This window comes from Candidatus Margulisiibacteriota bacterium, from assembly GCA_018822365.1.
Lineage (GTDB): Bacteria > Margulisbacteria > WOR-1 > O2-12-FULL-45-9 > XYB2-FULL-48-7 > XYB2-FULL-45-9.
In genome coordinates, this window is record JAHJKL010000070.1 from 1 (window position 1) to 55,941 (window position 55,941).

A 55,941-nucleotide genomic window follows, 5' to 3' on the forward strand; every position below is an offset into this window, starting at 1 on the left:
CCACCGCCTGCGTAAAGGCAAAAGGATGAGAGGTGGAACAGATCCCGCAGATCCGCTCGACCAGAAATACCCCCTGGTCATAGGTTTTGTTCTCGAGCAGCTTCTCCACTCCCCGGTGGTTATAGCCGACCCGGACATCGGCATCAACCACCGTTTCGCCGTCAACATAGAATTTAAAAAACTCCGGTTCTTCCAGCAGCGGGTGGAACGGTCCGATCGGTATAATATTCTCTTTAGCCATCGGTGCTCCCCGGTAATTCGTTCTCTGATCCAAAGGTTTTTTTGCGGAGCGGATACTCTCCGGCCGGCCAGTCGTCCGGCAAGAGAAGCCTCTCCAGGCGGGGATGTCCGACAAAAAAAAGTCCGAACATCTCGTATATTTCCCGCTCGATCCAGTCGGCGGCGGGAACAAGATCGGTCAGCGATCCAATCTCCAGCCCGGGTTTCTCGACCAGGACACGGACCGAGACGACCAGGCCGTCATTATTCAGCGCCAAATGATAAAGCAGCTCAATTCCCGCTCGCTGGTCAACCGCGGTGATCGTCGACAATCTCCCGCCCAGCTCGGCGTACACAAAGCCGGCCAGATCGCGCAATTCTTCCTTGCCGATCCGCACATAGATCCTCCCGTTATGCCCCTCTGTTATTTCGGCCCGCTCAAAAGTGCTTTTAATTTTTTCGGAAATATTCATTTGTTTATCGCTTTAATGACCCCGGCAATGATCGCTTCGGGCTTGGGGGGGCAACCCGGAACATAAACATCGACCGGAATTATTTCGTCGACCGGCTTTACATAATTATAGCTGTCACGAAACATATCGCCGGAACAGGCGCAGACCCCGACCGCTACGACCAGCTTCGGCCTGGGGACCTGTTCGTAAACAAGCTTAAATCTTTCCAACGACTGGCGGTTAACGACGCCGGAGACCAGGAGCAGGTCTGCATGCCTGGGAGAGCCGACCAGCGTTATCCCCAATCGCTCGATATCATGCCTGGGGGTCAGCAGGTCAAGGATCTCAATATCGCAATTGTTGCAGGCCGATGCCCCAAGATGAAAGACCGAGACCGATTTTTTCCGGCTCCATTTAATAATGTTCATTTTTTATCGTCCGACGATTGCCAAGACCAGGCTTAACAAAGCTAGCATTGTCCAGGGCCCCCAAAAAAAACGGACCGCCTGGTCGATCCTCAAGCGCGGCGCGGTATCCTTGATCAGGACCATGGTCGTCAGGATAATAACATACTTGGCCGCCCCCGCCAAAACAACGTCAATTGAACCCATCTGAAACCCGCCCCAAAAAAGAGTGATCAGGAAAACCGGCAAGGCATAATAAAGCATCGTCCGGGAAAGGCGGAAAAGGGCCAGCGGCCCTCCGGAATACTCTAAAAGTGGACCGGCCATGATCTCCTGCTCCGCTTCGGCAATATCAAAAGGGACGTTGCCAAGTTTCGCCTGGCAAACAACTAGGATCACGACAAACGCCATAAATCCTGACAGTGAAACCCCCAACCAGCCGGTGGCTGCCTGGTAGCTGATAAGGTCACCCAACATAAAGGAGCGGACCTTGACCAGTAAAGCGAATATAGCGATCAGGAACGGAAGTTCATATGCCAGAACCAGTTTCATTTCCCGGCTGGCCCCCAGCGCAGAGAGCGGGTTCCGGGAAGCCGAACCGGCCAGGACCAGGGAGAGGGAAGGAATGGAAAGCAGGTAGACCACGACGATCAAGTCGCCGATAAAACCCTCGCTAATATCCAGATTAGAGACCCCTAAGATCGTTGAGCTGATTAAAACCGCTGAAAAAGAGAGGAGAGGAGCGAGCAGGAAAAGCCATTTGCCCCCTCCTTCCGGGACAAAGGTCTCTTTGCTGAATAGTTTGATGATGTCCGCCAGCGGTTGGTATAAGGGGGGGCCCTGGCGCCATTGCAAACGGGCGGTTATTTTCCGGTCATACCAGGCGGCCAACAAGCTTATAGTCAGAACAAATAACAACCCAGGAGCAACAAATATGTAGAATAGCCCGGTCATCTTCTTCTCCCTAAATTATTCGACAGGATCCTGGTCGACCCGAGGTTCTTTTTAACGTCTGAGATCTGCTCGTCGACTTCTTCATATGTAAGAGCGCCCGAAGTACAGCTGGCAACACAGCGCGGGATCTCGCCTTCTGTCAGCCGATCAAAACAGAGGTCGCATTTCGGAGCGATGTGCTTGAAGAGGTCCGGCTGGATCACGCCAAATGGGCAAGCCAATTGGCAGGAATGGCACCCGACGCACTTGACCTGACTGCGCAAGACCAAGCCATCTTCGCTTTTCTTCATCGCCTCGTTCGGGCAAGCGGCGGCGCAAGCCGGCTGATCACAATGCAAACAATGGAGCGGCACATTTGCTTCTCCAGACGGCCCGGCGTGACCGAGCAGAGAGTGCAAGTGATGACCGTACGCGCAAGCAGCCGCACAGCTGCGGCAGCCGCAACACAGATCCAGGTTCAAATAAATTCTTTTGCCCATGCTTTATCCTTTATTGTTCGCCCGGTACCAGAAAAAGTTTTTCGCCAGGTCGTTCCCCGCAAAATGAGTGATCTCTTCCGGCAAGATCTCTCCTGCCGGTCCGATCTTCCCAACCTCAGCGATAACTTTCTCCAGATCAAAAAGCTCCCTGTTCTGGCCAGGCTTAACTTCATTAACCCGGGAAACAAGCGCCTCAACCTCCAGATCGAACAATTCCCCCAACATAACGAGATTGCTCTTTCCGCCGGCCGGCTCAACTACCGCTCCGGCCTCAACCAGCCTGCTCCCTGAAAAAATATATCTGCCCTGGGTTTCCAGATGGCTGGCCAGTGGAAAAATCACTTCCTCCGCATTGTTTTTTTTAGCCGGGAAATAACGCGTCCTAACCACCAGTTTCGCCCCCCCAACCAATGGCTCCAGGTCAGAAAGGTCCTCCCCGAGCAGAAAGATCCCCTGGATCGCTCCCTGATCAAGCTTTTTCTTTAACTCATGATATGGCGCATGCCCCGGACAAAAAGCGTCGATAGCCGCATTAACGCCGATCGTGTCGCCGCCGCTGTAAAAAACAAGCCATTTTTTATTGGCCGCTAAACCGGCCAACACCCTGGCAAAATAAACAACCAGATCATTCCGCTTTTTATTTACCCCTGGAGAAACAATGACCGTCCCTGCCGTTGCGGCGGCAAGTTCTTCGGAGACCCTCTTTAATACATCAATAGGCACACCTATCTTTTCGATCAACGGCAATATTTCCGCCTCATCTTTGCGCTTTAGCAACCCGATAAGCGCGGCCAGCAAAATTGCTTCGCTCCCCGGTTTATTCTTCAGGTGCTCGGTCGCGAACCAGGCGGCGTGAGAACGGTTAGGATCAATAACTACGATCCTGGCCCCTTTTTTGCCGTACTTAACATTATTGATCCTTTTTGAAAGTACCGGCGAGCGGGTTAAAATGTCGCCAATGATCAATATATATTCGCTGGCTTCAACATCGGCCAATTCACCGGGCCGATCTTCTGAAACCTGCCAGGTCGAACCAAGATAAGCGTCTTGATCGGCAGGATCTCCTCCGGCGCAGATCTGTTTGGTCCCAAGTGACACCGCTAAGGCGGCCGCCCCGCTCGCCTCTTCCAGGCTGGCCAGGGGAGAAACGACGATCCCGATCGAACCGGGGTCGATCCCTTGAAGCTCCCGGCGCACCCTGGAAAAAGCCTCTCCCCAGGAAACCCCTATCCCGCCTATGCTGGGCTGGGTAAGCCGCCCCGGATGGTTAAGCAATTCATAGTTGTAATACCCGCGAGGACATAGCGCCCCTTTATTGACCTGGCATTCCCGGTCATAATCGATCGCCTCCGCTTCACGTCCGCTGACCCGATAGGCCAGCCCGCAACCCAGCGAACAAAATAAACAAACTGATCTTTTCACCATGGATCAGGTATCTCCTTGACCTGCTCCCAGGTAAAGACCGGGCCATCCTTGCAGCAAAGATGGCTGCCCAGGTTGCAGTGGAAACATTTGCCGATCCCACAGCTCATGTTCTTTTCCATCGACAGGTAAATATTTTTATCCCCGATCCCCAGGTCGAGGAGCTTTTTAGTGGCAAATTTCATCATGACCGGCGGCCCACAGACAATAGCGACCGCCAAGTCTGGTTTAACGTCGCCCGGCTGCATGATCCCGGTCACTACCCCCACCTTCCCCGTCCACGATTCGCTGCCGCGGTCAACGGTTAACACCAGGCTGGTCTTTTCTCTTTTACCCCAGTCGGCCATTTCTTTTTTAAACGGGAGATCGTCTGGAGAGCGCGCTCCCAGGCGAAGCTCGATCTTGTTCAATTGGTCTAGCTCATGAAAAAGGGCAAGCAGCAGGGCCCGCAAAGGAGCGATCCCCACTCCCCCTCCAATAATATAAATATCCTTCCCATGAAAATCAGGCAATGGATAAGGGCGACCGAACGGCCCGCGCAGGCCGACCATTTCACCCGGCTTAAGCTCATGCATCGCGCCGGTCGCCTGGCCGGTCTTCATCACCGTGAATTCGATCGTTTCACTGTTTTTAGGATCGGAAGATGGAGTAAAGGGACACTCTCCCACTCCCGGCACGGTAACCTGCATAAACTGACCGGATAAAAACGGGAGACCTTTTTCCGGCTCCAGGACAAAGGTCTTGATCTGCGGCGTTTCCACGATCACTTTTTTGATCTCCGCTTTTATCGGCTGATAAGGATTGCTCATTTGTTAGGCCCACCTCTCTTTGTCAGCTCCTGATCAAGGGCGCAGAAGACCTGGCGCATATCGATGTTCCCGGCGCACCCATCGATACATCGGCCGCACCCGACACAGGTATAACGGGCTAAACGATCAAAAGAATAGTCAAATTTACAGTGATAGCGGTTTTGCAGCCGCTGGGCAAGCCTGGGCCGGGAGTTCCCCCCTCCCGCCACCTTGGCATAGCCCGCTTTCAAACAGGCATCCCAGAGTTTATGGCGTTTTCCCCCCAGGCCAACCGCCTCATCAACCAATAAAAAACAGGAACAGGTCGGACAGATAAAATTACAAGAACTGCATTCAACGCAATCCTTGGTCAGCTCGCGCCAAACCCCGCTCTCCAGATTTCCCTTATGAAGCTCATGGAGCTCGTGATCAAAAGAAAATTGCCGGTTCGCCTGTTTTAGTTTTTCTTTAACTTTTTCGCGGGTCTCGCTTTTGATCGCTTCCGCCTGCGGCAGGACCCTGGCAAAAATATTCCGCTGGTCGTCAACGATCCTTTTCCCCCTGTCACTCCCTACCTCCACGACATATCCGTTAGGAACAACCGCTAGGCTTAGGTCAAAACACCTCGTTGGGAAAGGGGTCCCGCCAACCAAAGGGCAAAAACAGCTGTTGCCGCAATCGGTGCAGTCGGCTCCGATTAAAATCGTTTTTTCGCGGTTGACCTGGTAAAAGGGGTCCTGAAACTCTCCTTCGCCGAAAACGCGGTCCAAGACGCTCACGCCCTCCAGGTCGCAGGCGCGCAAACCAAGCAAAACAAGCGGACCGGCCGAAATATGGGCTTCCCCCGAAAAATAACGGGCCACCAACTCGGTCGTTTTAAAAAAGTACCCTTTGCCTGGTTCAACCGTTCGATATCCTGAGAGGTCTATTTTGTCTATATTGCTGCCGTCAACATCAAACCAATATTTGCGGCCATATTCCCTGGCCGGAGCAACAACGTGAGCTTTTTCCATCAGCTGTCTGATCAATTTTTCAAAGTCTTTATTGTTAACAAAATACTCACTCATGTCGGTATTTCCGATTCTAACAAATAAGCCCCCCGTGTCAAGGTAAAGAAAATGTTATAATCTTCCCTTTCTATGCCAATTAACTTATTGATCTTACTGCTAGGCCTGACTTTTTGGACGGTGCTCACGCCTCCCCACATGTCCAACACCGAAGCGGTCTTTCAGGCCCGGCCGGTCATCAGCGCGACCATCGGCGAGAAAACATATGAACTGGAGATCGCGGACGACCTGGCCAAACGGGGTCGCGGTCTCTCATGGCGTAAATCACTGGCCAAAAACCGGGGAATGCTCTTCCTTTTTGAAAAACCGGACCAATATGTTTTTGTTATGGACGGCATGCTTTTTCCCCTGGATTTTATCTGGCTAAAACAAGGGGTTGTTGTTGCCCTTAAAGAAGATGTCCAGCCGTCCAAACCGGACCATTCCTCGACCAATATCGTTACCAATACACATTTTGATCAGACGATCGAACTCAACGCCGGAGAAATAAAAACAACCCATATAAAGATCGGCGATCGTGTTTCTTATTTTTGACTATTGTCGTGAATAATGATATAAATTAGCCATGAACAAGCCCAAATACTCGATCTCCAAACAGAATGAATTTGTGATCGGGAACTACAATCAGGCCCCGACTTTTTCCAGTTTTTTTCCCGGAATAGCGGGTATTTTTGGCTGTCCAATGTGGGTTTTTTACGCCAATCGGGGGCAGTGTATCGCCTCTGCCGGCGTCCAGGACAAGAACGGGGCGATCATTGAGTTCCACGCCGCTAACAAAGCCTACCGAAATGCCCATCTGCAGGGGTTCAGGACTTTCCTGAAGGTCGACGGCCAATTCTACGAACCATTTGCCGAAACCTCCCCCTGCCAGAACGAGCTCCGGATCAATCCTTACGATATCAAGCTTATCGAAGAAAACCCCGATCTTAAGATCAGGGTCGAAGTTCATTTTTTCAATATTCCCGATGAGCATTTCCCGGCCCTGGCCCGGACGGTCAAGATCGTTAATCTGGGTAAAAAAGCCCGCCAGGTAGAAGTTGTCGACGGCCTGCCGATCATCATCCCCTTTGGCTTTGAAGATTTCCTCCTCAAGAAAATGAGCCAAACGATCGAGGCCTGGTGCATTGTTGAAAATCTTGATCAGGGGGTCCCCTTCTACAAGCTAAAGGTCCTGCCGGCCGACAACGCCGAAACCAAACTGCTTAAAAAAGGGAACTTCTACCTCCCTTTCTGCCAGGATGGCCAGCCGGTCGCGACCATCGTCGACCCAACGGTCGTCTTTGGCGAAAACAGCAGCCTGGAGAGGCCGGACAATTTTTTGGGTAAAAGTTTTAAAGTACCCGGAAAGCAAATGACCGATGGATTTACTCCGGCCGCCTTTGCCCACAAGAAATTCACCCTGACCGGTGATTTTGAGCTCTCCTCGATCATTGGCCAGATCGACAGCCTCGACCTGCTAAATAACGACAAACCCCGACTGATGAGCCGAAGCTACCTGGAGGCAAAAGCTGCCGCCAACCAGAACCTGATCAATGGGATCGGCGATTCAATGGACATCCGGAGCGCCAGCCGGAGCTTTGATCTTTATTCCCGCTACACCTTTCTGGACAACGTCATGCGGGGAGGGCTCCCGCTCATGATCGGCGGCAAACCGATCTATCTCTACTATCGCAAGCATGGCGACATGGAACGCGATTACAACGACTTCAAACTTATGCCAACCTATTTTTCCCAGGGGAACGGCAACTACCGCGACATTAATCAAAATCGGAGGAACGACCTGTTTTTTAACCCGGAGATCAAAGAGAGCAACATTGTCCGCTTCTTTAACCTGATCCAGCTTGACGGCTTCAACCCGCTGGTCGTGCTGGGGAGCAAATATTTCATCGAGTCGTACCACACCGCGGAAACGCTGGCCAAGAAACACCTGCGGGAACCGGAAAAGCAGGCGATCGAAAAGATCGCCCGGCCGTTCATTCTGGGCGAGCTGCTCAAAGAATTTGAGCTCGAAGGGGTCCAATACCAGACCACACGCGAGGCCTTTGCCTCCGACCTGCTGCAGAGCAGCGAGGTCGAGGAAGGGGCGGTCCATGGCGAAGGGTTCTGGATCGACCATCCCTTTTACAACACCGATTTACTGGAAAGTTTTGAGGCGGTCTATCCCGACCGGATCACCGACGTTCTCTTTAACCAAAAAAACCTGACCTTTTTCGACAATGATCATGTCGTCGTCCCGCGCCAGGAAAAATACAAGCTCTGTGACGGCAAGGTCCGCCAGTATGAAAGCGTAAAACTTGATCCCGAAAAAGCGGCCCTGATCAACCACCGGGCTGTCAACAAAAACGCCGTCCGGGTCGACCACGGCAAAGGGAAGATCTACCATACCACCCTGGCGGCCAAGCTCCTCTGCCTGATCGCCAATAAAGCGGCCACCTTTGATGCCGCCGGGATCGGCCTGGAGATGGAGGCCGACAAGCCCGACTGGTATGATGCTCTTAACGGACTGCCGGGGCTTTTAGGCTCCTCCTTGTCCGAAACCCTGGAGCTAAAAAGAGTAGCCGCCTACCTGCTCTTGCGCCTGGAAAACGGGAAGGAGCTCGTCTTGCCGGCCGAAGTCAAAGAATTTATCGACCACCTGCTCCCCATCCTGGCCGAAACAGACAGCCACAAATATTGGGAGACAACCTACCAGCTGAAAGAAAAGTACCGCCAGAAAATCAAACTTGGGATCGCTGGGAGCGAAAGCGCCATTGGACCACAGGAAACGGAGCGGCTGCTCGGGCTGGTTATTGCCCGCTGCGACCAGGCAGTGGAAAAGGTCTTGTCCAAATACGGCAATTACTACACCTATTTCGTCAACGAGGTCAGCTCGTACGAAGAGCTAGGCCAGGAGATCAGGGTCAAAGGGTTTTGCCAGAGCCCCCTGCCTCTCTTCCTGGAGGGGTTTGTCCACGCGCTCAAGGTCGAACGGGACGCGAGCATTTACCAGCGGGTCAAAGAGAGCCCGCTCTTTGACAAAAAACTGAAGATGTACAAGGTCAATGCCCCGCTGACCGAAATGCCGGTCGAGATCGGCCGGACCCGGATCTTTGCCCCAGGCTGGCTGGAGAACGAATCGGTCTTTGTTCACATGGAATACAAATATTTGTTGGAATTATTAAAGGCCGGATTATACAAGGAGTTCTTTACCGACTTCAAAAACGTGCTGGTCCCTTTTATGGACCCCAGGGTTTACAAGCGGAGCATCCTGGAGAATTCTTCGTTCATCGTCAGCTCCGCCCACCCCAACGCCAAAAATCACGGACGGGGTTTCATTGCCCGGCTCTCGGGCGGGGCAGCCGAATTCATCGACATGTGGCTGACCATGACTACCGGGAAAAGGCTCTTCTTCCTCGATCAGACGGGAAAGCTCTGTTTCCAGCTCAAGCCGGTCCTCCCCGCCTGGCTTTTTAAACAGGGGGAATTAAGCTTCAGGCTTTTTGGCAAGATCGAGGTCGTTTACCTCAACTCCAAAAGAAAAGATTCCTTTGACAAGCTCCCTCTCTCCTATAAATTATTTTTTGACGACAAAGAAATCGAGATCGCCCACCCCATTATCCAAGAACCTTACGCGTCAATGATCAGGGAGCGGAAGGTCAAAAAGATCGTGGCGCGCCTCTCTTAGTTTTGCTACAATGTGTGAACTATGTACCCTTTTGGCGTAACTTTTTACCCCGACCAGTGGCCGCTCGGCACCTGGGAGGAGACCTTTAAAAAGATCAAAGAGAGCGGTTTAAATACTATTCGTTTTGGTGAGATGGCCTGGGACTGGGTCGAGCCGGAACCGGGGAAGTACCGCTTCTACGACCTTGACCGGGCGCTCGACCTTTGCGAAAAGATCGGCCTGCAAGTTCTGCTGGGCCTCCCTACCTCCCAGGTCCCAAGCTGGTTTTATCGAAAATACCCGAACAGCCGGCCGGTCGCCCAGGACGGGACCCTCTATCCGGAATACGGTCCCCGACCCAATATCTGCAAAGACAATCCCCATTACCGGATGCACGCCGAAAAACTGGTCCGAACTATGGTCAAGCGCTACAGCAAGCATCTGGCGGTCGCTATGTGGCAGGTCGACAACGAACCGGTCTATCCACCCCTTGACCACACCACCTCCAACGACTTTTGCCACTGCGAACATTCCCGCCAGGCCTTTATTAAATGGGCCAGGGAAAAATACGGAACGATCAAAAAACTGAACGATGCCTGGGGGACCAGGTTCTGGACGACTACCTTCTTCTCTTTTAACGATATCCTGACCCCCAAAGCGGGGATCTGGGAAGCGGTTTCTCCGCATATTTTCCTCGACTGGTTCCGTTTCAAGACCGACAGCTTGAGCCAGTGGATCAACCACCTGGCCGACGTTGTCCGGGAATACGATAAATTCCACAAGGTTGGGACCAACGGCTTTGTCGGGATCTGCACCCGGGTTCCCGACCACAGCAAAATGGTCGGCAACCTCGACTGGTACGGGCTCGACATTTACCCCAAAGGGGGACGGATGGACCCGCAGGGGCTCGCCTTCCACTATGACCTGTGGCGGAGTTTTGTGAGGGGGACCAAAGCAGAATTCCACATCACCGAACTCCAGGGGGGACAGAATGTCCGCTGGGGCGCCCCGGAATATGTCGAGGGGCCGGAGATCCGCGGCTGGACGACCGCCGCGCTCGAGCATGGAGCCGAAGCGATCCTCTACCACGCCTGGCGGCCGCCGCTGTTTGGCGCCGAGACCGGCGGGTTTGGCATTTGCAATGTTGACGGATCATCCAGCAAGCGGCTGGAAGTAATCAAGAAGCTTGCCGGAGACATTCGCTCCGGCAAACTTAAAAAAGCCAATTGCAAAGCTAAGCTCGCGATCGCTTATTTGCGAAGCAGTGAGATCCAGTCGTATCAGGAGCAAGGCCCGCCGCGCGGCATTGCCGGACAATGGGAAGCGGTCAGGGGCGATATCGGGATAATGTATTCGATCCTGTCGCTGGGAGGAGCTTATTCGGTCCTTTTCCAAAAAAGCGAACCGGCCGATTTTATTTTTGAGCGCGAACTTGATAGCGGCGACCTTCCTTATAAAGTTATTTTAATGCCAAACCCCTACCTGCTTTCTCAAAAGCAATACGATAATCTGAAAAAATGGATCAGCGCCGGCGGCAAGCTGATCACCGAAGCCCGCTTTGGCCTGAAAAATGAAATGGGGCATCTGCTTGAACACCCCTTTCTGGAAGACCTGATCGGTGAAAAGTACGAATTCACCGCCCCCACTCCAACCGGCTTTATTGACGGACTGCAAGGTCGCCCGCGCAAAGAACAAGTTTTCACCAAGAAGATCGGCAAGGGAAAAGCGGTTTACGCCAACTTCAGTCTCTTTTTGCAGATCAAGAACGGCAATAAAAAGTTGGCCAACCTGGTCAACAAAGAGCTGGCCTAAATTTTTTTCCTCTTTTCTCCTCGCTAGTTTTATGCTAAAATAACTGATAATCCCCACAAATAGTAGAAAGGAAAAGCATCATGTCTAAGTACGGTCATTTCGACAAAAAGAATAAAGAGTTTGTGATCACCCGCCCCGACACCCCGCTCCCCTGGATCAATTATTTAGGAGCCGACGAATATTGCGCCCTGATGTCAAACACTGCGGGAGGCTACAGTTTTCATAAAGACCCGAAAGAGCGGCGGCTGACCCGCTACCGCTACAATAACGTCCCAATGGACCGCGGTGGTCGTTATATTTACATTCGCGACAACAAAACCGAAAAGTTTTTCTCCCCCTCCTGGCAGCCGACCATGAAACTCGACAAATACGAATGCCGCCACGGGATCGGCTACACTGTCATTAACTCTGAGTACGCCGGGGTCAAGACCAAGACAACCTATTTTGTCCCGCTTGGTGAAAACCTGGAGATCTGGATGCTCGAGATCAGCTCCAATAAAGATCGCGATCTCTCGGTCTTCCCGTTTGTTGAGTTCTGTCTCTGGGATGCCTTAAACGACATGACCGACTATCAATACAACCTGAATATCGGCCAGACCGAATACAAAGACGGGATCATCTATCACCTCTCCCGCCACCGGGTCAATCCTGATCTCGTCGGTTTCCTCGCCTGCGCCAACGCTCTGCCAAAAGGTTTTGACACCCAGCGCCGCGACTTTATGGGAACTTACGGCGATTTCTCCGCCCCGCGCGGGGTCGTCGAGGGAAAGATGAAAAACTCGATCGCCTGCGGCTGGTCGCCGGTCGGCGCGCTTAAGATCCCGGTCAAGCTGAAAAAAGGGGAAACAAAAACCCTGATCTTTGTCCTCGGCTTTGAAGACAATCTCGAAGGTCCGGCAAAGAAAGTGAAACAGTTCAGCAAGAAAGAAGTCATTGAAAAAGAGCTCAAGAAGCTGGCCGAATACTGGGAAGGGAACCTCAATAAGTTTGCCGTCGAAACCCCTGATGAAGAACTGAACCTGATGGCCAACGTCTGGAACCAGTACCAGTGCCGGACCACCTTTAATTGGTCCCGCTCCGCTTCTTATTATGAATCAGGGATCGGCCGCGGCATGGGGTTCCGCGACTCCAACCAGGACACCCTCGGTTTCGTTCACATGATCCCGGGTAAAGTTAAAGAACGGATCAAAGACCTGGCCGCCACCCAGCTAAAAGATGGGAGCGCCTACCACCAATATTCACCGCTCTACAAGAAGGCCAATCCTTCCGACCACAAATACGGCGACGACCACCTCTGGCTGATCTTTTCAACCGCCGGTTATGTTAAAGAGAGCGGCGATCTTAACTTCCTCAAAGAAGAAGTGACCTTCGCGGGCGAAGATTCCGGGACAATGTACGAACATCTCGCCCGGGCGATAGGCTTCTCGACCTCCAACATCGGCGAGCACGGGATACCGCGGATCCTTTTTGCCGACTGGAACGACTGCCTCAACCTGGACCAGGGAAAAGGAAAAGCGGAATCGGTCATGGTGGCACAGATGCTGGTTGGGGCCGCGTATGAAATGGCCAAGCTAGCCGAACTCCTCGGTAAAAAAGAAGACGTCAAAAAATACACGACTATTGCCGATGAGATGAAAGCGGTGATCAACGAAAGGTGCTGGGATGGCCAATGGTACACCCGCGCTTATACCGATGAGCTGGAACCTGTTGGCTCCAAGAGCTGCAAGGAAGGGAAGATCTATCTGGAAAGCCAGGCCTGGGCGGTCCTCTCGGGCACTGCCGATGAAGAACGGGCCAAGCAGTGCATGGATTCAGTAAAGAAAAACCTCTCGACCGAACACGGGATCATGGTCATGACCCCGCCTTACTCCAAGTTTTACTGGCAGCTTGGTTCGATCGGCGTTTATCCGCCGGGACTCAAGGAGAACGGCGCGATCTTCTGCCACCCTAACCCGTGGGCAATGATCGCCGAGTGCCTGATCGGCCGCGGCGACCAGGCTTACGCTTATTACCGGGCGATCCTCCCTTCGGCCCGCCTCAAGATCGCCGACCTGCACAAGACCGAACCGTACGTCTACTGCCAGATGATCGCCGGCCGCGACCACAAGGATTTTGGCGAAGGGAAAAACTCCTGGCTGACCGGCTCCGCCTGCTGGAACTTTGTCGCCATGTCGCAATATATCATCGGGGTCCGCGCTGACTATAAAGGGTTGATGATCGACCCGTGCATTCCCAAGGCTTGGAAAAGCTTTACCGCCCACCGGGAATTCCGCGGAGCGATTTACAATATCTCAGTTAAAAATCCTAACGGGGTCAGCAAAGGGATCAAACAAATCTCGATAGACGGCAAAGAATTAAAATCCAATGTTTTGCCGGTCGGCAAAGCGGGACAAGAATATAACATTGAAGTTGTAATGGGGTAGCGACTGCCCGACAATTTAAACAGGAAATCGATTTCCTATTTTATGGCAACTACCTTCGTCTTGGCGATCGTTCGACCGTCAACCACGACCCTGACAAAGTAGACCCCGTTGTCTACGGCTTCGCCAAAGACAGATCTGCCGTCCCAGACGACCCGGCTATAGCCGTCACTGCCGCGATTGGCGCTGGTATCCGAGATCAGCCTGATCAAACTCCCCGACAGATCAAAAATATAGGCTTTTACCGGGGCATCGGTCGCATATTTATAGGCAATGGTCACCGGCTGGCTTTCCGGAATAAATGGGTTGGGGTAAACCAGGGTCTCTCCTTCGCCGCTCGGGATTATCGCGACTGCTCCTCCCGCTTGGGGAAAAAGCGGCGTATAGACCATTGACGCCAATCCGACGCTTCCTCCGTAGCTGCCGCTGCAGATCAATCCGGCGATGCTTTCCCCCGCTACTCCATAATTAATAAAATTTGTTCCGGTAGAAGTGGCCGGACCCATGGTTAACGCCTCCGGGCTGGTGCTATAAGCAAACCCGGGGGATAAAAACAAAACCAGGCACACAATGACCAGGAGTAATCTCATATTTAAATCCTATAGTTTTTCACCCGGGGTGTCAAGAAATGCTATAATTACCAAGCAAGAGGTGGTTTTATGAAAACGATTAATTGCGCGGTTACGTTGCTATTGTTTTTTTGCTTGGCCGTTCCCGCGCTGGCCGTGCCGCAATATTTAAATTATCAGGGGGTCTTGCGTGACGACCAGGGACGCCTGGTTGCCGGGACCAAGTCGCTGACCTTTAAGCTCTATGATGTTTCAACATCCGGGACCTCTCTCTGGGAAATGACCTCCCCCGAAGTCGCGGTCAATAACGGCCTCTATAATGTTCAGCTTGGCCCACTTGGTTACGCCGAGCTTGCCTCCGGCCGCCGCTGGCTCGAAATTGCCATTGGGACAGAAACTCTTTCTCCCCGGCTCGAGATCCTCTCCGTCGCCTACGCGGTAACGGCGGGCCAGGCCGAATCGGCGACCACTCTTGGGGGATACTCTCCAGCCATAACCGGGAGCGGGAGCTTTATTCCGGTCACAACTAGCGGAAAACTTGATGCGTCAGTCATTCCAACTTCCAGCGGCGGAAATGCCGATACGGTCGACAGCTTTCACGCCAACTCAACCGCTACCGCCGGGCAGATCTTGCCCCTTGACAGCAATAAACAGCTCAAAGGGATGTCGGTTTCAGCGGAGGCTAGCGGGAACAATTACGCTTTGTTTGTTAATGGAGGGAAATTTGGGGTTAAAACCGGATCGAACATGAGCGTGGGGACCGGAACGATTACAACAGCTAGCGGGGTCTCCTTTGTCGATGTTACCAACACAAGTATTACACCAAATAGTTTAGTGTTTCTAACAGTTGGATCTGCTGGCGCAAACAGTCATGGGGGAATAAAAGTTACAACCATTACTAATGGAGTAAAGTTTAGAGTTGCTACAATGGACAGTAGCCCTGCAACCGTTGATATCCCTTTTAATTATCTAGTTATTAATTAATAGGAACAAGTATTAATCGAGAAGTCTAGCAATTGAGGTGTGTCAACTACATTTGGCGATGTAAAAACAAATCTAACGTTTGCACATTGTTTATCAAATCCGTTATCAGTTTGAATTAAATCTCCATTTAATGGCAACCAGGCGGACCAATTTGATCCGCAGTCTCCATTTTGAGTTTCAACATAAATATTTGTCCCATTTTGGCTCAAAATATTCATAACAACATTGGCTCCGTTTCCAAGATTATTTGGCAATGGAACGTTAATTGCTACTAGATATGAACCATATGTCTGCCCATTTAATATTAATGCGCCAGCAACTGAAAAAGGGTCTAAACTCCCAGATGGATCAACAGTCCCTATGATCCAGTTGTCTGTCTCAGAATAATTCTGTGGCGCGCAAACCGGCCCATCGGCTACGTCCGCTTCTGCCTCAACAACATCCTGAATCACATCTTCGGTAATGTCCGGAATTATATCCTGCGCGATATCCTCAATAACATCGGGGATAATATCCGGTTTAATATCTTCCGCAACATCCTGGACCACATCTTCGGTAATGTCCGGGATAACATCAAGTAACGTGTCCAGAGGGGAATCTTGTTCCACGTCAGGTAATACATCCGGCAAGACATCAGGGGTGTCGTTGTCCACATCAATAATAGTATCCAGCGCGACATCGGCTAAAGCGTCGGCCTCTTTCCCCCCGTCTAAGACATCTTCAACCGTATCGGTTAAAACATCTTTACCGTCAACGTCGGTCAATGAGGCATCGGTTAATGTTTGCTCTTTTCCCGGCGCGAGCATCTCCGCGGCAAAAGAACAACCGATTGCCAGATGAGCGGCGGTTGCCATCGCCGCTAAGCCTGACAATTGGCCAAGCTTGGCGGCCCGTATATTTGGGGTTGCTTTTGGCATCGATGTTTGTGGACGAATCCTGGAAACCATTACCGACAATCTACTGATCATTTTTCCCTCCAATATTCACCATTGACAGCGAAAAGTTGGTCTGGCCAAATTGCAATAAGTGGTTCCGCCTGATCTGCCTTAGCTCGTCAACAAAGACCCGGGCCGAAGGATGGCGGTTCTCAGCTTTTTTTTGAAATGCCTTGGTAAAAAAATCCGACAGCGGTTCGCCCAGAAAGGCAAAATCAGGAAGCGGGATGTTCTCGTCCATTACCCGCCGGCCGTAGGCCGAGGCATCATCGGTCGGCTTGATCGGATAAGGGGCTCGTCCCGTGATCAGCTCAAAAACAATGACCGCCAGGGCGTAATAATCGGCCCGCCAATCTGCCTCTTCCCCCCGCCAGACTTCCGGCGACATATAAAGAGGGGTACCAAATACTCCTTGTTTATAAGCTTGAGTAAGCTTGAGCGATTTTTTCCCCAGATCACGCCTAACATATTTGGCCAAACCCCAGTCACCGATCTTGAAGCGATCGCGATCTTCCCCTTCGGTCCGGTAGACAAAAATGTTGTCAGGTTTAAGGTCGCGGTGGACTATCCCCTCCCTATGGACCGACAGCAAAGTCTCGCCGATCGAGATCGCCAGGTCCAGAACATAATCAACCGGGAAATGGTTGACCCCTTCCTGCTGTTGTTTTTTTTCAACAATGTTTTCCAACGTTCCTGAAGGCATAAATTCCATGGTAATGTATGGGATCGAACCATTAAAACTATGCAGTGGCCTGCCAGTGAGGGCGGTAAAGGTCTTCGGGCTAAGCCGACCCAGGTCATAAAGATGGACCACCCCTTCGATCACCAGTCTCGCCTGGTTTCTCGCTTCCGCGCTTTCAAACCGGGCGATCGTCGCCGGGTCATTGAGCGACCCTTCAAGCGGTATTTTTAACACGACATCCAGGTCAAGGCGCCGGTCATAGGCTAATATTGTTGACGCCATCCCTCCCTGGCCTAACGGTCTTTTGACCTCATAACGCTCCATAAATGACTGGTGAAGGTGGTCTTCTTTCATCGCCTGGAGAGCTGTCATTTCACCTTTTTGCAATTCCAGCTCTGCCGCATTGCCGGCTAACGTCAGTCGATCAGAAACCAAGACCTTATGCGCGCCATAACCCAACACCGCGCTCGCCAATGCCGCGACCAGGTGCGACCACGGCTTATAGAGCGGGTCGTTAAAAGAAGCTCTGACGCTCCCGTAGGCCCCGCCAACCGCACAAGCCGCGATCAATGCCCCCCTGGCTACATTGGAAGCAACTCGATGCCGGTTGGCCAACCCATCAACTCGAGCCAGCTGTTTAGTGATCGAACTGACCATTAAAAAGCCCCCCGATATGTATCAATAGAAGACGCATTAATAGGAAGAAGTATTGGCTGGAGGCTTCCATAGCCAAACATAACTAACGCAGAAATTGGGGTAATTGAACCGGCTTCATCCTTGATTCGAGACCCGCCAATTTCTGATTGGAGGTAGATCTGCCCAAATTTTATCCGACCTTGCAGGCCGGCATTGATCTGCTGATGGTTCTCCCTGCTAATTAGCCTGAAACTTGGCCCTGCCGCCAAATCGCCGCCAACAAAGGCAGCAGCCCGTGCCTGGCTTCCTCTTTGACTGTCATAATCAAAGCGGGCCGCGGCGTCAAGTTGTTCGCTAAGCCAGGCCAGTCCGGCATAACCTCCCGCCCCAAATCCGCCAAGCTGACGGTCGCTTCCGGCTAATCCCCCGGCAAAGATATTGATCTGCTCACTAAGATGAAGCGAAAGTCCTGCATCCCCAAATACCACTGTTTGCGGCTCTCCCCCGCTTTGCCCGATAAAAAACGAGTCGCCAAAATTAAGAGCGACCGTTTTTAAGAGCGGCAGGGTTGCCCGTCCATTTTGTCCAAAGCCAACCATGCTGGGAAGGAGTCGTCTTGAATTTTCGTCAAGCGTGGTAGCGCGAAATCTCTCTCCGCTAACCTGCAAATGAGCGGTTAACCCGGCCGATCTTAATTGCGCGGTCCCGCGCAAAGAATCTTCACCCGACCGGGATTCAGTAAAGCCTGGAGCAAGGACCAGTCCGCCGCGATAATCAAGTTGCGTTCGCCAGGCATCGCTTCGAATAAATTGCCAGGAACCTCCGCCTATAGCAGCCAGCCCGCCAGCCTCACTAGTTACGTATCCTCCGCCAAAAACTAAACGATAATTTGTTCCAACTGAACCAGGTTTTGGCAAAGGAGCGGATCTGGTTGGTGCGGGCCTTACCTCGCTCCTTGTTTCAGCGACCGAAATTGCGCCGCAGATCGAGGTTATTTTTGAGTTTATCCCATCAATCGAGATCGTTTCCCGGTTCAATCTGTTGTTAACCGGTAAACGGCTATTAAGTTGCACCAATAGGTCGCGAAGTGATGGAAGATACGCCAACGCCAATCCTCTTAAGCGGGTATTATCCCGGGAAAGAGCAAATTCCAGGTTTTGGGTCGCTTGTGATAGCTGCCCGCGCAGCGCCTGGTATCTCTGTTTGGCTTCCTGGATCTTATTGATGGCTACGTTTAAATTGCTAACATCTTCTTTTAAAACGTCCATCTTGTTTCGCCTGGAAATTTCGGCGATCATGTCATTTAATACTTTAAGCCTCTTTTCAAATGGATCGGTTTCCGTTGTTGATCTGGCCAGATCAATAAATATCCGGCTGGTTTCGTCGGTAAATACCAGCCCGCCGATCCCGTTGTTCAACTCCCCAACCACCTGTGCCATTGATTGAACCGCTCTCATCTCAACCAACACATTTAGTGTATCGGTGTTTTCTTTCGCTTTGGCCGGATCGATCGCCCGTCCTCTTTCAACCGTACAAATCGCGTTTATATCCATCTTTTTCTCCTCAATTGTCCTGGCACTTGCCGCCAACCACGATCTGGCCCAATGGACACCTGATCTCCTTTGGCGGCGTCTTGCTTCCATTTGTTGAAGGTGTTGACTTGACCGGCGGTGGAATGATCGATGGCGGGGAACTGGCCAACGGGGGAATAAAGCTTGCTATAGCCGGGGGAACCAGGCTCGCGCTCGGCGGAGCAGTCACAGTCGGGACCACTGTTGGGTTAATTTCTACAGGCGGACACACGGGAAGGTTTGGGGCATCAACTACAATGATCCCGGTCATTTCCTGAATACCATTCGCCCAGGCTCCACCCAGCCTTGACTCATTCTTTTTCAGATCAAGGACGGTTTTTATCCCCACCGATTCCAGGGCGGTCTTCATCGCTGGGGCTTGATCATCGTTTGGATGTCCGCAGTAATTTCGGATCAAGTAGTAGCTAACATGATCAAGCGAAGAAGTTTGATCAAGCGGGATAGTCACCCTCTCTTTTTTTGGCGCACCGCAGGCAACCGCCGCAGTTAAAGCCAAGGCAGGCATAATATTTCGAAAAGTTCGTGTTATCCTCATACACCACAATTTCGTTACAATTTAGGGAGAATTTCACTTAAACAAAAAAATAACCGCGGTGATGGCCGCGGTTATTAGTCAAGGTCAGCCTAATTAAAGCTTATTTCGTGCCGTATTTGGTTAGATAAACCGCTCCCAAGCCACATAGTGTGGCAAAGAATTTTACAAAAAACCCAACTATTGGGACCAGTCCGACCAGGAAAAGAATGGTGACCCCGGTCAGGGTTTCAACCATCATTGGTTTATTGTAGATTTTAAACGCGTTTAATGTTTTCTTCCCTAATAGATGGGCTATCCCAAAGTAACCAAAGAAAGCGGCCAAGCCGACCAGCAAGACCCAAAGAGGAATGATCATGATCCCGATCAGACTTATCATTAATATAAATATAACCGGCAAAAAGAGAAGGAAAACAAGGGTCCCGATCAGGAAAGAGCGCAAAAGGTTGGTCTCGACCATGCCGGAAACCTTGCCAAGCGGTTCGATAAACAGAACAACCATGATCATTGCCAAGACAATAAAACCAATAAAGGTCAGCAGCTTAAAGAAGAACAGCCCCTTAGCCATCCCGCCGTTGGTAAAGAAGACCATCGCCTGACCAAGCCCCGGAGCGGCCACTTCAACCACGCTCCCTTTAACGACTGCCCCAGGCTCCTTGATCAGCATCCCACCAACAGCAACCGCGTCTCCCTCAACTTTGGCGCTTTCCTTTAATAAAACATTTCCTCCAACAGAGACGGCCGATCCGGTGACCTTGCCAAAAACGGTGACATTGCCGCCAATCGAAACCGCGTCCTGGACCTCTGCCCCGATCGGCACAACTACTCCATCGCCAACCTTAACCAAAGATGAATCAGCGCTTACAAGTTCTTTAATAACAGCAAAAGCAGAAGTAGAAATTAGAATAACAACCAGCAGAGCCAAAATCCTCGTTTTCATCAAACACCCTCCTTGGGCAAATTGGGATTTTCCGAGTAAATTATAGGCTCGGTACCATAAAAAGTCAACCTCGCCTGGTTTTGCGTCTGCAGAGAGAATATTTAATAATCCTCTCTCTTAGCCACGACCAGCGGAGCCAGGTTTTAAGTTCCCTGGCGCTCATCGTAATTTCTCTAACTTGATTGACCGGCAACTGATAAACCACTTTATACATATATTTTCCCTTCCTACTACTTATGACTTTTTCTATCGAGCGCCCGATACTGGGTCGCTTCCGCCACATGTTCGGCTAAGATCTCTGTTTCCCCTTGCAGATCGGCGATCGTTCTGGAAACTTTTAACACCCGATCATAAGAACGGGCGCTTAAACCAAGATGCACAACCGCCGCTTTTAACAGGTTTTCCGCTTCCTTCCCCAGTCGGCAATATTCCCGGAGCTGTTTTGAAGTCATTCGGGAATTGCAAAAAGTCTTGCTCCCGCTAAAACGCTCTTTTTGCTTTTTCCGGGCGGCCACAACCCTCTCTCTAATATTTATCGAAGGTTCGCCATCCGGCTGAGCGGTTAATTCTTCGCGGTTCAATCTGGGGATCTCAACCTGCAGGTCGATCCGGTCCAGAAGAGGACCAGACAATTTAGCCCAGTAATTCTGAGCTTTTAACGGGGAACAGACACATGGCCTGACCGGGTCAAGATAGTTGCCGCAGGGACAGGGATTCATCGCCGCTACCAGCATAAATTCGGCCGGATAGGTCAGTGTGGCTTGCGCCCGCGAGATGGTTACTTTCCCATCTTCCAGCGGTTGGCGCAAAACTTCTAAAACCCGCCGGTCAAACTCCGGAAACTCGTCAAGAAAAAGAACCCCCAAATGCGAAAGAGAGACCTCTCCCGGCTTTGGAATGCGGCCCCCTCCAATTATCCCAACATCGGAAGTAGTATGATGCGGCGAGCGAAAGGGGCGCCGCTTCACTAGCGGCGTTTTACTGTCGAGCAGGCCGGCAACCGAATAGAGGGTCGCGACTTCCAGCGCTTCTTCAATAGAAAGGGGAGGAAGTATCCCGGGGAGCCTCCGGGCTAGCATCGTTTTGCCAGAGCCGGGAGAACCGACCAGCAAAATGTTGTGTCCACCGGCCGCCGCTACCTCAAGGGCTCTTTTGCCATGCCCCTGCCCTTTGATATCGTTAAAGTCGAGCTCGCTTTCGATCGCTCCTTCCAACAGTTTCGCACTATCAATTATATGCGGAGAAAGGATGCTTTCTCCGTTAATATGTTCGATCGCCTGGCGCAGAGTTCCAACCCCAATTACCTCCAGCCCTTCCACTAGCGCCGCTTCTTCCGCGTTCTCCATTGAGACCAGGATCTTCTTCCGTCCCTCTTTTCTCGCCGCCAGACAGACCGGCAGAATGCCGTTGATCCGACGGACCGTGCCGTCGAGCGAGAGCTCTCCCAGGACAACTTCGTGCAACTCCCCTTTGACCGTCCCGGCCTGAGCCAGCATCCCGAGCGCGATCGGCAAATCGTACATTGGCCCTTCTTTCCTGATATCGGCCGGGGCGAGATTGATCGTAAAATATCCCGGCGGAAATTCGTAGCCGCAGTTCAAGATCGCCGAACGGACCCGATCGCGGGACTCACGGACCGAGGCGTCCGGCAAGCCAACAATGGTTTGGCCTGGAAGCCCTTTCTGCGAATTTATCTCTACTTCTACAAAGATCGCCTCAAGCCCATTAACCGCCGCAGAAACAACTTTGGTCAACATCCGGTCACCTCAAACGCATTTTCATATTGCTCAATGACCGGCTCTTCCCCAGTACGGCGAATTATCGTCAAAACGTCAAAACGACAGTTGGTCTCTTTGATCTTATTAATATAGAGGTAATAGCGGGCGGTTCGAATGAGGTTCTCTTTTTTATTTTTGCTGATCGCCGCCGCCGGGTGGCGCAAGTTTTTGTAGGAATAATTTTTTACTTCGACAAATACCAGCAGGGAATCGCGGCGGACTACAATATCAATCTCTCCCTGGTGGGAACGGAAGTTTTTCGCCAGGATTTCATACCCCTGGTTCATATAATATTCTTCTGCTATCGACTCTCCATTCACCCCAAGTAAATAACTAGCCATTGTCATGCGGCCTAACCAGCAATTTTATTGCCAAAAAAATCCCCCCATCTTCTATGGCTGATCTAGATGATGAGGGGATGCGGTTAATTTACTGCATCGTAAAGATGCTGGCCCATGGAGAATCGGATGACATTGCGAGCCGGGATGGTCAGTTTTTTCCCGGTTTGCGGATTTCGTCCGGGGCGAGCTTTGCGGCGAAGCTTCTTCCAAGTTCCGAAACCGACGAGGCGAACATTCTGCCCTTTCTTCAGCGACCCTTCGATCGCGGTAAAAGTAGTATCAAGGATGTTCATTATCTTGGCTTTCGGCATTTTTGTTTGTTTGGAAACAAAAGCACAGAGATCTTGTTTATTCATTCACTTCACCTCCTCTCTTCGTTGATTGACACGGATTATATCAACGTCCTCGTTTGTATGTCAAGCAGAACATAGGGTTTTGGCAACCGGGCTGAATGATCGTCTGTGGATCGGGCAAGGGCCCCATTGTTTGAGGAGCAGAAGATGCTCCCTGGTCCCGTACCCTTTGTGGGCAAAAAAGTTGTACTCCGGGTATTTCTCGTGATATTTTCCCATCAAGCGGTCGCGGGTCACCTTGGCAAGGATCGAGGCGGCGGCGATCGACGGGCTCTTGGCATCCCCGCCATTTATCCCCCGGGCCGGAACATTGCTTTTAATTCGGTATCGTTCCCCATCGATCAACAAATAATCCGGCCTGACCGCAAGCTTCCGCACCGCTCTCTCCATTGCCAGGAAGTTCGCCCTGCCAATATTGATCCGGTCGATCTCCAGGTGGCTAATGGTCGAGATCCCGACACTGATCGCACATTTGCTGATCTCCTTAAAAAGCTTTTCCCTCTGGCGTGCGGTCAATTGTTTTGAATCGTTAAGTCCGGGGAGAAAATATTTATTTGGCAGGATAACCGCGGCCGCGACCAGCGGCCCTGCCAGCGGGCCTCGTCCCGCTTCGTCAACTCCCGCAATTAGTTTAAAGCCTTGGCGGGCAAGACGGTTTTCGTAAACTGCGGAAAGCATTGATTATAGAATTAAGCCGATTTTATTAAGGGGCCAGATCAGGCAGATCGCCTGGCCGATCAGGTTCTTCATCGGCAGGAATTTCAGCGTTCCGGATGAGTCTTTCCAGTAGCGGCTGTCAAACGAGGCCGCCCGGTTATCTCCCATAACAAAGCAATGTTCCTGGGGTATGTTGACCGGCCCGAAATTAGCAAAATCCTCATTCTTGGGATGCTTTTCGGCTACCGGCTGGTCATTGATATAAATGACCCCATTTTTGATCTGCAGTTTTTCTCCCGGCAGACCAACCAGCCGTTTGATCAGGTCCTTTTTTCCGGGGCCGACTTCCGGTGTCTGCCGGAAAACTACCACCTCAAAACGGCGGGGTTGGCGAAAATGGTAAATAACTTTGTTGACAACGATCCGGTCGCCAATATCAAGGCTTGGGACCATCGATTCGGAAGGGATCCAAAATACTTGAAGAAAAAAGGCCCTGATAACCAGGGCCAATAAAAGCGCTACTACTATCGTTTCTAGCCAGTCAAACGCCCAGTGATTAAGCCTGGGCACTTTCCGCGACTCCTTCTTCAACCCTGATGGCGCGGCTTCCGATCCTCTTTCTTAAATAGTAAAGCTTCGCCCGGCGGGTCTTCCCGATCCTAACCAGGTCGACATGGTCGATCTTTGGTGAATTGATCGGAAAGGTCCTCTCTACGCCGACACCCTGAACGATCCTGCGGACAGTAAAGTTCTTTCTGGCGCCGACACCGGAAAGCTTGAGGACGATCCCTTCAAACCCCTGAACCCGTTCTTTTCCGCCTTCGATGATCTTGGAGAAAACCTTGACGGTGTCCCCCACTTTGAAATTCTGGATTTTCCTTATTGTGCCGTTCTCAATTTCCTGGATCACTGACATGACATTGCTCCTTTTTCTCCGGCTGCCGGCTACGCGCCAAGCAACCTGTCTAATATTATAGCAACCGCGGACCGAACTGACAAATGATTGTACTCGGTCGGTCCAACGATTGGGTCAAGAACTTCATCTACCCTGTCAAACACTTCGTCCGCCATCCCCCAGCCTGTCCCAAATAAAAGCAAATAAACATCGTCTTTTTCTTTCAATGCCCTGCGGAGCGCCTCAAATTTTATTGTCCCTCGCGGTTTGGCCGAGGTCGCTATGACTTTTGGCTTGCGTCCCTCGCTCTTCGTCACTTCGTCTATCGCTTCGTCCAGGGTCGCCTTTATGGAGATCAGCTTAAAAGCTTCTGCCCTGGTCCAGTTGAACTCCTGACTTCCCTCGTCCATCCAAAACTCAAATATTCTCTGGGCAAAACTTCTTTGCGTCGGCAAAGGATTGACCACAAAATATTTTTTCACACCGAACGTCACGGCCGACCTGGCGATATCGTGCAGATCAAACCCGGTGATACAGGTCGTTACGATCTCTCGCTTTTTGTTGTAGATCGGATGATGCAGCAAAGCCAAATACAATTTGCTCATTGGCCTTCTTCCCTGAACAGTTCGGTCATTAACGCCCTGTCGCCCTCGTTAAACTCGATCTCGGCCAACAGATCGGGACGCTGGAACAAGGTTTTCTGCAGGGCAGCCTTTTTACGCCATCGTTTGATCTGCGCATGATGCCCGGAAAGCAATACTTCAGGGACCTTTGCCCCCTCAAACGTTTCCGGCTTGGTGAAGCTGGGAAAATCAAGCCATCCGGCAAAGAACGAATCACCTTCAACAGAAGAAACTTCCTTCACTACGCCGGGAATTTGCCTGGCAACCGCGTCGATCACGATCATCGCCGGAAGCTCGCCTCCGGTCACGACAAAGTCGCCGATCGAAACCTTTTCGTCGATCATTGGGGCGACCCGCTCGTCGATCCCTTCATAATGGCCACAGACAAAGACCAACTGTTCAAACCTGGCAAGTTGATTAACCTTTGCCTGGGTCAGTTTTTCCCCGGTCGGGCAAAGCAAGATCACCTTTTTATTTGCTTCCATTTTCAAAGATCTTATGGCCTGCGCCACAATATCAGCTTTCATGACCATCCCAGGCCCGCCGCCGTAAGGAGTGTCATCGGCTGTTTTATGCTTGTCGAGGGCAAAGTCGCGGATATTGATAACCCGTAAATTCAAAAGGCCCTTTTCCCGGGCCTTTTGGATCAGACTTTCACTCATCGGTCCCTGAAACATTTCAGGGAAAAGAGTTAATACGTCAACGCGCATTTAAGCGCCGCGGATCTCCTGGACGATCCCGTCTTTAACGAGGATCTCAGCTCCGCCAACCTTCTTATAGAGATTGTCGCCAATGCCAACCGAAACCGGCCCTTCCAATGGGCCCTGAACAAATTCAGAGCCGATCTGCAGGCGCTTGGCTTCTTCGATCTTCATCGTCAGGTCGGACTTTGAAGCCGCCTGACGGTTCCGTTCTTCATCAAGCTGATGTTTGAAAGCGGCCGCTTTCTGCATCAACCCTTTTTTCTTCAGGTCTTCTAAATAATTTTTGCTCTGGCTTTCCATCTGCCCCAACTGGCCGTCCAGATTGGCGATCGCTCTTTCTAATTCCTTGATCAAGTTCTGCTTGAAAGCTTCGGTCACGATCGCTTTTACCATAACTACTCTTTTTAATTCTATTGCGCCTGACATATTAAATTCCTCCCCGCTGTTTGTCTTCGGTAATTATTTCAACGTTAACCTTTTTTTGCTGTTTAGCCGCCGCCGCTTTGACGATCGTCCTGATCGCGTTGGCGATCCGGCCTTCGCGGCCGATCACTTTCCCCGAATCTTCCGGCGCGGTCTTGACTTCGATCACATTAAGAGTGGCGCCATCGATCTCTTTAACATCAACCTGTTCCGGCTTGTCTACTAGAAATTTAGTGATGTATTCAACCAGCTCTTTCATTGACTAGCCTCCTTGGGCTTTTTCTTCGGCCGCAGGGGGTTTCACCGGCGCGGCAGCCGGTGCCGCAGCTTCTGCCGGAGTTTCCTGCTTTGATTTACGTTTTGGCAGGCTGGCCAGATCGATCGGCGGCATCACGCCCGCCTTGCCGAGTAAGATCCTGACTTTTTCTGTTGGCTGGGCCCCTTTTTTCAGCCATTCCTTTATCTGTTCATCTTTTAAATTAAAAAGCGGGGTCTCGATCCCGGGCTGATAATTGCCCAAAACACAGATAACGGCGCTCGCCGGCGAACGACTTTCGTCTTGCACGACCAACCGGTATACCGGTCTGTTTTTGGTCCCAACTCTCTGTAGCTTAATTTTTGCTGCCATGTTTTAACCTCATTCTAAAAATATTCAGCTTGTCTGACGCAAAGCCTTTGTTATTATAGCATAGAGAGGCGTTTTTTGTAAGAGGAAAAATTGTCTCTGATCTCTTCCAGGCTGTCTCCGCCAAATTTTTCCAGAAAAGCATTGGCAATTTCCAGCGCGACCACCGCCTCTCCAACCACCCCCGCAGCCTCCACCGCACTGACATCTGATCTTTCCACATGAGCCTTGGTTGGTTTTTTTGTTGTTAGATCAACGGAATTCAACGGATTAAGCAGGGTTGAGATCGGCTTCATGGCGGCCTTCAAAACGATCGCCTCACCGTTGGTAACCCCACCTTCTAACCCTCCTGCATGGTTGGTTTTATGATAAAAGCCCCGATCCTGGTCATGGAATATTTCATCATGGACCTTTGATCCATGTAAAGAGGCGGCGGCAAAGCCAAGCCCGATCTCGACCCCTTTAATGGCCGGGATCGCCATAACCGCCTGAGCCAATTTTCCATCCAAACGCCGATCCCATTGCGTGTAGCTTCCTAACCCGGCAGGAAGACCAGAAGCAACGACCTCAAATATCCCGCCTAAGGTATCCCCCTCTTCCCGGGCCTTGTCGATCGCCGAGTCAATTGCTGCTTTCCCTTCTACTCCCCCCTCTTGAACAACCCGGCTGTTTATTTCAATGGCAAATTCCCCCAACAATTTTTTGGCAATTGCTCCGGCCGCCACCCGACCGGCCGTCTCCCTGGCGGAAGCCCGCTCTAAAACATTGCGGATATCTTTTTGGCTGTATTTGATCGCCCCAGCCAGGTCGGCATGACCCGGGCGTATCCTGGAGATCGGCTGACCAAAAAACTCGGTACTCTTGTTCTTTATTAGTAAAGAGATCGGACTCCCAATGGTCAGTCCCTGCCTCACGCCGGATAATAATTCAGCAATATCCTGTTCGATCTTCATCCGTGCGCCGCGGCCCGCTCCGCCTTGCCTGCGCGCCAGATCTTTGGCCAGGTCATCGGCCGATAAAGGCAAATTTGCCGGACACCCGTCTAAAATAACGGTTAAGGCCGGGCCATGAGATTCTCCAGCAGTCAAATAACGCAACATGCTTATGATTATATCATGCTGTTTTATAATTGAATATATTCAATTAATGTTGTACTATTTGGCTGGTCATAGTAGTGGTTTTCTATTCTAGATCATTGGGGTGCGCCATAAATAACAAACTTATTGCCCCTGCCTTCCGAGTTACCCTCATCTACGCCATTCTTGGCGTTATCTGGATCATTTCGACCGATCTGATAATTGAAGCGCTCGTCACCTCCCCCAAGCAAATGACGATAATGCAAACTTATAAAGGAATTGCTTTTGTCCTTATTAGCACCTTGACGGTTTTCCTGGTTGCCTACCGGGAAATGGTCTTAAAGTTAAAGGCCGAGGGACTCCAGTTGCATGCCGAAAAATATTTCGACAATTTGTTCAGCCATTCAGCCACCCCGTCATTATTGTTAAAACAAGGGAAGATCGCCAGCGCCAACCAGGCCTTTCTCGTAATGTTTGGCCTTCCTAGTTTTAGCGAGCTGGCCGGCAAGGATCTGGCCTCGCTCTCTCCCGAAAAACAGCCGGGCGGCCTTATGTCAAAAGAAAAGGCGAAAAGCGAAATCGAGACCGCGCTGGCAAAAGGGGCCAATCGTTTGGAGTGGCTCTTTGCCCGCAAAGACGGCTCCATTTTCTTGGGCGACATCGCGATAACCTCGATAGGTTCGCCGGAAGAGAACGCTTTGTACGTGACCGCAAACGATATCACCGAAAGAAAAAAACGCGAAGACCATTTAAAGAAAAGCGAAGAAGCTTACCGGACCCTGGCGGAAAACCTGCCGGGACTTGTTTTTCGCTGTCATCTGGCAAACGGGCACCAAATGGAGTTTTTTAACAATATGCTCGGCCCGCTGACCGGTTTTACGCCCGATGAATTAAAAAAGGGGGAGTTCTGCTCGTTTGATCCGATCATTCATCCGGATGATAAGCAGTTTGTTTTTGATACGATCAAAGAAGTCACGCTAAACAACAAGCCGTTCCGTATTGAATTCCGCCTGTTGCACAAGACCGGTGATGTAAAATATGTTATCCAGCGCGGCCGCCCGGTCTATGATGAGTCGGGCAAGGCTATCTATATCGATGGGGTCTTTTTTGACCTGACCGAAAGCAAGCGGACCGAAAAGTCCCTGGCCGAAAGCGAAAAGAAATTTCAAACCCTCTTTGAGGTTTCCCCCAACCCGCTCTTCGTCGAGGCACTCGACGGCAAGGTCCTTGACTGCAATAGCGCGGCAGCCGCTATTTTTGGCTACGGCAAAGAGGAGTTCCTGAAGCTGAACACCAAAGACCTGGTCCCGCCGGATGTCGCCTCTTCGTTCCCGGAGCTGGTCAAAGCCGTCCTGGAAAAAGGAGAGTTTCAAGTCGAAGCGCTAAACAAAAAAAAGAACGGGACTTTTTTCCCTGCGGCCGTCCGGATTAAAGCGATCGAGATCAACGGACAAAAATGCGTCCTAACCTCTGTTCAGGATATAACCGAGCAAAAAGCCGCGGAAATAAAAACCAAAGATAAAATACAGACCCTGGCCCAGATCAGCGACGCCGCTACCGGCCGGGAATTGCGCCTGATCGAAATGGAAAAAGAGGTCAACCTGCTCCAAAAAGAGCTCGGCCGGGAACCAAAATATAAATAAAGGATCAATCCATGGTTAAGATCACCGAATTTCTGGAAGGGGTCAGCACCCTCGACCAAAAATTCATCGGGACGGTCGCTTTTCGCAGTGAAGAGCTGACCCTTCCCGATGGAAGCAAAGTCGCCCTGGGCCTTGATGACGGGCACTGGGTCCTGGTTTATCAGGAAAGATCAGGGGCCCCGTTCGAGGTCTTTGATTACTCCGCTCACGACCGGAAAATATTCATCGACAAAAAGCCTGGCGGGGCCGGCGAACTGGCCCGCTTTAAAAAGATCATCCAATATTTTTTGTCGCACGGTCAAACGGCCGACCTGGTCACCATTCTTCCTCCGGAGGTCGCCTGATGAGCGAGCTTTACGGCCTCGGCTCGTTCGGGATCGTCCCGCATTTAAGCGATGACGCGCTCAAACAGGCAAAATATGCCGACATTAAAAGCCAGGCCGGGCGGATCGCATACCTTTCTGCCGCCGGAAGAAGAGGGGGCAAACCAACGACCGAAGAAGGGATTAAGCCGGCCAAAGGGGCCTTGAAATGGATCGCTAAATTGCTCGAGGAGGAAAACTAATGAGAAGCGACGCTTTAAAAAAACGGGCCCCGATCCGCTCACTGATCCACGCCACCGGCGTTTCATCCAAGGAAATGAAAAAACCGTTCATCGGTCTGGCCTCAAGCTTTACCGACCTGGTCCCCGGCCATGTTGATATGCGCTCCCTGGAAAGAGCAATTGAAAAAGGGATCCATGCCGGAGGCGGCGTCTCCTTCACTTTTGGCCTGCCGGCCATTTGTGACGGTATCGCCATGGGACATAAAGGAATGCACTACTCCCTCCCCTCCCGCGAACTGATCGCCGACACTATTGAATCTGTTGCCGAAGCCCACCAGCTCGACGGGCTGGTCCTCCTGACCGCCTGCGACAAGATCACCCCGGGAATGCTGATGGCGGCCGCCCGGCTTGACATTCCAACGATCCTGGTCACCGCCGGCCCGATGCTGGCCGGTTGCTATAAAATGACCCGGCTTGACCTGGTCCACGACACGTTTGAGGCTGAAGCCGCTTATAAGCAGGGGAAGATCAGTAAAACAGACCTCGAGAACCTGACCCTCAACGCTTGTCCGGGAGCCGGCTCATGCTCCGGCATGTTCACCGCCAATACCATGGCTTGCGCTGGAGAAGCACTTGGCATGTCTCTCCCCTTCTGCGGCACCTCGCTGGCGGTCTCATCCAAGAAAAAGATGCTCGCTTACGAAAGCGGCCAAAAGATCGTCGAGCTGGTCGAGAAGAAGATCACGCCGCGCAAGATCATGAACCTGAAGGCTTTCACCAACGCCATTCGGATCGACATGGCGCTTGGCGGCTCGACCAACGCGGTCCTGCACCTGACCGCTATCGCCCGGGAAGCGGGGATCAAGCTCCCGCTCGAACTATTTGATGAGATCAGCAAAGCGACGCCGCATCTCACCAGCCTCCGTCCCGGCGGCAATCATTTTATGGAAGATTTTGAGCGCGCCGGCGGTGTCCCGGCCGCGATGCACGTCATGCAAAAAATGCTTCTCGACAACCCGACCGTCTCCGGCCTATCCATTAAACAGATCGCCGCTGGCGGAGAGGTTTATGACAAGGACATTATTCGCGCAACAACCAATCCCTACCACAAAGAAGGAAGCCTGGCAGTTCTAAAAGGGAACATCGCGCCGGAAGGCGGCGTCGTCAAACAGACCGCGGTTTCAGCCAAGATGATGAAGTTTACCGGCAAAGCCAAAGTTTTCGACTCCGAAGATGCCGCCCAGAAGGCGATCCTTAGCGGCAAGATCAAAGCCGGAGATGTTGTCGTCATCCGCTATGAAGGGCCAAAAGGAGGCCCTGGGATGCGCGAAATGCTCTACCCGACTTCAGCGATCGCCGGGATGGGGCTGTCGGACTCGGTTGCCCTGATCACCGACGGGCGCTTTTCCGGCGGGACCCGCGGCCCCTGCATCGGCCATGTTTCCCCGGAAGCGGCAGCCGGCGGGCCGATCGCCATCGTCAAAGATGGGGATATAATTGAGATCGACATTCATAATAGAAAGCTTAACGTTAAATTAAGCGACGTGGAAATAAACCTGCGCCTGAGGCAATGGAAAGAACCTAAGCCGAAGTTCGATTCGGGCTGGCTGGCTCGTTACCAGAAGCTCGTGACTTCAGCCAGCACAGGAGCGGTCCTCAAAGCTTTTTGAAATCCCTCCTCTTCTATGGTAAAATTAGCGTATGGAAATCTCCGGCGCGCAAGCATTACTTGAGTCGTTAAAGCACGAAGGGGTCGATATTATTTTCGGTTACCCCGGCGGGGTTCTACTGCCGCTTTATGACGCCATGTACGCCAATAAGGATATTAAACACATTTTAGTTCGGCACGAACAAGGGGCGGCGCATGCCGCCGACGGCTACGCCAGGGCAACCGGCAAAGTTGGGGTCTGCCTCGCGACCTCTGGCCCCGGCGCCACGAACCTGATCACCGGGATCGCGACCGCTTATATGGATTCAATTCCGATGGTTGCTATTACCGGACAGGTCGCGACCCCCCTCCTTGGGCGCGATTCCTTCCAGGAGGCTGACCTGACCGGTATCACCATGCCGATCACCAAGCATAATTATCTAGTCAAAAAGACCGAAGACCTGCCGCGGATCATCAAAGAGGCCTTTTATATTGCCAGAACCGGGCGCCCCGGTCCTGTCTTGATCGATATTCCTAAAGATGTCCTGGTAAATAAGATCAAATATAAATATCCTGATAAAGTGGAGCTGGAAAGTTATAAGCCGAATTTCGAGGGCCACCCGAAACAAATTAATATGGCGGTCAAGGCGATCGCCGCCGCCCAAAAAGCGGTCATTTACGCCGGTGGCGGAGTTATCGCCTCTGATGCCAATAAGGAACTTAAAGAGCTGGCTGAAAAGTGCAATTTCCCGGTCACCACCACCTTGATGGGGATCGGCGGTTTTCCCGGCACCCATGAATTATCGCTCGGGATGCTCGGGATGCACGGAACAGCTTATGCCAACTACGCGGTGACCGAATGCGACCTGTTGATCTCTATCGGCGCCCGCTTTGACGACCGGGTCACCGGTCACATCGCCCGCTTTGCTCCCAATGCGAAAATCATCCACATTGATATTGATCCGGCGGAGATCGGCAAGAATGTCCGGGTTGATGTGCCTATAGTCGGTGATGTTAAAAAAGTGCTGCAAGCCCTGTTGGCCAAGCTCCCGGCCAAAGAGAAAAACCAGCCCTGGCTCGACCAGATCGGCGAATGGAAAAAGAAGTTCCCGCTCTCCTACAAAAAGGAAGGGGGGCTCAAGCCGCAATTTATCATTGAAGAGCTCTACGCCCTGACCAAAGACCGGGAAACAGTCATTGTCACCGAAGTCGGCCAGCACCAGATGTGGGCCGGCATGTTCTATCAATACGATAAACCGCGCAACTGGATCTCTTCCGGCGGTTTAGGGACCATGGGCTTTGGTCTGCCGGCCGCCAACGGAGCCCAGTTTGGGCGGCCTAACGCGCTGGTGGTCGATATTGCCGGTGACGGTTCGATCCAGATGAATATCCAGGAGTTGACCACCGCGGTCAACAACCGCCTGCCGATCAAGATCTTTGTGCTCAACAACTGTTTTTTGGGGATGGTCCGGCAGTGGCAGGAGCTGATCTACGACCGGCACTATTCCCATACCCAGCTCTGCAATAATCCCGACCTGGTGAAGATCGCCGAAGCTTACGGGGCGGTCGGCCTGCGGGTCACCAAAGAAGAAGAGGTCCGCCCGGCCATGGAAAAAGCGTTGGCGATCAACGATCGTCCGGTCCTGATCGATTTTGTAACAGCCAAAGAGGAGAACGTGTTCCCCTTTGTCCCACCCGGGCAGGCGATCAATGAAATGATCATTGATTAGGAAGGATTAACATGAGACATATAATATCAGTTGTAGTCGAGAATAAGCCCGGGGTCCTGACCCGGGTAGCGGGGCTTTTTGCCCGCCGGGGCTTTAACATCGAGAGCCTGGCTGTCGGCACGACCGAAACCCCTGATATTTCCAGAATGACGATCGTCGCCGAGGGGGACGAACAGGACCTGGAGCAGATCATCAAACAGCTTTATAAGCTGATCGACACTATGAAAGTCTTTGACCTGCCGGCCGACAAAGCGATCGAACGGGAACTTGTGCTGATCAAGGTTGCGGCTAATGACAAGACCCGGCAGGAGATCACCCAGATCGTCGATATTTTCCGGGGGAAGGTCGTCGACGTGGCGGAAACCTCGATGACCATTGAGATCGTCGGGGACGAGAACAAGGTTTCAGGCGCGGAAAAGCTGCTTACAAAATTTGGCATCCGCGAGTTGGTCCGAACCGGCGTCATCGGCCTAATGCGCGGCAGCGCCGAGTAATTTATTCCACAAAAGGGAGAGATTCAAATGGCAAAAGTTTATTATGACCAGGACGCTGATCTTAACGTATTAAAAGGGAAGATAATCGCCGTTGTCGGCTACGGCTCGCAGGGACGGGGTCAATCTCTCAACCTGAAGGATAGCGGATTGAACGTCGTAATCGCCCTGCGCGACGATTCCCCCAGCCGTGAAAAGGCAAAAGCAGACGGCCAGAAGGTTGTTTCGATCTCTGAAGCGGCCAAGACCGCCGACATCCTCCAGATCCTGGTCCCCGACGAGCTTCAGGGAGACGTTTACAAGGAAGAGATCGCTCCGCACATGAAGGCGGGGAAGACCTTAATGTTCTCTCATGGCTTTAACATCCACTTCGGCCAGATCGTTCCGCCAAAAGACGTTGATGTTATTATGGTCGCCCCCAAAGGACCGGGCCCGATGGTTCGGATCATGTACGAACAGGGAGCGGGAGTTCCTTCACTGATCGCCATTCACCAGGACGCTTCCGGCAAAGCCAAGCAAACTGCCCTCGCCTATGCCAAAGGGATCGGCGGGACACGCGCCGGAGTTTTTGAAACGACTTTCAAGGAAGAAACTGAAACCGACCTCTTCGGTGAGCAGACCGTCCTGTGCGGCGGGACTTCGGCCCTGGTTAAAGCGGGCTTTGAAACCCTGGTCGAAGCCGGGTATCAGCCGGAAATGGCCTATTTTGAATGCTTGCACGAACTTAAGCTCATCGTTGACCTGATGTATGCCAAGGGAATTTGGGGGATGCGCCAGGCGATCAGCAACACCGCCAAATGGGGAGATGTCACGGTTGGGCCCAAGATCATCGACGCCGGGGTCAAAGCCCGGATGAAAGAGGCGCTAACCAACATTCAAAACGGCACCTTTGCAAAAGAGTGGATAGCGGAAAGCAAATCCGGCCGGAAAAACTTTAACGCCCTGCTGGAAAAAGACAAGGGTCACCTCATCGAAAAAGTCGGGGGCGAACTCCGCAAGATGATGAATTGGCTGGATCCCAAGAAAAAGCAATAGCTTTAGCTGAGCTCTTTTCGAGAATTGGGAATAAAGATGGTAAAAGTTGTTCCCGTCCCGGGTTTGGTCGTTACTTTGATCTCTCCCCCTATCTCATCGATAAGCTTTTTCACGATATAAAGGCCAAGGCCGGTCCCTTCCGCCTCTGATTTTGTCGTATAAAATGCGTTAAAGATCGTCGGAAGAGCAGATTCGGCAATGCCGGGCCCATTGTCACTGACCGCCAAACGAACACCTTCCGGCTCATTTTTCGTCATCACGACAATTTTCCCTCTTTCTCCGACAGCCTGGCAGGCGTTCTTGACCAGGTTCATGACGATCTGGATCAGTTTTTGTTTATTGCCGACCATCATGGGCTCTGCGGGGTCGGGAATAAACTCGAACTCTATCCCCTTCCGGCGAATATCAGAGGCGTTTAAAGACTTTACGCCAAAGACCGCTTCGTTAACCGAAAACACTGAATTGCCGGCATTCCCCCGTCCCAGGTCCTGGGTTGTTTGCACGATCGTCTTGATCTGCTCCAAAGAATTCTGTGCCCCCTCAAGATAATATTTGATCTTACCAAAACCAGCCGGCAGGGACCCTTTGCGCTCAACAAGCTCGGCTATCAGATAGATCGCCCCATACAATCCGGTCAGATAATTGTTGAGCTCGTGGGCGACCCCGGACAGAACAAGCCCGATCTCGGCCAACCGTGACTGTTCCCGGGCGATCTCTTCAGCTTTGTTCCGTTCAATCTCGATCCGCTGTTGGTTTAGTAATAACTCGATCATCGAAGGGAGCAATGCTTCGGCCTCGTTTTTTTCCAGATAACAATCGACCGTCTGGCTTACCGAAACCCCTGACCGACTGTGCTCTTCGACCGGATCGTATTCGGTCAGCACGATGATCTTGGCATGTTTTTGCTGGCTCCGGATCTTTGCCGCCAATTCGTCAGCAGAGGTCGTTTCCTTAACGTCAATTATCGCTAAATTAGGAGAGTGCCCCATTAGCAGCGGAATGGTCTCCTGTCCGGCCGGCAACTTAACAAGCTCATGCCCCATGTTCGGGACCATCTTGTCCATTTTGCCGATCAACGATTTGTCGTTGCTGACCAACAAAACAACCCTCTTGCCAAAGAGGGGCCCATCAGAACTGTGCCCTACCCTCCCGCGGCTCGAAAACAATAATGTATACGTCCCGGATTCACTCCTGGTCGCGGCCGCTCGCCATCTCGCCTTAACTTGATTGTGTAATAGAGGTGCGCTCCAAATCGTTCTTCGTATTGAGGATATATGGACCATATTACTCTTTGTCGCCGGGCAACAATATTAATTTCATAATATTTTGCCTGGGTGGTTAAAATTGAAGTCTTAGTGAGTTTTTCCTTAACCAGGCCCTTCGCTGTTTATGGTCGGGGATGACCGAGGAAACCTTAGCCCAGAAATGACACGAATGGTCAAGATGGCACAGATGGCTCAACTCGTGGACAACGACGTAATCGATCACTTCTATTGGGGCCATGATCAGCTTCCAGTTGAAATTAATGCTTCCTCGCCTGCTGCAGCTTCCCCATTGCCGCCGGTGCTCTTTTATGGCAACCTTGCCTGGGAATAGCCGCATCCGGGCCGCGTAAAGCTCAAGTCTTGCGACGATCAAACGTTTAGCTTCATTAATATACCATTCTCTGATCAGCCTTTTCCGGTTAATGATGCCGGTCTCCTGCCCGCCAGTCGCGACAAGTATCTCTTCAGCCCGCAAGTAAACGCCTTTCGGCAGATGGCCCCCTTGTGACAAGGTATGCTCTTTCCCTAAAAAGAGAAGCTTCTCTCCAGGCTTGAACTCCTTAGGCTTCGGCCATTCCCGGCTGGCAAAATAAGCCAGCTTGGACTCGATCCAGCCCTGTTTGTCTCTCAATACCTTAACGATCTCCGATTTTCCAACCCATTTGGGAGCGGCAACCACGACCCCTTTATGAGGGTCGATCGTTATCCCAATACTTCGCCGCCGGCCGCTTCTTTTTAATTGATAAGAAAAAGCCATGACCAGATGATAACATATCAATATGTTATAATTCATTATTATGAAAAACAAAATATTATTGGTTTTCTTATTGCTAATTTTCGCGGCGACCCTGACCGCGGCAGGAAGGACAAAAAAAATGGAAAAAACTTACGCGATCCTGGAGACCTCGATGGGAAAGATCGTTGTCGAACTGCTCGATAAAGAGGCGCCGCAAACGGTCAAGAACTTTGTCGGCCTGGCCAAAGGAGAGATCGGCTGGATGGACCCTAAGACCGGCGAGATCGAAAAGAAGCCCCTTTATAATGGAACGATTTTTCATCGGGTAATTCCCGAGTTCATGATCCAAGGGGGAGACCCTTTGGGGAATGGCATGGGGGGACCCGGCTATCGGTTTGAAGACGAAACCCCGCAAGAGACCAGCTTTGATGAGCCCGGGAGACTTGCCATGGCCAATTCGGGGCCCAATACCAATGGAAGCCAGTTCTTCATTACGGTCGCCGAGACCCCATGGCTTGACGGAAAACACACGATCTTTGGCAAGGTGGTCAAGGGGTACGATATCGCAGAAAAGATCTCCACGGTTGGCCGCGATGAGCGCGACCGGCCGCTCAAAGAAGTTGTTTTAAAAAAAGTGACGATCACCAACAAACCATGAACGAATTAGCCGTTTTTCTCCTGGCGGCTATCCCGGTCTTTGAGGTCAGAGGAGCGGTTCCGCTGGGAATTGCGGTTTACAAGCTGGCGCCGCCTACCGTTGTTCTGCTTAGCATTTTAGGCAGCATTCTGCCGATCTTCCCGCTGCTCTGGTTCCTGGAAAACATTACCGAACACCTGGAAAAGATCCCCGTATTTAATAATTTTCTCCAATGGTTATTCACCCGAACCCGTTCGAAAAGCGGTCTGATCAAAGAGATGGAATTGATCGGCTTAACCATTTTTATCGCCATCCCCTTCCCCGGAACCGGGGTCTGGACCGGAACGATCGCCGCCTATCTCCTCGGCCTGCGCTGGGGTCCGACCTTTTTTGCCGGATTTATCGGAACAACTATCGCATCCATTTTGGTTGCCGCCGCGACCTTAGGCGTGATAAACTTTATCCTATGAAAAAAGGGATCGTCATCCTTGGCTCCACCGGCTCCATCGGGAAGCAGGCGCTGGAGATCGTCTCCATCTATCCCAGCCGGCTGAATGTTGTTGCCCTGGCCGCCAAGAACGATATCCCGGTCCTGGTCGAACAGATCAATAAGTTCCAGCCCCAACTTGTCGCGCTGGCAACCGAAGAAGGAAAACAGAAACTACTTGCCGCTTTGCCGGAGATCAAAGCGGAGGTTGTTGTTGGCCCGGATGGTTTAGTCAAAGCAGCCACCATGACGACCGCCAAACTGGTCGTGGTCGCGATTCCCGGCGCCGCCCCGCTCTCAGCCGCTTTTGCTGCTGTTCATGCCAAGAAAGATATCGCCCTCGCCACCAAAGAGGTCCTGGTTGCCGCCGGGGAACTGTTTATTAAAGAGGTTGTTGCTAACAAAGTTAAATTATTTCCGATCGACAGCGAACACAGCGCCATCGCCCAGTGTTTAAAAGGGGAAGACCGTAAAACCATTAAAAAGGTCATCCTAACCGCTTCAGGCGGTCCGTTCCTGAAAACCCCTGCTGAAAAGTTCGCTTCATTAACCGCCAAAGAAGCATTAAAACACCCGACCTGGAAGATGGGGCCCAAGGTCACCATCGATTCCGCGACCTTAATGAATAAGGGACTGGAAGTGATCGAAGCGCACCACCTTTTTGGGCTGGATTATTCCCAGATCGAAGTTATTATCCACCCGGAAAGCACCATTCACTCTATGGTTGAGTTTATTGACGGATCGGTCATCGCCCAGTTAGGCGCCCCTGACATGCGGATCCCGATCCAGTATGCGCTCCTGGAAGAAGAACGACAACAAAATATGTGGGGTCGGCTCGATTTTACCAAAGTCGCGCAACTGACGTTCCAAAAACCTGACTTTGTTAAGTTCCCCTGTCTGAAATACGCCTATGACGCGGGAAAAAAAGGGGGGACGACAACCGCGGTGCTTAACGCCGCCAGTGAAGTGGCGGTCCGCCAGTTCCTTGACGGCAAGATCAACTTCGCCCAGATCCCCCAGCGGATTAAAGCGGTCCTTGATAAACACGAGAGCCAACCGATCGCCTCGCTGGAGACCATCCTGGCTGCCGATACCTGGGCCAGATCAAATTAAATATTTTTTATTCTCCTGAATTTTCTTCATCTTTTTAACGATATATCAGTAAGCGACTGTTTAAGTCAAGCAAAAAGAGGCGTTTTTTTGGGAATAATTTCAGCTGTTATAAGAAATATTGGGGGGCAAATTAAACCAAGATCACCATGCCTTGTTAATAGAGGACCATATCGCCTCCCCGGCAATACGGCTCCCGTTCAACCACAAGAAGCCTTTATCAGAGAAAAGCTCGCGAGAAGCATTTCAACGATGAGGACTGATAAAGCCGGCAGGATTACGTATCTTTCGTTGAAAAATATAACCGATAGCGACATTCCCCCATTGCAAGCCTTGTCTAATTTGCAGCGGTTGTACTTATGGGGAAGTCAAGTTTCAGATGCCGGTTTGTCTCACCTCTCATCTCTCTCTAACCTGCAAGAATTGTATCTTTTTAGCAGTCTTGTCACTGATGCCGGCCTCCCCTCTCTTTCATCCTTATTAAATCTGCAAATATTGTATCTGCGTAACGCTCAAATTACTGATGCCGGCCTCCCACAACTCTCTCACCTGTCAAATTTATATTGGTTGGATCTAACAGGCGCCAGAGTCTCTGACCTAGGTTTAGCGCATCTTTTATCCTTAACTAATTTGCAGCGGCTGGAACTAAGGCACACCCAGGTTACGGAAGCCGGGATCACTAATTTTAACAAAACAATGCCAACCTGTAATATTTATTAACGCCCTAACGTCCTGGCCACCGATACCTGGGCAAGGACCGCCTAACAACCTGAAATTCCCGCCGATAGTTGACGACGTTTTTTTATGATACCAAAAGTGAAGTTTTACGATCTCACTGCCGCTGGAAGACGGTTCCTCAACGATAACGAGGTCTGTACTTTTTATTTCGATCGCACCAATTTAAGGGCTCGAGGAGGGATGTCACATATCCATGAACAAACCTTGCTCAGCGGCAAAAAGGTCGCCACCAAGGGGCTCCCGGACGATAAGCCGATCAACCCCGAAAACGTGTTCTATCTAGCCAATGAAGCCAGGGGGCTGGCCACCCTTCTTCAAGACAAACCGCACCCAAATATTATTGATTATTTCGGCCTCGTCCGCATCGGCGAACGCCCCTTTATCATAATGGAACTGTTAGAGGAGCAGGACCAATCAAATCGCTCTCTCGGCTCCCCCCTCCCGGTGGATGAAGTTTTAACGATCGGCCTGGGGATCGCGAAAGGATTGCATCACGTCCACAAGCACGGCTTGACCCACCGGGACGTAAAACCAAGCAATTTTGTCGGCACGAAACTGATCGATTTCGCCTTTTGCTGGAAAAACGGCCTCCCCATCGTCATTGACGGTCACCAGCATAGCAGCGGCACCTCCGGCTACTTTTCCCCGGCGATCGTTAGCGGCTCCGAACCGACCATTCAAGACGATATATATTCCCTTGGTGTCTCTCTCTTTGAGATGCTCACCGGCAAATTAGCCCTCCCCCCCGGGATCGATCCCCATATTTCCAGGAATCTCCTGGGGAGCAGGATCGCTGATCTTGCTGTTTGCCGGGGTTTAACGCCAGGTATTGCTGAACTCCTATTTACCGCGACCAAAACTACGCCTGAAGTCGGGGTCATGAGGGAAAGTGGTTTTTCCAGTTGCCGCGACGTCATCCGCTTTATCAAATCCTTAATTAACGTCGATTGATCGTGAAAGCCTCGTCTTTTTTATGATATAATTATTTAATGAGTAAATTTGATTTGGAAACCCTGCGCCACTCAACTTCCCACGTCCTGGCCCAAGCGGTCATGGAAATCTTTCCCGGAGTAAAACTGGGGATTGGGCCTTCGACCGACGACGGATTTTACTACGACTTCGACCTGCCGCAAGCAATCACCCCGGAAGACCTCCCCAAGATAGAAAAAGCGATGAAAGATATCTGTAAAAAGAACCAGAAATTCGAACGGCGGGAAGTCAGCAAGGACGAAGCAATTAAATTATTCGAGGAAAGAGGAGAAAAATACAAGGCCGAAATCATCAAAGAAATAGAGGCCGACAAGGTTTCGCTCTATCATAACGGCGATTTTTTCGATCTTTGCCGCGGCCCTCACGTTGATTTTACCGGCCGGATCAAGGCCTTCAAGCTCCTCTCCATTGCTGGCGCCTACTGGCGCGGCCTTGAAACTAATCCGATGATGCAACGGATCTATGGGACCGTTTTCCCAACTAAAGAGGAGCTTGATGCTTACTTAAAGAACCTAGAAGAGGCTAAGAAACGAGACCACCGCAAACTTGGTAAGGAGCTCGACCTCTTTTCGCTCCACGAAGAAGCCGGGGCCGGGCTGGTTTATTACCATCCAAAAGGAGCCATGCTCCGGAGTTTGATCGAAGATTTCATGAAGAAGGAAAATCTTAAGCGCGGGTATGAACAGGTTTACATTCCCCACATCGCCAAGATCGACCTTTGGAATACTTCCGGCCACACCAATTATTACCGCGAAAATATGTATTTTATGAAGATCGATGAACAGGAATACGTGGTCAAACCAATGAACTGCCCCGGTCACATCCTGATCTACAGCCGGAAGACCAGAAGTTATCGCGACCTGCCGATCCGCTACTTTGAGTTTGGCACGGTTTATCGCTATGAAAAATCCGGGGTCTTGCATGGCCTTCTCCGTGTCCGGGGTTTTACCCAAGATGACGCTCATATCTTCTGCCGTGAGGACCAGCTCGAAGGGGAGATCGTTCAAACCTTAGATTTTATCGCGTTTGTCATGAAAACCTTTGGTTTTGACTTCAAGATCAACCTTTCCACCCGCCCGGAAAGCTTTGCCGGGACGGCTGATAATTGGGACAGAGCAACCGCTATTCTGGAAAAAGCGCTTCAGGATCGGGGGCTTCCGTTTGAGATCGACCCAGGAGCAGGGGTTTTTTACGGTCCAAAGATCGATGTTAAACTGAAAGACTCCCTCGGCCGCGCCTGGCAGGGACCAACAGTCCAGGTCGACTTCAATCTCCCCCAGCGCTTTAACCTTAATTATATTGGCGAAGATGGCAAGCAACAGACCCCGGTTATGGTTCATCGCGCTATTCTGGGCAGCCTGGAGCGATTTATTGGCGCTCTAATTGAACATTACGGGGGGGCATTCCCATTCTGGCTCGCCCCCACCCAAGTCTCTATCTTGCCTGTTTCCGACCGTCATAATGATTACTCGGAAAAAGTCGCCGCCCAGCTCCGGGAGATCGGCGTCCGGGTCGAGGTTGACGCCAGGCGGGAAACGATCGGGGCCAAGATCAGGAACGCCCAGTTGGCCAAGGTCCCCTATATGCTGATTCTTGGCGATAAAGAAGAACAAGCCGGCACGGTCGCCATCCGCTCCAGGGAAAAGGGTGAGCTTGGCGTTAAGACCATCCAGGATTTTTCCTTTGACCTCCGCCCTGAAATGCGCTATAATACATAGGTTGTATGGGGGTTAAGAACTATTAAACAGTACCAGGTTAACGAGCGCATTTGGGCAAAAGAAGTCAGACTGATTGACGAAAACGGACAACAGCTTGGCAATTGCCCAACCCCAGACGCACTTAAGCTTGCTCGCGAGCGGGGCTACGATCTTATCCTGATCGCGCCGACCGCGACTCCGCCCGTCGCCAAGATCGGCGATATTGGCAAGCTCAAGTATGAACTTTCAAAAAAAGAAAAAGAGGCACGCAAGTCCTCTAAATCAGGGGTTATAAAAGAGGTTAAGCTCTCCCCCAAGATCGCCCAGCATGATTTTGACGTGCGGGTTAATAAGACCAAAGAATTCCTCGCGAAGGGTTACAAGGTCAAGATCAATATTTTCTTCCGGGGGCGGGAAATGGCCCATAAAGAACTGGGACACCGGGTCCTGGGCAGGATGATCGAAGCGATTACGGAGGCGGGCAAGCCAGAGGCTCCTCCAAAAATGGAAGGTAAGAACCTAAATTTAATGCTTGCGCCGGTGAAACACTAATGCCAAAAGCAAAAACAAGACGAGCGGCCGCAAAAAGGTTTGAAATTAAAAAGTCGGGAAAGATCTTAAGACGGTCTTCCGGATTACGCCACCTTTTGGAATGGAAATCTGCGTCCAAAAGACGGCGTCTGAAAGCGAAAAAAGAAGTTTCGCCTTCGGATGTCAGGCGGATCCACGATATGCTCCCAGGAGGCTAAGAAATGGTTAGGGTTAAAAGAGGTTTTGTCGCTCGTCGCCGCAGAAAAAAGGTTTTCGCCAGGGCTAAAGGTTTCCGGCAAACAGTCCGGACCCAGTTCAGGCGGGCCAAGACCGCCGTTTTCAAGGCTATGACCCATGCGACCCGCGGTCGTCGCCAAAAAAAGCGGGACATGAGGGCCCTCTGGATCGGACGAATCAACGCCGCAGCGGTTGCCGCCGGTCTTAAATACAACACCTTTATTGCCGGCCTTAAAAAAGCCGGGGTCCTGCTCGACCGTAAAATGCTGGCCGATCTGGCCATGAACGATCCGGCTACATTTGCCCAGATCGTTGAAGTCGCCCGCAAGCCATGATCGAAATGATTGTCGGCGGGTTAGGTTTTGACCCGCGCAATCTCTCCCCTTTGGTTCTACTGCGCGATCAGGATGAGCTGAATTTCCTTCCTATCTGGATCGGCGTTTTTGAAGCGGCCGCCGTTGCCATGGAACTCCAGGGGGTCAAACCTCCCCGCCCCATGACCCACGATCTCCTACAAAACACCATCGATGCGCTGGGAGGAAAGATCAAGCAGGTCGCCATCAACGACGTTAAAGATGGGACCTTCTTTGCCGTTATCAACGTGGAGAATAAAGAAGGGAAGGTTTTGGGGATCGATGCCCGGCCATCGGACGCGATCGCCCTGGCGGTCCGCTGTCACGCCCCGATCTTTGTCGCGGAAACGGTCATGGTGCAAGCCAAACTGGTCAACTCCGAAAAAGATGCCGAAGAGACCAAGAAGTTCAACGATTTCGTCCAGAACATCCGCCCCGAAGATTTTACCAAATACTACAACAAGGATTAACTGCGGGAGATCAGGATCACCCCGAGTATAATAACTGAAATTCCTATCCACCGGACCAGGCTGACCGGCTCACGAAAAAAGAGCATTGAGGCCAGGGCGACCAGAACATAGGCAACGCTGACCATGGGATAAACCAGGCTAAGCGGCAGGCGGGAAAGGACAACAAGCCAGAAGATCGAAGAAAGCCCAAAACAAACAAAGCCAAAAAAGACCCAGGGGTTCATAAATATCGGAATAAGTTTGACCAGAATCTGGCTGAACGGGAACGCGCCAAACACGACCATCCCCTTTTTCATCATCAGTTGGCCGGTTACCGCGAGTAAAACGGAGACGATCAAAATTAAATAATTTCCCATTTAAAGTTCCTTCCTGTTTTCAAGATTTCCGTCTATTAATTCACCGCAGATAAAAGCCCTGGCTTGCGAAAAACAGCCTATCGAATAAACCCGGCCCCCCTCCCTCTCCCTGACTACTTTAACCTCTCCCCGACCTAAAACAAACCGTTCGCCGATCGCGCTTCCCGCCAACCAGGCTTTTATATTCCCCGAAGGGGGTGGCATATCGGTGAACCAGGCATGGTTTTTATCGATCCTTGCGCTGGCTAATTCCAATCCACCGGATGCCAGCCAATACGCCCTTTCCTTGTCAAACAAAGCCCTTGTCGTCCAGAGGGTATTATAAACTATTCTGGCGGTAATTACACCCAAGGCCAGCAACGTTCCTCCAATTATTATTACCAACAAAAGAGCGACACCATGTCTCATTTTTTGCATACAATTATTTCCCTTTTATTGATTTCTATCGCCAGCTCTCTGCTGCTGATCAATTTGCAAACGAACCGGTCAATCTCTCCAGCGTTGGTCAACGGTTGCTTGACCGCGGTTTTCCTTTTTACTATCCCTTCTTCATAAACATAGCCGCTCCCAACCCCATCAATAACCAAAGAGATCTCCTTTGACGAGACAATCGTCTGGCTTGCAGCCGATCTAAGCTCTCTGGTTAATCGAGCGGCCAAGATACTTTCGGCCTGGCGCTTTAAGCTGGTTTTTATTATCTTGTCGGCGCTCCGGACCTCTGCTGAAAACAAGAGAATGATCGTCGGAATTATAGCCGCCAGCAAACTTATCGCCAACAGCGCTTCGATCAATGTAAAGCCTTTACGTCCGCTCATTTTGCCCTCCGCAAGGTTGAAAGAAGAAGCGGCTTATGGCCCAAACTGTTAATTATCAAGTCAATTTTGACAATATTTTCGGCATATAGTGTAACAATAAAATGATGATCCGGGCCATCAACGAGTTTTGTATAATCATCCGCCAGCTCGATCTCGGCCAGTGCTTTTTGGGCGACAGCTATGGAATTGGCATAATATTGTTCCTGGTCGGTTATTTTCCCTGTCTGCTTAAAGATCGACAGCGAGCCAAATGAGAAAAGAAAAAGCAAAGCGGCAGCGACCAGGACTTCTATCAAAGTGTATCCTTTATTCACCCCTGACCCTCCCGGCGGAAGAAATTATCACCTTTCGAGGTTTGCCGGATCTAATGTTCAAAACAAGGGTCCCTGAGCCTCCCGGCAGAGTATATCCATCTGCGGTAAAAATAATTGATTTTGCCGAAGGGGCGGTCACGCCAGGCAGGATCGGACTAATTGTTTTGCATTCCGCCTGGCCAGAAGTGGCCAAAGCCAAAGCCTGCCCTCGTCTTAGATTGGAAACCGACAGACTGGCGGCAGTTTTGACCAACAACCGGTCTTTTAGCCGGTTCACCGACGGCAGCATAATAATGGTTAATAAGCTGAAAATAGCCAGCACGGCTAAAAGCTCGACCAGCGTGAACCCCCGCCTCATCCCCGCACCCTCCCTTTACTTCTTCTCGACTACCAAATTATCTATCAGCCTTGTCTGCCCGATCCAAATCGCCAGGGCGACCAGGACTTTTTTTGCATCAAATCCAGCTTCGGCCAATGTTTCCGGGTCTGCCAACTCAATATAATCGATCTTTGCCAGCGGCTCTTTTTCAACGAGTTCTCTTAGCTGTTGCTTGATCGCATTTATTGGCTCTTTGCTGATTTTCTCCTTGGCCAATTGCAGCGCCCGGAAAATAACCCCGGCCGCCTCCCTTTCGTCCAACTTTAGATAATCGTTACGTGAACTTTTTGCCAGGCCATTCGCCTCTCTAATCGTCGGCATCGTCACGATCTCGATCGGAAAATTCAGGTCTTTCGTCATTTTCCTGATGATCAGCTGCTGCTGATAGTCCTTTTCCCCAAAAAAAGCGAGATCCGGCCGGGTTAAATTAAACAGCTTAGCGACAACCGTCAATACTCCGGAAAAATGGCCGGGCCGGCTCTTGCCGCAAAGCGCCTCAACCAACCCCCCGTTAATTTCGACATTTGCAGAAAAGCCGGCCGGGAACATCGCCTCCGCCTCTGGTGTAAAAACCACGTCAATTTCATAAGGGGTGAGCAAGGCCAGGTCTTTGTTAAGATCCCGGGGATAATTTTTAAAATCTTCGTTTGGGCCAAACTGCTTTGGATTAACAAATATTGAAACTACCAGAAAATCGCATTTTTTTCTGGCCGCTTCAACCAGCGACAGGTGCCCTTCATGGAGTGCTCCCATGGTCGGGACCAGTCCGACCCTCTTTCCGGCCCGCCGGACCTCGCCGGTAAGCCGCTGCAGCTCCAGCGGATCGGCTATCGCTTTCACCCTATTTTACCGCCCAGAATCTCGCGATCGACCAAAGGACTATCGCCAAAACCAGAGCAAGCAGCTTAAGCCCGGCGTTTTTGGTGAAAAATTCCTTAAGCATTGCCCCCCTCCTTTGGAGTTTCTTCCTTGTTTTCAGCTGTGGGGCGCTGCCAAGCGGCGTAATCGCATTTCGGGTAATTGCTGCAGCAGTAAAATATCCGCCCTTTCCTGGTCTTTTTCATCACGACATCCCCGTCGTCTTTGGGGCACTTGACCCCGATCTTGCGGAGCAATGGCTTGGTCGTTTTACAGGTGGGGTAATCTGAGCAGGCCAGGAACGAGCCAAAGCGTCCATGCTTGATAACCATCGGCTTGCCGCATTTCGGGCAATTTTCCTGGACCTCCGGGGCCGCTCCTTCCCCTTCCGGTTTTTCTACGTCCTTGGTATAAGTGCATTTTGGATAGTCGGAACAGGCATAAAAATCACCATACCGGCCCTGGCGGATAACCAGCTTGTTGCCGCATTTCGGGCAGAGTTCGTCGGTCATGATCTCTTTTTTAACCTTTTCCATTTTGATATCCGCTTCGGCCAGCGCCGCCGCGAATGGCTTATAAAACTTTTTCAAGACGTCAACCCATTCGATCTTGTTGTCAATAATGTCGTCAAGCTGGTCTTCCATGTCGGCGGTAAAGGTAATGTCCATGATCTCCGGAAAGTGCTTGACCAACAGCCCGTTGGTCACGACCCCGATCTCGGTCGGTTTGAGCGCCCGTCCCTCTTTCTCAACATACCCGCGGTCCTGGATCGTTGAAAGAATTGGGGCATAGGTCGACGGCCGGCCGATCCCCTTGTGCTCCAGCTCCTTGACCAAAGAAGCCTCGGTATAGCGGGCGGGGGGTTGGGTAAAGTGCTGCTCGGGCCGGACCTCTTGTTTTTTCAGCTCTTCTTTTTCCGTTAAAGCCGGGAGCCGCCCTTCTTTCTCTTCTTCTTCGTCAAAGCTTTCTTCATACAGCTTTAAAAACCCGTCAAATTTAATGACCGATCCGGTCGACCGGAAAACATATTCTCCTGCGGCAATATCAACCGAGGTCTGGTCAAAGATCGCGCTCTCCATCTGACAGGCGACAAAGCGCTTCCAGATGAGTTCGTAAAGCCTGAACTCGTCCGGCGGCAATGCCTCTTTTATCTTTTCCGGTGTTCTGGCGATCGAGGTCGGCCGGATCGCTTCGTGGGCATCCTGGGCCGACTTTTTGGTTTTATAGTGGTTAGCGTCCTTCGGCATATATTTACCGCCAAATTTGTCTTCAACAAAGAGACGAACTTCCTTTAAGGCCTCGTCGGAGATCCGAACAGAGTCGGTGCGCATATAAGTAATAAGACCAACCCGGCCTTCTCCTTCGACTTCCTCGCCCTCATAAAGCTTTTGCGCTAAAAGCATCGTCTTCTTGGGAGAAAACCCTAGCTTTCTGGCCGCTTCCTGCTGGAGCGAGCTGGTGATAAAAGGAGGGGCAGGATGGCGGTTCTGTTCTTTTTTGCGGACCTCCTTGACGATATACGAAGCATTTTCCAGCTCCTTCATGATCTGGTCAACCGCTTCTTTTGACGGGATTATATTATCCTTCTTTTCCGGTGATGTGGGACGACCGCCAACCGCGTGGGTCCCCTTGGCGACCAAACGGGCCGAGAACTCCTCTTCCTTCTCTGTTGCCAATTGAGCAATAACGTCCCAATACTCGATCGCCTGGAACTTCTTGATCTCCGCTTCCCGCTCGCAGATCAACCGGACAGCAACCGACTGGACACGGCCGGCCGATAAACCTTTGCGGACCTTTTTCCAAAGGAGAGGGCTAAGCTTATAGCCGACCAACCGGTCCAACACCCTCCTGGCTTGTTGAGCATTTACCCGTGCTTCATCTATCTCTCTGGGTGTTTTGATCGCCTTGGCAACCGCCACTTTAGTAATTTCGTGAAATTCTATCCGCTTCGTTTTTTTGGCTACGTCTAAAATAGCATTAAGATGCCAAGCGATCGCTTCACCTTCCCGGTCCGGATCTGGGGCCAGATAAACCATTTTCGCCTTGGCCGCATCTTTTTTTAGTTCTTTGACAATATTCTCTTTTCCTTTAATGATCTTATAGTTTGGCTCAAAATCATGGTCAACTTTAACCCCAAGCGATTTGGGGGGGAGGTCGCGAATATGTCCGCCGCTCGCTTTAACTTCATATTCCTTCCCTAAAAACTTTCCCAAAGTCCTGGCTTTTGCCGGGGACTCTACAATAACTAAATTTTTCGCCATTTGAATCTCCTTTTAAGTCATGTTAACAGACCGCCCCCCACACTGTCAAACAAAGCAACTTTATTGCCATTTGGCGGGGATCACATCATTATATTAGTATCGTCAAGCAATATAAATAATTTCGGCTTATATGTTCAACCGCATTTTTTGGCGTATTCGGGGGATTAACGGTGAAATTTTTTCTCTATTTCTATCTCAGTTAAACCAAATATTAATGGCCGCCCGTGCGGGCAGGTAGTTGGATTTTCGGTTAAAAACAGGTTGCGGATCAATGTCGTCATTTCGACAGTAGTCATCGGTTCACCAGCCTTGACCGCTCCATGACAGGCAACCGATTTCCGTAGATTCTCCTTTTTAGCTTCTACCTGGTCGCTTTTTCCGGTTGCTAATAAATCATTGGCAATATCAACAAACAACCCTACCCCTCCATTTTTCCCGCTGATCGCGGGTATCCCCCTTAAAATAAAACTATTTCGCCCAAATTCCTCGACCTCAAAACCAAAGGACTGAATTAGGCTCAGGTTTTCTTTCACGACTACGGCAGCTGGCAGTTCCAATTCGATAGTTTCCGGCAGCAATAATGCTTGAACATTTACTTTTTCACCCTGGCGGCTTAACTGGTCATAAATGATCCTCTCATGCGCCGCGTGCTGATCAATAACCGACAATCCGCTTCCGTCAGTTGCCACAATATAAGCCTGTTTTAGCTGATAAAGAGGAATAAGCGGCTGTTCCGGGCCGATCACCGCATCCGATGGGGCCTGGACCGCGGGAGTATTTTCACCCGCAAAAAAACCATCAAGCGTTTGCGGCTCCCAAACATTTTGATTATAGTTTTGAGGCTGGCGGCTAAAGTCCTGGCTACCGGATGAGACAGGGGTGATCGTTTTTAAGGCGCTCCTGGATGCGCTCCGGACAGCCTCCATCACCTCCTGATTCTTCATAAATTTTACTTCTATCTTGGTCGGGTGAACATTGACGTCTACTTCTCCGGGATCGATCGTAACCGAGAGGATCGCGATCGGATAGCGGTTGTTCGGTATATATGTCCTGTAAGTTTCTTCAAGCGCCCGATTTAAAAGAAAGCTCCTAACGTATCGGGAATTAACAAAAAAGTTCTCGTACCCCTTATCAACGCGGGAGATCGTCGGCCGACTGATCATTCCAGCTACCTTTCCGGAGCCAAAGCTATGGTTTACCGGCAGCAGCTCCCTGGCGACCGCCGCGCCGTAAACAGCGATGACCGCGGCCAAAAGATCGCCAACCCCGCTGGAAAAAAGGAGCGTTTTACCATCGGACACATATTTGAACGATATTCCCGGATAAGCCAGGACATACTTGGCGATAATATCTCCGCACCGGCCGATCTCGGTCGCGTTTGATTTTAGGAATTTCCTGCGGACCGGGGTGTTGTGGAAAAGATCCTTTACTTCAATGGTCAGGCCGGCAGACGGGTTCTTTTCGATCTTAAGATGCGAAATGCTGGCGATCGACGGCAAAGCTTCCCCGCGAAAGCCAAGCGTCCTAATGTTAAAAAGGTCATCGACAGACCTGATCTTTGAGGTCGAATGACGCTCCAGGGAAAGAGAGATCTCTTTTTCGGTCATGCCGCAGCCATTGTCCGAGACCCTGATCAGTTTTTTTCCGCCATCCTCAATTTCAACAACGATCCGATCGGCACCGGCATCGATCGAGTTTTCAACCAATTCTTTAACAACCGAAGCGGGACGTTCAACCACCTCGCCGGCGGCGATCTTGTTGATCAAATCCTCGGGCAATAGTTTTATCTCTGGCATAACTGTTTTAAATAAATTGCCGGACCATTTCGGCAAATCCCGGGAACGAGGTTTCGATGCAATCGGTATCTTCAATTACTGTCCGGCCAGTCGCGCAAAGCCCGGCGATCGCCATCGCCATGGCGATCCGGTGGTCGCCGGAACTTTCAATCGTTCCCCCTTTTAGCTTTACCGGCCCTGATATCCGCAAGCCATCATCAAGCTCCTCGACTGCCACCCCAAACTTACGAAGCTCCGTCGCGATCGTTTTGATCCGGTCGCTCTCTTTAACTCTTAACTCCCGGGCATCCCGGATCTCAGTAACCCCTTCCGCTTGCGACGCCAGCACGGCAATGATCGGGATCTCGTCAATAATTCTCGGGATTATCTCCCCGTCAATTTTAATGCCGTGGAGCCGGGCTGATCGGGCAACGATCTCGCCTCGCGGTTCGCCCGATATAATAATTTCATTTTCAACCTCAACCGAGCCCCCCATGCGATGAATGATCTCTAAAATACCGGTCCTGGTCGGATTAAGTCCAACATTCCTGATCCTTAGCTCCGAGCCCGTAACCATGGTCGCCGCCGCCAAAATAAACGCGGCCGAAGAAATATCCCCCGGAACATCAACCTCTCTGGCGTTTAGTTCCTGGGTTGGCTTCAAAGTGACCAATCCACCCCGTTCGATCGTTCCCCCAAAATGTTCAATCATGCGCTCGGTATGGTCCCTTGAAAAGTTTTTCTCTCGAACGGTGGTTTCCCCCTCCGCGTATAATCCGGCCAACAGGACCGCAGATTTGACCTGGGCGGACGCGACCGGCAGTTCATAGTTTATCCCGTGTAATTTCCCGCCATTAATTATTAAGGGAGGAAAGAGTTCTCCCTCTTTGCCCGGCATTGCTCGCCCCTGAATATCGGCCCCCATTGACCTAAGCGGTTTAGCGATCCGCCCCATCGGCCGTCGCCCGATCGACTCGTCGCCACTGATCTCTGCCGTAAAGCTCTGTCCCGCTAAAATCCCGGCAAGCAAACGGATGGTAGTTCCCGAATTGCCGGTGTAAAGTCGTTCTCTGGGCCGGACCAACCCCCTGAGCCCCTTCCCCTTAACTCTGATCTCAGTTTTGTTTTTCTTGATCTCGATCCCCAGCTTCCGGAAGCAGTCGATCGTCGCCAGGCAATCGGCGCTGGCCAAAAATCCGGTTATTTTGGTCTCGCCATTAGCGATAGAACCAATCATGATCGCCCGATGGGAGATGGACTTATCTCCCGGGACGGTTATTTCCCCCGTAATGGCTTTGGCTTGCTGGACAAGGAGTTGGCTCATGACGCTATAAGTATACCAAACTATTGGCGACTTTCACACAATGTGCTACGATAGCTTTATGGACGATTTAGGGCAAAGAATTGAGTTTCACTCCCATTCGATCTTTAGTGACGGGCTCCTTCTCCCCGCCGCCCTGGTCCGGGAAGCCGAGGTCAAAGGGCACATGGCGCTGGCGATCACCGATCATGTTGACGAGTCGAACCTTGAATCTGTAATCAAAGCGTTAACTCATTTCGAGCGGGAGACCAAGGGAAAGCTCCCGCTTATCTTCATTCCCGGGGTTGAGCTAAGTTATATCCAACCCAAATATATCTCGAACTACGCAAAAAAGGCCCGTAAACTTGGGGCTCGCCTGATCATTGTCCACGGCGAATCGCCGGTTGAGGCGGTCTATCCGGGGACTAACCGGGCGGCGGTCGCGGCCAATGGAATCGCCGATATTTTAGCTCACCCGGGCAAGCTTACCGCGGAAGAAGCTTCGCTGGCGGCTAAGCATGGGGTTTACCTGGAATTGACCGCCAAGCCTGGCCACAACTCGACTAACCGCCATGTTGCCGCTCAAGCAAAGCTAGCGGGGGCAAAGCTGATCGTTGACACCGATTGCCATGATGAAAAAGGACTGATCTCCCAGGAGCAGGCCTTGCAGATCTGCAGGGAGGCTGGGTTAAGCGACGAGGAAGCCCGGATCGTGGTACGGGATAACGCGCGAGAGCTGCTTAAGAGAATCGAACGTCCATAGAATGGCCATGAGCATCCAGCCCTTCTACTTCGCTTAATAATTTAACATCTTTCCAAACATTTTTCAGCGCCGGCTTGGTGTAGCCGATAATGCTTTGGTGTTTTATAAAATCATAGACCCCCAGGGGAGATGAGAAGCGGGCTGTCCCGCCCGTCGGCAGGACATGGTTTGGTCCGGCGATATAGTCGCCGACCGCGACCGGTGAGTGCGGGCCCAAAAATACCGCGCCGGCGTTTTTCACTTTTTCCAGGACCCTCTGCGGCGATCCGATCTCCAAGCCCAGATGTTCAGGGGCGATCTTGTTCGATAGTTCTACCGCTTTCCCCAGGCTTTCCACGTGGAACAAATAGATCTCCGATCCTTCAATTATCTCCTGTCGTTTCAGTTTGATCTTTTGTTCGGCCAGCTCTTTCTGGACCCCGTCGATCATTGGCTTTGAAGTGGTTATCAATATTGCGACCGAGCCGGGGCCGTGTTCCGCCTGGGCCAAAAGGTCGGCCGCAATAAATTCCGGAAAAGCGTCGTCATCGGCAATGATCAAGACATCTGATGGGCCGGCCAAACTCTCGATCCCAACTACGCCAAAGACCTGTTTCTTGGCCAGCATCACGTAAATATTTCCCGGGCCGACAATTTTATCAACTCGACGAATGCTTTCTGTCCCGTACGCCAGAGCGGCTATCGCTTGTGCGCCGCCAGCCTGGTAGACCTCGTTGACCCCTACTTCTTTGGCGGCAACCAGGACATATGGGCTGATCGGCGGCGGGGAGACCAGGACGATCTCCTTAACCCCTGCAACCTTGGCCGGGATCACATTCATCACTACTGACGACGGGTAAGTCGCCCGTCCGCCAGGGACATAAACCCCCACTCTTTCCAGCGGAACCAACCGCTGCCCCATGATCACATCCAAAGGGAGGGTTTCAAACCACTCGTCGTTTTTTTGTTTTTTATGAAAGGCGGTAATATTCTGGATCGCCTTGGTCAATGCATCAAGAAACCCGATTTTCACCTTGTCGTATGCCGCATTTATCTCATCATCGCTTATCCTGATCTTGCCCGGTAGTATTTCCACCCCATCATATTTCCTTGAGTAATCGATCAGGGCGGCATCCCCTTCCCGCCTGGTCCGGGCCACGATCTCTTTCACGGTCTTTTCTTCAGGAAATTCACCGCTCAAGCTTTTTTGCGCAACAAGCCTCGCTACTTCTTTTTCTACTTCCGCTCCGGTTACGATCTTAAGCATTGATGATCGAGCCCCTCTCAATGATCGTGTTATCGGCCAGAATAACCCCCTCGCCGATCCTGACGTCATCTTTTATCGTGCAATTAAAACCAATGATACACCCGCTTAATGAAACGTGGTTGCCGATCTTGCAACCGTGCCAGATGATCGCCCTTTCCAGCACGGATTCGGCCCCGATCTTCACGTCATGTCCGATTATCGAATGGCCGTTTATTCTTGTCTCGGGCCCGACGATCGACCGGTCGCCGACCAATGCCGGGCCATTGATCTTTGCTGTTTTGTCGACCGCTGTTCCTTCGCCCAGCCAAACATCCTTGCCAGCCTTGCTGCCGGATATTTTTATCTCAACTTCTTCTCTTAAGATCGCTTCGTGCGCCTGACGGTATTGGGCCGGCTTGCCGATGTCTATCCAGTAGCGGTCAGAAAAGAAAGCGAACATCGGCTCGCCGCCGGCCAACAATTCCGGAAAGAGCTGCCGTTCAAAAGAATGCTCCACCCCTTTGGGGACTTTTTTAAATACTTCCGGCTCAATAATATAAAACCCGGCGTTGATCCTGTCCGTTGCCCCGTAAGCCGCGTAGAGCGAGATTTTTTCCCAGCTCGGCTTTTCCACAAAATGGGTGATCTTCCCTTCATGATCGGCAATGACCAGCCCATACGCGGTCGGATCTTCAACCTTGGTCAATGAGAGGGTCACCCTGGCCTTTTTCCTTTTATGCAGGGCGATCATTTCAGTGAGGTTGATATCGGTTAAAATATCGCCGTTAACGACCACCAGCGGATCACGATCAAAGAACTCTTCGGCATTTTTAACCGCGCCGGCCGTCCCCAGCGGATACTTTTCGATCGAGTAATAGATCTTTACGCCAAGCTTTTTCCCGTCGTCCAGAATCTCCTGGATGTTCCCCATTAAATAGTGGAGGTTAAGGATCACTTCTTTTATGCCATGCCGCCTTAGCAGTTCGATCTGGTGCATGACAAACGGCCGGTTCACTACAGGCACGATAGGTTTTGGGGTATTGTAGGTCAGGGGCCTTAGTCTTGTCCCATATCCTCCGGCAATGATCACTGCCTTCATCTGGACATTTCCTTTTTCAGCCTGGTTATCGCTTCGATCGTCGTCGGATCGATCCCCTGAAGAATGGCGGCATAAACACTGGCAAAATCAGCCAAAAGGACCAGCGAAGCAAGGCGGGCGAACCGCGATTTCCCTTGCGAGAAAAACTCATTGATCCCGCCAAACTGCTGGCTCAAAAGAGACTTGGTTATTTCGATCCGTTTTTTTATCCGCTCATTGTCCGCCTCATCCCTTAAAATAATTAGGGCAAAGTTATATTTGTCCCTGGACATGGCAAAATAACTGGCGGTTTCGTTGTGGTTAACTTCTGGAAAAACGCTGGCAAAGGCGGGCAATTTTGTGTTTTCGTTAAACTGGTTTTTAAAGCGGTTGGCGACCGCGCCGGTCGTTCCGGCCGAGCCAATTATCACCGGGATCTTTCCGGCGATCTTTTTGGCCAACTGCTTGGC

At 51.3% G+C, this 55,941-nt stretch carries 63 protein-coding genes (1 of these 63 only partly in view); 22 read left to right on the plus strand and 41 right to left on the minus strand.

The window, feature by feature from the left end:
* The 8 genes from KKF06_06415 to KKF06_06450 all read right to left on the minus strand — a co-directional run.
* A partial coding sequence (locus KKF06_06415; protein MBU1617384.1) for a nickel-dependent hydrogenase large subunit occupies positions 1-241 on the minus strand: 241 nt, incomplete at its 3' end.
* Positions 234-692: an NADH-quinone oxidoreductase subunit C gene (locus KKF06_06420; protein MBU1617385.1), complete on the minus strand. Its 459-nt coding sequence runs from the start codon at positions 690-692 to the stop codon at positions 234-236. The genes KKF06_06415 and KKF06_06420, both read right to left, overlap by 8 nt.
* Entirely contained in the window at positions 689-1,099 is a 411-nt protein-coding gene (gene nuoB, locus KKF06_06425) for an NADH-quinone oxidoreductase subunit NuoB (protein MBU1617386.1), read from the minus strand. Before nuoB ends, KKF06_06420 begins: the two co-directional genes overlap by 4 nt.
* A 3-nt stretch (positions 1,100-1,102) precedes the next feature.
* Complete coding sequence (locus KKF06_06430) at positions 1,103-2,029, minus strand: NADH-quinone oxidoreductase subunit H (GenBank protein ID MBU1617387.1); 927 nt, start codon at positions 2,027-2,029, stop codon at positions 1,103-1,105.
* Positions 2,026-2,508 carry a 4Fe-4S binding protein gene (locus tag KKF06_06435; GenBank protein MBU1617388.1) on the minus strand — a complete coding sequence of 161 codons (483 nt, stop codon included), beginning with the start codon at positions 2,506-2,508 and terminating at the stop codon, positions 2,026-2,028. Before KKF06_06435 ends, KKF06_06430 begins: the two co-directional genes overlap by 4 nt.
* A gap of 3 nt (positions 2,509-2,511) precedes the next feature.
* The gene (locus KKF06_06440; protein MBU1617389.1) at positions 2,512-3,933 is read right to left on the minus strand and encodes a molybdopterin-dependent oxidoreductase; all 1,422 of its coding nucleotides are present in this window, start codon (positions 3,931-3,933) and stop codon (positions 2,512-2,514) included.
* Complete coding sequence (locus tag KKF06_06445) at positions 3,927-4,739, minus strand: FAD/NAD(P)-binding protein (GenBank protein ID MBU1617390.1); 813 nt, start codon at positions 4,737-4,739, stop codon at positions 3,927-3,929. The genes KKF06_06440 and KKF06_06445 overlap by 7 nt, the downstream gene beginning before the upstream one ends.
* Positions 4,736-5,785, minus strand: coding sequence for a 4Fe-4S dicluster domain-containing protein (locus KKF06_06450; GenBank protein MBU1617391.1), 1,050 nt, complete (start codon positions 5,783-5,785; stop codon positions 4,736-4,738). The genes KKF06_06445 and KKF06_06450 overlap by 4 nt, the downstream gene beginning before the upstream one ends.
* Before the next feature lie 72 nt (positions 5,786-5,857).
* Between KKF06_06450 and KKF06_06455 the strand changes: the two genes are divergently transcribed.
* From KKF06_06455 to KKF06_06470, 4 genes are all read left to right on the plus strand, one after another.
* Positions 5,858-6,319, plus strand: coding sequence for a DUF192 domain-containing protein (locus tag KKF06_06455; GenBank protein ID MBU1617392.1), 462 nt, complete (start codon positions 5,858-5,860; stop codon positions 6,317-6,319).
* Positions 6,320-6,350: 31 nt separating this feature from the next.
* Positions 6,351-9,449, plus strand: a complete 3,099-nt coding sequence (locus tag KKF06_06460) for a hypothetical protein (protein MBU1617393.1) — start codon at positions 6,351-6,353, stop codon at positions 9,447-9,449.
* Between the two features lie 21 nt (positions 9,450-9,470).
* On the plus strand, positions 9,471-11,240 hold the full coding sequence (locus KKF06_06465; GenBank protein MBU1617394.1) for a beta-galactosidase: 1,770 nt from the start codon (positions 9,471-9,473) through the stop codon (positions 11,238-11,240).
* An 80-nt stretch (positions 11,241-11,320) separates the two neighbouring features.
* Positions 11,321-13,663 carry a glycosyl transferase gene (locus KKF06_06470; GenBank protein MBU1617395.1) on the plus strand — a complete coding sequence of 781 codons (2,343 nt, stop codon included), beginning with the start codon at positions 11,321-11,323 and terminating at the stop codon, positions 13,661-13,663.
* Between the two features lie 35 nt (positions 13,664-13,698).
* On the opposite strand, the gene KKF06_06475 is transcribed toward KKF06_06470, so the two are convergent.
* Positions 13,699-14,250, minus strand: a complete 552-nt coding sequence (locus tag KKF06_06475) for a T9SS type A sorting domain-containing protein (protein MBU1617396.1) — start codon at positions 14,248-14,250, stop codon at positions 13,699-13,701.
* Positions 14,251-14,319: 69 nt separating this feature from the next.
* Here KKF06_06475 and KKF06_06480 point away from each other — a divergent pair, with 69 nt between their 5' ends.
* On the plus strand, positions 14,320-15,213 hold the full coding sequence (locus KKF06_06480; protein ID MBU1617397.1) for a hypothetical protein: 894 nt from the start codon (positions 14,320-14,322) through the stop codon (positions 15,211-15,213).
* Here KKF06_06480 and KKF06_06485 read toward each other — a convergent pair.
* The 18 genes from KKF06_06485 to KKF06_06570 form a co-directional block, all read right to left on the minus strand.
* Positions 15,210-16,181 (minus strand): hypothetical protein, encoded by a 972-nt coding sequence (locus KKF06_06485; GenBank protein MBU1617398.1) that lies wholly within the window; start codon positions 16,179-16,181, stop codon positions 15,210-15,212. The two genes, KKF06_06480 and KKF06_06485, sit on opposite strands and share 4 nt — an antisense overlap.
* Positions 16,171-17,487 carry a serine/threonine protein kinase gene (locus KKF06_06490; protein ID MBU1617399.1) on the minus strand — a complete coding sequence of 439 codons (1,317 nt, stop codon included), beginning with the start codon at positions 17,485-17,487 and terminating at the stop codon, positions 16,171-16,173. The genes KKF06_06485 and KKF06_06490 overlap by 11 nt, the downstream gene beginning before the upstream one ends.
* Positions 17,487-19,019, minus strand: coding sequence for a hypothetical protein (locus KKF06_06495; protein MBU1617400.1), 1,533 nt, complete (start codon positions 19,017-19,019; stop codon positions 17,487-17,489). The genes KKF06_06490 and KKF06_06495 overlap by 1 nt, the downstream gene beginning before the upstream one ends.
* 10 nt (positions 19,020-19,029) lie before the next feature.
* A complete protein-coding gene (locus KKF06_06500; protein MBU1617401.1) occupies positions 19,030-19,563 on the minus strand; it encodes a hypothetical protein in 534 nt (177 codons plus the stop codon).
* A 130-nt stretch (positions 19,564-19,693) separates the two neighbouring features.
* Positions 19,694-20,530 (minus strand): hypothetical protein, encoded by an 837-nt coding sequence (locus tag KKF06_06505; GenBank protein MBU1617402.1) that lies wholly within the window; start codon positions 20,528-20,530, stop codon positions 19,694-19,696.
* Between the two features lie 64 nt (positions 20,531-20,594).
* A complete protein-coding gene (locus tag KKF06_06510) occupies positions 20,595-20,744 on the minus strand; it encodes a hypothetical protein (GenBank protein MBU1617403.1) in 150 nt (49 codons plus the stop codon).
* A 16-nt stretch (positions 20,745-20,760) separates the two neighbouring features.
* Positions 20,761-22,287 (minus strand): YifB family Mg chelatase-like AAA ATPase, encoded by a 1,527-nt coding sequence (locus tag KKF06_06515; protein MBU1617404.1) that lies wholly within the window; start codon positions 22,285-22,287, stop codon positions 20,761-20,763.
* Positions 22,281-22,649 (minus strand): YraN family protein, encoded by a 369-nt coding sequence (locus KKF06_06520; protein MBU1617405.1) that lies wholly within the window; start codon positions 22,647-22,649, stop codon positions 22,281-22,283. Before KKF06_06520 ends, KKF06_06515 begins: the two co-directional genes overlap by 7 nt.
* A gap of 83 nt (positions 22,650-22,732) precedes the next feature.
* On the minus strand, positions 22,733-23,005 hold the full coding sequence (locus KKF06_06525; protein MBU1617406.1) for an HU family DNA-binding protein: 273 nt from the start codon (positions 23,003-23,005) through the stop codon (positions 22,733-22,735).
* A gap of 60 nt (positions 23,006-23,065) precedes the next feature.
* Complete coding sequence (locus KKF06_06530; protein MBU1617407.1) at positions 23,066-23,680, minus strand: ribonuclease HII; 615 nt, start codon at positions 23,678-23,680, stop codon at positions 23,066-23,068.
* Between the two features lie 3 nt (positions 23,681-23,683).
* Positions 23,684-24,229 carry a signal peptidase I gene (gene lepB, locus KKF06_06535; GenBank protein MBU1617408.1) on the minus strand — a complete coding sequence of 182 codons (546 nt, stop codon included), beginning with the start codon at positions 24,227-24,229 and terminating at the stop codon, positions 23,684-23,686.
* The gene (gene rplS / locus KKF06_06540; protein MBU1617409.1) at positions 24,216-24,575 is read right to left on the minus strand and encodes a 50S ribosomal protein L19; all 360 of its coding nucleotides are present in this window, start codon (positions 24,573-24,575) and stop codon (positions 24,216-24,218) included. The genes lepB and rplS overlap by 14 nt, the downstream gene beginning before the upstream one ends.
* A gap of 29 nt (positions 24,576-24,604) precedes the next feature.
* Positions 24,605-25,159: an RNA methyltransferase gene (locus KKF06_06545; protein MBU1617410.1), complete on the minus strand. Its 555-nt coding sequence runs from the start codon at positions 25,157-25,159 to the stop codon at positions 24,605-24,607.
* Positions 25,156-25,887, minus strand: coding sequence for a tRNA (guanosine(37)-N1)-methyltransferase TrmD (gene trmD / locus KKF06_06550; GenBank protein ID MBU1617411.1), 732 nt, complete (start codon positions 25,885-25,887; stop codon positions 25,156-25,158). Before trmD ends, KKF06_06545 begins: the two co-directional genes overlap by 4 nt.
* Positions 25,888-26,307: a YlqD family protein gene (locus tag KKF06_06555; GenBank protein MBU1617412.1), complete on the minus strand. Its 420-nt coding sequence runs from the start codon at positions 26,305-26,307 to the stop codon at positions 25,888-25,890.
* Position 26,308: 1 nt separating this feature from the next.
* Entirely contained in the window at positions 26,309-26,563 is a 255-nt protein-coding gene (locus tag KKF06_06560) for a KH domain-containing protein (GenBank protein ID MBU1617413.1), read from the minus strand.
* 3 nt (positions 26,564-26,566) lie between these two features.
* Positions 26,567-26,932, minus strand: a complete 366-nt coding sequence (gene rpsP / locus KKF06_06565; GenBank protein ID MBU1617414.1) for a 30S ribosomal protein S16 — start codon at positions 26,930-26,932, stop codon at positions 26,567-26,569.
* Positions 26,933-26,985: 53 nt separating this feature from the next.
* Positions 26,986-28,026 carry a chorismate synthase gene (locus tag KKF06_06570; protein MBU1617415.1) on the minus strand — a complete coding sequence of 347 codons (1,041 nt, stop codon included), beginning with the start codon at positions 28,024-28,026 and terminating at the stop codon, positions 26,986-26,988.
* Positions 28,027-28,103: 77 nt separating this feature from the next.
* Between KKF06_06570 and KKF06_06575 the strand changes: the two genes are divergently transcribed.
* Genes KKF06_06575 through ilvC form a run of 7 tightly spaced genes read left to right on the plus strand, consistent with a single transcriptional unit; the run spans position 28,104 to position 35,096 of the window.
* Positions 28,104-29,648, plus strand: a complete 1,545-nt coding sequence (locus tag KKF06_06575; protein MBU1617416.1) for a PAS domain-containing protein — start codon at positions 28,104-28,106, stop codon at positions 29,646-29,648.
* A gap of 11 nt (positions 29,649-29,659) precedes the next feature.
* Positions 29,660-29,992, plus strand: coding sequence for a hypothetical protein (locus KKF06_06580; protein ID MBU1617417.1), 333 nt, complete (start codon positions 29,660-29,662; stop codon positions 29,990-29,992).
* Positions 29,992-30,213: a hypothetical protein gene (locus tag KKF06_06585; protein ID MBU1617418.1), complete on the plus strand. Its 222-nt coding sequence runs from the start codon at positions 29,992-29,994 to the stop codon at positions 30,211-30,213. Before KKF06_06580 ends, KKF06_06585 begins: the two co-directional genes overlap by 1 nt.
* A complete protein-coding gene (gene ilvD, locus KKF06_06590) occupies positions 30,213-31,862 on the plus strand; it encodes a dihydroxy-acid dehydratase (protein ID MBU1617419.1) in 1,650 nt (549 codons plus the stop codon). The genes KKF06_06585 and ilvD overlap by 1 nt, the downstream gene beginning before the upstream one ends.
* A gap of 31 nt (positions 31,863-31,893) precedes the next feature.
* The gene (ilvB, locus tag KKF06_06595) at positions 31,894-33,570 is read left to right on the plus strand and encodes a biosynthetic-type acetolactate synthase large subunit (GenBank protein ID MBU1617420.1); all 1,677 of its coding nucleotides are present in this window, start codon (positions 31,894-31,896) and stop codon (positions 33,568-33,570) included.
* An 11-nt stretch (positions 33,571-33,581) separates the two neighbouring features.
* On the plus strand, positions 33,582-34,064 hold the full coding sequence (ilvN, locus tag KKF06_06600) for an acetolactate synthase small subunit (GenBank protein ID MBU1617421.1): 483 nt from the start codon (positions 33,582-33,584) through the stop codon (positions 34,062-34,064).
* A 27-nt stretch (positions 34,065-34,091) separates the two neighbouring features.
* On the plus strand, positions 34,092-35,096 hold the full coding sequence (gene ilvC, locus KKF06_06605; GenBank protein ID MBU1617422.1) for a ketol-acid reductoisomerase: 1,005 nt from the start codon (positions 34,092-34,094) through the stop codon (positions 35,094-35,096).
* Positions 35,097-35,098: 2 nt separating this feature from the next.
* Here ilvC and KKF06_06610 read toward each other — a convergent pair whose 3' ends face one another.
* Complete coding sequence (locus KKF06_06610; GenBank protein MBU1617423.1) at positions 35,099-36,262, minus strand: hybrid sensor histidine kinase/response regulator; 1,164 nt, start codon at positions 36,260-36,262, stop codon at positions 35,099-35,101.
* Between the two features lie 172 nt (positions 36,263-36,434).
* The gene (locus KKF06_06615) at positions 36,435-37,154 is read right to left on the minus strand and encodes a M48 family metallopeptidase (GenBank protein ID MBU1617424.1); all 720 of its coding nucleotides are present in this window, start codon (positions 37,152-37,154) and stop codon (positions 36,435-36,437) included.
* 4 nt (positions 37,155-37,158) lie between these two features.
* On the opposite strand from KKF06_06615, the gene KKF06_06620 reads away from it, so the two are divergent.
* The 9 genes from KKF06_06620 to KKF06_06660 all read left to right on the plus strand — a co-directional run bounded on the left by KKF06_06620 (position 37,159) and on the right by KKF06_06660 (position 44,347).
* The gene (locus KKF06_06620; GenBank protein MBU1617425.1) at positions 37,159-37,755 is read left to right on the plus strand and encodes a peptidylprolyl isomerase; all 597 of its coding nucleotides are present in this window, start codon (positions 37,159-37,161) and stop codon (positions 37,753-37,755) included.
* The gene (locus KKF06_06625; GenBank protein MBU1617426.1) at positions 37,752-38,204 is read left to right on the plus strand and encodes a small multi-drug export protein; all 453 of its coding nucleotides are present in this window, start codon (positions 37,752-37,754) and stop codon (positions 38,202-38,204) included. Before KKF06_06620 ends, KKF06_06625 begins: the two co-directional genes overlap by 4 nt.
* Positions 38,201-39,334: a 1-deoxy-D-xylulose-5-phosphate reductoisomerase gene (locus KKF06_06630; protein MBU1617427.1), complete on the plus strand. Its 1,134-nt coding sequence runs from the start codon at positions 38,201-38,203 to the stop codon at positions 39,332-39,334. Before KKF06_06625 ends, KKF06_06630 begins: the two co-directional genes overlap by 4 nt.
* Positions 39,335-40,249: 915 nt before the next feature.
* Positions 40,250-41,020: a serine/threonine protein kinase gene (locus KKF06_06635; protein ID MBU1617428.1), complete on the plus strand. Its 771-nt coding sequence runs from the start codon at positions 40,250-40,252 to the stop codon at positions 41,018-41,020.
* Between the two features lie 38 nt (positions 41,021-41,058).
* Complete coding sequence (thrS, locus tag KKF06_06640) at positions 41,059-42,777, plus strand: threonine--tRNA ligase (protein MBU1617429.1); 1,719 nt, start codon at positions 41,059-41,061, stop codon at positions 42,775-42,777.
* Positions 42,778-42,798: 21 nt separating this feature from the next.
* On the plus strand, positions 42,799-43,308 hold the full coding sequence (gene infC / locus KKF06_06645) for a translation initiation factor IF-3 (protein ID MBU1617430.1): 510 nt from the start codon (positions 42,799-42,801) through the stop codon (positions 43,306-43,308).
* Positions 43,308-43,505: a 50S ribosomal protein L35 gene (rpmI, locus tag KKF06_06650; GenBank protein MBU1617431.1), complete on the plus strand. Its 198-nt coding sequence runs from the start codon at positions 43,308-43,310 to the stop codon at positions 43,503-43,505. Before infC ends, rpmI begins: the two co-directional genes overlap by 1 nt.
* Positions 43,506-43,508: 3 nt before the next feature.
* Entirely contained in the window at positions 43,509-43,859 is a 351-nt protein-coding gene (gene rplT / locus KKF06_06655; protein MBU1617432.1) for a 50S ribosomal protein L20, read from the plus strand.
* A complete protein-coding gene (locus KKF06_06660) occupies positions 43,856-44,347 on the plus strand; it encodes a bifunctional nuclease family protein (GenBank protein MBU1617433.1) in 492 nt (163 codons plus the stop codon). The genes rplT and KKF06_06660 overlap by 4 nt, the downstream gene beginning before the upstream one ends.
* On the opposite strand, the gene KKF06_06665 is transcribed toward KKF06_06660, so the two are convergent.
* The 9 genes from KKF06_06665 to aroA form a co-directional block, all read right to left on the minus strand.
* Complete coding sequence (locus KKF06_06665) at positions 44,344-44,703, minus strand: EamA family transporter (protein MBU1617434.1); 360 nt, start codon at positions 44,701-44,703, stop codon at positions 44,344-44,346. The genes KKF06_06660 and KKF06_06665 overlap by 4 nt on opposite strands.
* Entirely contained in the window at positions 44,704-45,120 is a 417-nt protein-coding gene (locus KKF06_06670; protein ID MBU1617435.1) for a hypothetical protein, read from the minus strand.
* Positions 45,108-45,518 carry a prepilin-type N-terminal cleavage/methylation domain-containing protein gene (locus KKF06_06675; GenBank protein MBU1617436.1) on the minus strand — a complete coding sequence of 137 codons (411 nt, stop codon included), beginning with the start codon at positions 45,516-45,518 and terminating at the stop codon, positions 45,108-45,110. The genes KKF06_06670 and KKF06_06675 overlap by 13 nt, the downstream gene beginning before the upstream one ends.
* Complete coding sequence (locus KKF06_06680) at positions 45,515-45,832, minus strand: type II secretion system GspH family protein (protein MBU1617437.1); 318 nt, start codon at positions 45,830-45,832, stop codon at positions 45,515-45,517. Before KKF06_06680 ends, KKF06_06675 begins: the two co-directional genes overlap by 4 nt.
* Positions 45,825-46,190 (minus strand): type II secretion system GspH family protein, encoded by a 366-nt coding sequence (locus KKF06_06685; protein ID MBU1617438.1) that lies wholly within the window; start codon positions 46,188-46,190, stop codon positions 45,825-45,827. The genes KKF06_06680 and KKF06_06685 overlap by 8 nt, the downstream gene beginning before the upstream one ends.
* A 15-nt stretch (positions 46,191-46,205) precedes the next feature.
* Positions 46,206-47,051 (minus strand): pantoate--beta-alanine ligase, encoded by an 846-nt coding sequence (panC, locus tag KKF06_06690; GenBank protein MBU1617439.1) that lies wholly within the window; start codon positions 47,049-47,051, stop codon positions 46,206-46,208.
* A gap of 95 nt (positions 47,052-47,146) precedes the next feature.
* Positions 47,147-49,330 carry a type I DNA topoisomerase gene (gene topA / locus KKF06_06695; GenBank protein MBU1617440.1) on the minus strand — a complete coding sequence of 728 codons (2,184 nt, stop codon included), beginning with the start codon at positions 49,328-49,330 and terminating at the stop codon, positions 47,147-47,149.
* A gap of 164 nt (positions 49,331-49,494) precedes the next feature.
* Positions 49,495-51,126 (minus strand): DNA mismatch repair endonuclease MutL, encoded by a 1,632-nt coding sequence (mutL, locus tag KKF06_06700; GenBank protein ID MBU1617441.1) that lies wholly within the window; start codon positions 51,124-51,126, stop codon positions 49,495-49,497.
* A gap of 7 nt (positions 51,127-51,133) precedes the next feature.
* On the minus strand, positions 51,134-52,429 hold the full coding sequence (gene aroA, locus KKF06_06705) for a 3-phosphoshikimate 1-carboxyvinyltransferase (protein ID MBU1617442.1): 1,296 nt from the start codon (positions 52,427-52,429) through the stop codon (positions 51,134-51,136).
* A 58-nt stretch (positions 52,430-52,487) separates the two neighbouring features.
* Here aroA and KKF06_06710 point away from each other — a divergent pair, with 58 nt between their 5' ends.
* The gene (locus KKF06_06710; GenBank protein MBU1617443.1) at positions 52,488-53,168 is read left to right on the plus strand and encodes a histidinol phosphate phosphatase domain-containing protein; all 681 of its coding nucleotides are present in this window, start codon (positions 52,488-52,490) and stop codon (positions 53,166-53,168) included.
* Here KKF06_06710 and hisD read toward each other — a convergent pair.
* The 3 genes in view from hisD to KKF06_06725 are tightly spaced (each overlapping or abutting the next) and all read right to left on the minus strand, a layout consistent with a single transcriptional unit that may run on beyond the window.
* Positions 53,146-54,414, minus strand: a complete 1,269-nt coding sequence (gene hisD, locus KKF06_06715; GenBank protein ID MBU1617444.1) for a histidinol dehydrogenase — start codon at positions 54,412-54,414, stop codon at positions 53,146-53,148. The genes KKF06_06710 and hisD overlap by 23 nt on opposite strands.
* On the minus strand, positions 54,407-55,492 hold the full coding sequence (locus KKF06_06720; protein ID MBU1617445.1) for an NDP-sugar synthase: 1,086 nt from the start codon (positions 55,490-55,492) through the stop codon (positions 54,407-54,409). The genes hisD and KKF06_06720 overlap by 8 nt, the downstream gene beginning before the upstream one ends.
* A protein-coding gene (locus KKF06_06725) for a bifunctional phosphoglucose/phosphomannose isomerase (protein MBU1617446.1) crosses the window boundary here: on the minus strand, positions 55,489-55,941 show its end. Its footprint extends 609 nt past the window's final position; the window shows 453 of its 1,062 coding nt (coding positions 610-1,062); the start codon falls outside the window, past its right edge — the gene reads right to left on this strand; its stop codon occupies positions 55,489-55,491. The genes KKF06_06720 and KKF06_06725 overlap by 4 nt, the downstream gene beginning before the upstream one ends.

Excerpts from the sequence above, each read along its gene's own strand:
- ilvC (MBU1617422.1), top strand. The coding sequence starts at position 34,092 with ATGGCAAAAGTTTATTATGACCAGGACGCTGATCTTAACGTATTAAAA.
- KKF06_06665 (MBU1617434.1), bottom strand. The coding sequence starts at position 44,703 with ATGGGAAATTATTTAATTTTGATCGTCTCCGTTTTACTCGCGGTAACC.
- KKF06_06635 (MBU1617428.1), top strand. The coding sequence starts at position 40,250 with ATGTCACATATCCATGAACAAACCTTGCTCAGCGGCAAAAAGGTCGCC.
- aroA (MBU1617442.1), bottom strand. The coding sequence starts at position 52,429 with ATGAGCCAACTCCTTGTCCAGCAAGCCAAAGCCATTACGGGGGAAATA.
- topA (MBU1617440.1), bottom strand. The coding sequence starts at position 49,330 with ATGGCGAAAAATTTAGTTATTGTAGAGTCCCCGGCAAAAGCCAGGACT.
- KKF06_06580 (MBU1617417.1), top strand. The coding sequence starts at position 29,660 with ATGGTTAAGATCACCGAATTTCTGGAAGGGGTCAGCACCCTCGACCAA.
- KKF06_06440 (MBU1617389.1), bottom strand. The coding sequence starts at position 3,933 with ATGGTGAAAAGATCAGTTTGTTTATTTTGTTCGCTGGGTTGCGGGCTG.
- KKF06_06495 (MBU1617400.1), bottom strand. The coding sequence starts at position 19,019 with ATGGATATAAACGCGATTTGTACGGTTGAAAGAGGACGGGCGATCGAT.
- KKF06_06460 (MBU1617393.1), top strand. The coding sequence starts at position 6,351 with ATGAACAAGCCCAAATACTCGATCTCCAAACAGAATGAATTTGTGATC.
- KKF06_06625 (MBU1617426.1), top strand. The coding sequence starts at position 37,752 with ATGAACGAATTAGCCGTTTTTCTCCTGGCGGCTATCCCGGTCTTTGAG.
- KKF06_06480 (MBU1617397.1), top strand. The coding sequence starts at position 14,320 with ATGAAAACGATTAATTGCGCGGTTACGTTGCTATTGTTTTTTTGCTTG.
- KKF06_06445 (MBU1617390.1), bottom strand. The coding sequence starts at position 4,739 with ATGAGCAATCCTTATCAGCCGATAAAAGCGGAGATCAAAAAAGTGATC.
- KKF06_06630 (MBU1617427.1), top strand. The coding sequence starts at position 38,201 with ATGAAAAAAGGGATCGTCATCCTTGGCTCCACCGGCTCCATCGGGAAG.
- ilvD (MBU1617419.1), top strand. The coding sequence starts at position 30,213 with ATGAGAAGCGACGCTTTAAAAAAACGGGCCCCGATCCGCTCACTGATC.
- KKF06_06475 (MBU1617396.1), bottom strand. The coding sequence starts at position 14,250 with ATGAGATTACTCCTGGTCATTGTGTGCCTGGTTTTGTTTTTATCCCCC.
- KKF06_06515 (MBU1617404.1), bottom strand. The coding sequence starts at position 22,287 with ATGTTGACCAAAGTTGTTTCTGCGGCGGTTAATGGGCTTGAGGCGATC.
- mutL (MBU1617441.1), bottom strand. The coding sequence starts at position 51,126 with ATGCCAGAGATAAAACTATTGCCCGAGGATTTGATCAACAAGATCGCC.
- KKF06_06430 (MBU1617387.1), bottom strand. The coding sequence starts at position 2,029 with ATGACCGGGCTATTCTACATATTTGTTGCTCCTGGGTTGTTATTTGTT.
- KKF06_06420 (MBU1617385.1), bottom strand. The coding sequence starts at position 692 with ATGAATATTTCCGAAAAAATTAAAAGCACTTTTGAGCGGGCCGAAATA.
- KKF06_06720 (MBU1617445.1), bottom strand. The coding sequence starts at position 55,492 with ATGAAGGCAGTGATCATTGCCGGAGGATATGGGACAAGACTAAGGCCC.
- KKF06_06525 (MBU1617406.1), bottom strand. The coding sequence starts at position 23,005 with ATGAATAAACAAGATCTCTGTGCTTTTGTTTCCAAACAAACAAAAATG.
- KKF06_06660 (MBU1617433.1), top strand. The coding sequence starts at position 43,856 with ATGATCGAAATGATTGTCGGCGGGTTAGGTTTTGACCCGCGCAATCTC.
- rpsP (MBU1617414.1), bottom strand. The coding sequence starts at position 26,932 with ATGGCAGCAAAAATTAAGCTACAGAGAGTTGGGACCAAAAACAGACCG.
- ilvN (MBU1617421.1), top strand. The coding sequence starts at position 33,582 with ATGAGACATATAATATCAGTTGTAGTCGAGAATAAGCCCGGGGTCCTG.
- thrS (MBU1617429.1), top strand. The coding sequence starts at position 41,059 with ATGAGTAAATTTGATTTGGAAACCCTGCGCCACTCAACTTCCCACGTC.
- KKF06_06670 (MBU1617435.1), bottom strand. The coding sequence starts at position 45,120 with ATGCAAAAAATGAGACATGGTGTCGCTCTTTTGTTGGTAATAATAATT.
- rplT (MBU1617432.1), top strand. The coding sequence starts at position 43,509 with ATGGTTAGGGTTAAAAGAGGTTTTGTCGCTCGTCGCCGCAGAAAAAAG.
- KKF06_06585 (MBU1617418.1), top strand. The coding sequence starts at position 29,992 with ATGAGCGAGCTTTACGGCCTCGGCTCGTTCGGGATCGTCCCGCATTTA.
- KKF06_06710 (MBU1617443.1), top strand. The coding sequence starts at position 52,488 with ATGGACGATTTAGGGCAAAGAATTGAGTTTCACTCCCATTCGATCTTT.
- KKF06_06510 (MBU1617403.1), bottom strand. The coding sequence starts at position 20,744 with ATGTATAAAGTGGTTTATCAGTTGCCGGTCAATCAAGTTAGAGAAATT.
- rplS (MBU1617409.1), bottom strand. The coding sequence starts at position 24,575 with ATGTCAGTGATCCAGGAAATTGAGAACGGCACAATAAGGAAAATCCAG.
- KKF06_06545 (MBU1617410.1), bottom strand. The coding sequence starts at position 25,159 with ATGAGCAAATTGTATTTGGCTTTGCTGCATCATCCGATCTACAACAAA.
- rpmI (MBU1617431.1), top strand. The coding sequence starts at position 43,308 with ATGCCAAAAGCAAAAACAAGACGAGCGGCCGCAAAAAGGTTTGAAATT.
- KKF06_06450 (MBU1617391.1), bottom strand. The coding sequence starts at position 5,785 with ATGAGTGAGTATTTTGTTAACAATAAAGACTTTGAAAAATTGATCAGA.
- KKF06_06455 (MBU1617392.1), top strand. The coding sequence starts at position 5,858 with ATGCCAATTAACTTATTGATCTTACTGCTAGGCCTGACTTTTTGGACG.
- nuoB (MBU1617386.1), bottom strand. The coding sequence starts at position 1,099 with ATGAACATTATTAAATGGAGCCGGAAAAAATCGGTCTCGGTCTTTCAT.
- KKF06_06560 (MBU1617413.1), bottom strand. The coding sequence starts at position 26,563 with ATGAAAGAGCTGGTTGAATACATCACTAAATTTCTAGTAGACAAGCCG.
- KKF06_06485 (MBU1617398.1), bottom strand. The coding sequence starts at position 16,181 with ATGATCAGTAGATTGTCGGTAATGGTTTCCAGGATTCGTCCACAAACA.
- KKF06_06675 (MBU1617436.1), bottom strand. The coding sequence starts at position 45,518 with ATGAGCGGACGTAAAGGCTTTACATTGATCGAAGCGCTGTTGGCGATA.
- KKF06_06620 (MBU1617425.1), top strand. The coding sequence starts at position 37,159 with ATGAAAAACAAAATATTATTGGTTTTCTTATTGCTAATTTTCGCGGCG.
- KKF06_06435 (MBU1617388.1), bottom strand. The coding sequence starts at position 2,508 with ATGGGCAAAAGAATTTATTTGAACCTGGATCTGTGTTGCGGCTGCCGC.
- KKF06_06470 (MBU1617395.1), top strand. The coding sequence starts at position 11,321 with ATGTCTAAGTACGGTCATTTCGACAAAAAGAATAAAGAGTTTGTGATC.
- KKF06_06500 (MBU1617401.1), bottom strand. The coding sequence starts at position 19,563 with ATGCCTGCCTTGGCTTTAACTGCGGCGGTTGCCTGCGGTGCGCCAAAA.
- hisD (MBU1617444.1), bottom strand. The coding sequence starts at position 54,414 with ATGCTTAAGATCGTAACCGGAGCGGAAGTAGAAAAAGAAGTAGCGAGG.
- ilvB (MBU1617420.1), top strand. The coding sequence starts at position 31,894 with ATGGAAATCTCCGGCGCGCAAGCATTACTTGAGTCGTTAAAGCACGAA.
- KKF06_06615 (MBU1617424.1), bottom strand. The coding sequence starts at position 37,154 with ATGAATTATAACATATTGATATGTTATCATCTGGTCATGGCTTTTTCT.
- KKF06_06555 (MBU1617412.1), bottom strand. The coding sequence starts at position 26,307 with ATGTCAGGCGCAATAGAATTAAAAAGAGTAGTTATGGTAAAAGCGATC.
- KKF06_06490 (MBU1617399.1), bottom strand. The coding sequence starts at position 17,487 with ATGGTCAGTTCGATCACTAAACAGCTGGCTCGAGTTGATGGGTTGGCC.
- trmD (MBU1617411.1), bottom strand. The coding sequence starts at position 25,887 with ATGCGCGTTGACGTATTAACTCTTTTCCCTGAAATGTTTCAGGGACCG.
- KKF06_06685 (MBU1617438.1), bottom strand. The coding sequence starts at position 46,190 with ATGAGGCGGGGGTTCACGCTGGTCGAGCTTTTAGCCGTGCTGGCTATT.
- KKF06_06530 (MBU1617407.1), bottom strand. The coding sequence starts at position 23,680 with ATGCTTTCCGCAGTTTACGAAAACCGTCTTGCCCGCCAAGGCTTTAAA.
- KKF06_06520 (MBU1617405.1), bottom strand. The coding sequence starts at position 22,649 with ATGGCTAGTTATTTACTTGGGGTGAATGGAGAGTCGATAGCAGAAGAA.
- KKF06_06465 (MBU1617394.1), top strand. The coding sequence starts at position 9,471 with ATGTACCCTTTTGGCGTAACTTTTTACCCCGACCAGTGGCCGCTCGGC.
- KKF06_06505 (MBU1617402.1), bottom strand. The coding sequence starts at position 20,530 with ATGAAAACGAGGATTTTGGCTCTGCTGGTTGTTATTCTAATTTCTACT.